We start from the raw sequence: 56,559 nt of genomic DNA on the forward strand, positions 1-56,559 counted from the left end.
CTGGAGGAGCCCCAGGTCGCCCATGGCGTCGAGGCGCACGTCGCGCAGGGACGTCACCCACAGGGCGACGGCCGCGGGCAGCAGGAAGACCGCGGCGCGGACGCCGCGGCCCTTCCCGCTGAGGCCGAACCGACGGGCCGTGACCGGCCGGGTGACCGGCGGGAGCGCGGTCACCTCGGGATTCGCCGGCGTGTCGGTACCCGCGCTCGGCATGGTGTCCTCCGGCCCGACGGGCGTTTCTCGGAGGGCTTCGGATTGCTGCCGGCTGAACACTGGTGACTCCGTGGGGACGGATCGGCGGACCTCAGTCCGGCGTGCTCGGCACGCTTTGGTGCGGTGCGTGTGCGGTGCGGGTGCCCGGCCGCTCGGAGAGCAGGGTGCGCAGGACGCGGCGGCCGTCCGAGATCGCGTGCAGGTTGGAGCGGCCGCTGCGGCGCGGCAGCTCCAGGCTGGGCACCTCGGCGATGCGCAGGCCCGAGCAGAGGGCGTGCGCGATCATCTCCGTCTCGATCTCGAAGCCGGTGCTGTGCAGGTCGAGATCGTCGAGGAAGCTGCGGCGGAATGCGCAGTAGCCGTAGCACAGGTCCGTGAGATGGGCGTCGTACAGGTGGTTCACGGCCGCGAGGAGCGCCTGGTTGCCCCAGCTGCGGATGCGGGTGATGTCGAGGGAGCCGCCGCCCGCGATGAAGCGGGAGCCCTTGACGAAGTCGTAGCCGTTGTCGAGGAAGTGCAGGTAGTGCGGGATCTCCCCGGGCAGCATGCTGCCGTCGGCGTCGATCATCACGATGTAGTCGCCGGACGCGGCCAGGAAACCGGTCCGCAGCGCGTTGCCCTTGCCGGGGCCGCTCTGCTCGACGTGGCGGACGGTGGGCAGGCACTGCCGTGCCATGTGCACGGTCGAGTCGTGGGAGTCGCCGTCGACGAGGATGACCTCGTCCACGCAGTCCGGGATCTGCTCGAAGACCCAGGGGATGTTGCGGGCCTCGTTGCGGGCGGGCACGACGAGACTGACGGTGGCCCGGGGCGGCGGCCGGTCCTCGGCGCGGCGCAGGGGGTGGGGCGCGAGCCGGTCGTCGGCCCGGCGGGCGGGGGGACCGGGGAGAGTGCCGTTGCGAGAGGGAACAGCGTTGGATTCGCTCAGATGTGAAGGGTGAATCATGATGTCGGCGCTCCGAGACTCGATCCGGCGGCGGATTCCCGAGCGGTGGGCGACGTAGTCGACGGTGCGGCGGAAGCCCTGCTCGACCCCGTATGTTTACGACGTATACGTACATGGTCACCACGTTTCTTCCGGGAGGTCAAGTGCAGGAGCCCGGGGCCTTTGGTCGGGCAGCGGTGAGTGCGCGCGGGAGGCCCGCCGTGCGGGGCCGGGTCGGCGCTTCGCGACAGCGAACGGAGGGTGTGGGTGGGGTCTCGTCCGCTGCCGGGGCGCGTGGACGGGGCCGGGTGGGGAAGTCTGCGGGCGGGGCGTGACCCGTCATCCGGGCCGCGTGGACCGGACCGGCTGCGGAAGTCGCGGTGCCCGTACGGGACTTCCCCGACCGCGACGGCAGGGGCCGCCGGAGCTGCCCATAGGGTGTGCCCCATGCCTGCCACGGTCAGTTCCGCGAAAACCCGCGCCGCGTTGCGCACATCGGCCCGTGTATCGGGCGAGTTGCTGCTGGTCCTCGTGATGCTCTGGGGTGCCCTCTGGCTGCTCAACTGGATGTGGTCGGTGATCTGGCCGCTCGTCATCGGCCTGCTGCTGACCACGCTGACCTGGCCCCCGACGCGCTACCTCCGCTCCCGGGGCTGGCCTCCGGCACTGGCCGCCTCGCTGGTGACGATCACGTTTCTCGTCCTGGCCGCGGGGGTCGTGGCGCTCATCGCGGTTCCGGTGGCGTCCCAGTCCGGCGAGCTGACCGACGGCGTCGTCGAGGGCGTCCAGCGGCTGCGGGAGTGGGCCGCCGGGCCGCCGCTGAACATCGGGGACGCCGAGATCGACAAGGCCTTCGACAGTGCCGTCGACCGGGCCCAGGACGGACTGGGCAGCGCCGTCGGCGCCCTGGTCACCGGGGTGAGCAGCGTCGTCAACGGTGTGATCACCGCGGTGCTGGCCCTGTTCCTGATGTTCTTCTTCCTCAAGGACGGGCCCCGCTTCCTGCCCTGGCTCGCCCGCCAACTGCCCGGCCGGCTGGCCACCGACGTCCCCACGGTCGCCGCGCGCGCCTGGGACACCCTCGGCTCGTTCGTCCGCTCCCAGGCCGCCGTCGGCCTCCTCGACGCCGTACTGATCGGGCTCGGCCTGTGGATCCTGGACGTCCCCCTGGTCCTGCCGCTCGCGGTACTCACCTTCGTCACCGCGTTCGTGCCGATCGTCGGCGCGATGTTCGCCGGCTTCGTCGCGGTCCTCATCGCGCTGGTCTCCAACGGCCTGACCGACGCGCTGATCGTGCTGGCCATCATCCTGGTCGTGCAGCAACTGGAGGGCAACGTGTTCCAGCCCATGATCCAGAGCCGCGGACTCGGCCTGCACGCGGCGGTGATCCTCCTCGCGGTGACCCTGGGCGGCAACCTGGCGGGCATCGTCGGCAGCCTGCTGGCCGTCCCGGTCACCGCCCTGATCGCGGTGGTCTGGAACTACGTCCGAGAACAGCTCAGCGAGCCGACCGCGGAGGATCCGCCGCCCGCCGCCGCGGTCGCGTCGTAGCAGGGAGGGCCGACCCGGCGCCCCGCGAGAAGGGGCCTGCCGGGTCGGCCCGGTGACGGTGTGACATCACGAGCGGACGGTCCACGAACCGGTTCGGGTGGTGAGAGCTTTGCGGCGGCCATCTCCGGGAGGCGGCCGGGTCGGTCGGTCATAGCTGTGCGCCGGTCTCCTCCGAGGAGGCCGGCGTCGTGTTGTGCTCGTGGATCAGGCGCAGCGCCTGCTCCCGGTCGCGCCGGTCCAGGGCGTCGACCAGGGCGCGGTGGAGCGCGAGCCGGTCGGCGATGTACGCGTCCAGGGGCTCGTCGTCGCCCGGTAGCACCGACAGGGTGTGCCCCTCGATCAGGTCGAGGAGATTGGTGTAGAGCGAGCCGAGCAGCACGTTCGGACTGATCGCGGCGATGGCCGCGTGCAGCCGCCAGTTGGCCTGGACGAAGGCGACCGGGTCGGCGTCCTTTACCGCCTGCTCCATCGCGGAGATGTGGTCGCGCAGCCCGGCGATGTCGGCCGGTGAGGCGTGCCAGAGGGCGTCCTCGATCAGCAGGGGGTCGAGGGCGTCCCGGATACGGACCGCGTCGGCCACGTCGTTGGCCTGCGCGTCCAGCGCGAGCACCGAGTTGCCGAGCCGGACCATGGGGGACTGCTCGGCGCTGAACAGGCCGCCGCCGGGGCCGGGCTTGACCGTGACCAGACCCCGGGCCTGGAGCAGGCGCAACGCCTCGTTGAAGGTGCCCACGGACACCGCGCACAGGGTGCGCAGCTCCTCCTTGGTGCCCAGGCGGGAGCCGGGCGGAACGCTCTCGATCAGCTCGGTGACACGGCGCGCCGCCCCCTCGGCGCGGCCCGACGCCGTCTGCCGGGGCGCGCCGTCCGGCCGCGGTCCGGGCCGACCGAGGCCGCCCGCGGTGGCGGATCCCGCGTGGTTCGCGTGAGCGGGTCGGTCGGAGGTGGGGGTCACGTCAGCTCCAAGATCATCGTATTCATCATGCTCAATTTTCTGGATTCTCTTGACGGTGCAATTCGTGCTCGCGCAACATCGAGGTAATCATCATGATGAATTGCTGGTGGGGAGGCAAGGGCACCGCTGTCGCTGGCGGTCCCTCGACCTGCCCCCCCCCAGTACATCGGACGGCACTCTCCGACGTGGCATCGGATGACCCGTTCCCCATTCCTTCGGGAGAATCATCGTGCGCATCGCCAACCTCTCCGGCCGGCTGGCCGTCATCGTCGACGGCAGGGCCGTGGACGTCGAGACCGCGAGTGAGGGGAGTTTCTCCGCCGACCCGCAGAGCGTCTACGAGCGGTGGGAGGTGTTCCGTGCCTGGGCCGACGCCTGTGAACTGCCGGAGGGTGTGCCCTTCGACCCGGCCGACCTCGGGTCACCGGCCCCCGCTCCCCGGCAGGTCCTCGCGATCGGTCTCAATTACCGTGATCACGCGGCGGAGTCGGGCTTCGACGCTCCCGAGGGGCTGCCGCCGGTCTTCACCAAGTTCGTCACCAGCGTCACCGGGCCGGTCACCGAGGTGAAGCTGCCCGAGGGCGGTCACACCGACTGGGAGGTCGAGCTGGTCGCCGTGATCGGCCGGCGTGCCGAGCAGGTGTCCGAGGCCGACGCCTGGAGTCATGTCGCGGGCCTTGCCGTGGGGCAGGACATCTCCGAGCGGATCTCCCAACTCGCGGGTCCTGTGCCTCAGTTCAGTCTTGCCAAGTCGCATGCCGGGTTCAGTCCGATCGGCCCCTGGCTGGTCACCCCCGACGAGTTCGACAACCCCGACGACCTCGAACTGAGCTGCGCCGTCAACGGTGAGGAGGTCCAGAAGGGCCGCACCCGCGACCTGGTCCACTCCGTTCCCGCCCTGATCGCCAAGCTGTCGGCGGTGCTGCCGCTGCTCCCCGGTGACGTCGTTTTCACCGGCACCCCGGCGGGCGTGGGTCTCGGCCGTGACCCGCAGCGCTTCCTGGCCCCCGGCGACGAACTCGTCAGCGCCGTCGAGGGCATCGGCGAACTCCGCCAGACCTTCGTCGCCTGATCCGGCCGGACCGACGGACAAAGGAGTCTAGGAGTCCCCATGGCACTGCACCGTCTGACCTCCATCACCATGGGGATCCCCGATGTCACCGAAACCGCCGCCTACTACGCCGACTTCGGTCTCACCCCGGACGGCGACGGCTGGTTCACCACCCGCGACGGCGGACGCCAGCTGCACATCGTCCGCACACCGACCCGCCGACTGGTGGAGGTCCGGATCGGGGTCGACACACCCGACGACCTCGCCGCGGCCGCGGCCCGCCTGCGCCGCCTCGGAGTCGACCCCGTCCTCGACGGACCCACACTGACCGCGTACGACAGGGCCACCGCCGTACGGGCCGTGCTGGAGGTCGCGCCCCGCCTCGTACAGCCCCCGGTCGCCGCCGCCGCGACCAACGGCCCCGGCCGCCCCGACCGCACCGGCACCCGAGCCGCCGGCATCCTGCGCACCGGCCCCGTACAGCCCCGCAAGCTCGGTCACGCCGTGATCGGCACCACCGACCTCGACACCACCACCGCCTTCTTCCTCGACGGCCTGGGTTTCAAGGCGTCCGACTACATCAAGGGCCACGGGGCGTTCCTGCGCTGTTCCACGGACCATCACAACATCCTGGTGCTGGCCGCGCCGGTCACCTTCCTGCACCACACCTCGTGGCAGGTCGACGACGTCGACGAGGTCGGCCGGGGAGCCGCCGCGATGCTGGAGGACCACCCCGAGCGGCACATCTGGGGCCTGGGTCGCCACCACGCCGGCTCCAACTTCTTCTGGTACCTCAAGGACCCGGCCGGCAACTTCAGCGAGTACTACTCCGACATGGACTGCATCGTCGACGACCAGTTGTGGACGCCGGAGGTCCTCGAAGGCGCCAAGGGACTGTTCGACTGGGGCCCGCCGCCCCCGCCGTCCTTCCTCGCCCCCGAGGATCTCGCCGCCCTGATGACCGGCACCCACAGTGAGTCGAGGTAACCCCATGACGAGAACCACCGCGAAGATGCACGACGTCGCGATCGTCGGCTTCGGCCCCGTCGGCCAGACCCTCGCCCTGCTGCTGGGCCGCGCCGGACACGACGTCATCGCCCTGGAACGCTGGCCCAGCCCCTACGCCCTGCCCCGCGCCGTGCACTTCGACCACGAGATCGGCCGCATCCTCCAGTCCGCCGGGGTCGCGCGGGAGGTGCGCGCGGTCACCGACGCCGTACCCGACTCCTACGAATGGCGTTCCGCGACCGGCGAACCCCTGGTGCGCATCGACTGGTCCGGCCACGGCATCTCCGGCTGGCCGACCGCCAGCTTCTTCTCCCAGCCCCAGCTGGAGGGGGTCCTCGCCGAGGCGGCCGAGCGCCTGCCCACCGTCACCGTGCGCCGCGACTGCGAGGTCACCGGCCTCGAACTCGGCGCCGAGCACGTCGTGTTGACCACCGGCCGGGGCGACGGCGCCGGGCAGGTCAGGGCGCGGTACGTGATCGGCGCGGACGGCGCGAACAGCTTCGTCCGCTCGGGTATGGCCACGTCCGTCACCGACCTCGGCTTCTTCTACGACTGGCTGATCGTGGACGTGCTGCCGCACGATCAGGCCGAATGGTCGCCGATGAACTGGCAGTTGTGCGATCCGCGGCGCCCCACGACCATCGTCTCGGGCGGACCGGGCCGCCGCCGCTGGGAGTTCATGCGGCTGCCGGACGAGAGCGTGGAGGACCTCAACTCCGAGGACGCCGCCTGGCGTCTGCTCCGGCCGTGGGGGCGCACCCCGGAGAACACCACGATCGAGCGGCACACCGTGTACACCTTCCAGGCGCGGTGGGTCGACCGCTGGCGCGAGGACCGGCTGATCCTCGCGGGGGACGCCGCCCACCAGATGCCGCCCTTCGCCGGCCAGGGCATGTGCTCCGGGCTGCGGGACGCCGCCAACCTCGCCTGGAAACTGGACCTCGTCCTCACCGGACATGCCGACCCGGCCCTGCTCGACACCTACACCTCCGAACGCAGCGAACACGTCCAGCACGCCATCGGCATGTCCATTGCCCTCGGCCAGGTGATCTGCGTCCTGGATCCCGACGAAGCGGCGGCCCGCGACGCCCGGATGATCGCCGCAGGCGCCGATCCGCGCCACGCCCTGCCACCGATGCCCCCTCCTGTCCTCGGCGACGGCGTCCTCCAGCGGGCGCCCGACGGAAGCCGGGCCGCCGACGTCGGCCACCTCACCCCGCAGTTCGAGGTCACCCACGAGGGCCGGACCGCCCCGCTGGACGACCTGACCGGCGGCGGGTTCACCGTGCTGACCGACGGCACGGCGCCGCTCGACGCGCTCGACGCATCACAGCGCGCCTTCCTCGACGCCATCGGTGCCACGCTCGTCCCCCTCTACGCCGACACCGCCCCGCCCGGCGGCTACCACGACGCCCCCGACTGCTACCTGCCCCACATGCGCGAGCACGGCCACACGGCCGCCGTGGTCAGGCCCGACTTCTACCTGTTCGGCGCCGCGACCGACGGAGCGGGGCTGAGGGAACTCGTCGGCCAGCTGCGCGAGCAACTCCAGCACCCCAGCGGCACCGCGGACCGCGCCGAGCCCGGTGCGCTGACCGCCGTCGCGGAACGGTAGCGGTCCGGGACGGGGCACGCGGCCGGCCGCACGGCCCGTGCCCCGTCGTCCAGCCCGGGCCCCCAGCCTGGGGGACCCAGCCCGGGCCCCCAGGGTGGGACCGGCAGTACCAGGCTGCCCGGCGGTGACCCTGCGACGATGGACGCATGAGTGGATCCGGCGAGCTGGCGACCGTGCTGCGCGCATGGCGGGAACGGCTGACGCCGCAGACGGTGGGCCTGCCGGCCGGCACCGGGCCGCGCACCTCCGGGCTGCGGCGCGAGGAACTGGCCGTCCTGGCGGAGGTCTCGGCGGACTACATCGTGCGGCTGGAGCAGGGACGGGCGTCGGCGCCCTCCGCGCAGGTGTGCGCCGCACTGGCCCGTGCCCTCCAGCTCAGCGACTCCGAACAGGACCACCTGTTCCGGCTCGCCGGTCACGCCACCGGCGGCGGCCGTATCAACCGCTTCGTCCCCGCCAGCCTGCGCCGCCTCGTCGAGCGCAGCGGTGACCGGCCCATGGCCGTCTTCGACGCGATGTGGGACCTGCTGCTGTGGAACAGGATGTGGGCGGCCCTCATGGGCGACCCCACGGAGCTGCGCCCGGAGGACCGCAACGTGCTGTGGCTGCACTTCTCCCGCTCCGCCGACTGCAACATGCACGAGCCCGAGACCCAGGACGCCTTCGGTGTCTCCATGACCGCCGACCTGCGCCGCAGCCTGGGCCGCTACCCGGACGACCCCCGGCTGCTCCGGCTCGTGGAGCGGCTCGACGAGCGCAGCGAACGCTTCCGCCGGCTCTGGCAGCGGCACGAGATCGCCGAGCACGACGCGGCCACGAAGAGGATCGACCACCCCACGGTGGGGCCCCTGGAACTCGACTGCGACATCCTGAGCACCGACCGGGGCGACCTGCGCATCGTCATGTACAGCGCCGCGCCCGGCAGCGAGGACGACGGCAAGCTCGCGCTCCTGGCCGCCATCGGCATCCAGGAGATGGGCGTCGCACCCTGACGCCGCGCGCCCGGGGCAGAGGCCGTGACGCCTCAGAGCGGGCCGTGCCGGTTCAGGAACCCGTCCCGCCCGGCCCGAGCAGCCGCCGCAGGGACGGCAGCAGTGTCTCCATGTCCGTGCCGCTGCGCAGGACGACCACGGTCGTGCCGTCCTCGCCCGTCCCCTCCACGGTGGACGAGCCGGCGCCCGGCACCAGGAACAGCGCGAGCACCTCGCGCATCGCGTCGTCCATCTCCGCGCCCGGGTCGGTCGACTCCCCGCGCAGCCAGCGCCGCAGCACATGGTTGTGGGCGGCGACCACGTTCGCCGCCATCAGCTCCGCCCGCAGGGGCCCCGCCGTCCCGGTGTCGCCCATCCAGTCCGAGATGAACTCGCGGAACAGCCGCTGGTAGCGGGCCACACTGACGATCTCCCGCTCCCGCAGCGCGGGCACCTTGCTGGTCAGCGCGTACCGGCGCAGCGCCAGGTCACCCTCGTCGAGGTAGTGCATCAGCACGATCCGGACCGCGTCCGAGACGGCGACCAGGGCGGTGGCGTGCGTGGAACCGGCGAGCCGGTCCCCGATCGTCGCGAGCAGCCGGTCGTGGTCCGGGAAGATGACCTCTTCCTTGGACCGGTAGTGACGGAAGAACGTGGTGCGCCCCACCCCGGCCCGCTCGGCGACCTCGTCGATGGTCATCAACGCCGCCCGCCCCCAGGGGCAGGACTACGCGTACAGCCGCGACAGCGTCTCCGCCCTCCACTCGGCCGGGGTTCCCATACTGGCCGGCACCGACGCCTTCTCCGGCCCCGGGCCGCTCCCGGAGCCCGTCCGGCACGGCCCCGGACTCCACCACGAGCTGGCGCTGCTCGTCGGCGCTGGCCTCACCCCGGCCGAAGCCCTCCGTGCCGCGACCGACCTGCCCGCCCGGCACTTCGGCCTGACCGACCGCGGCACCGTGCGCCCCGGCCTCCGTGCCGACCTCCTCCTGATCGACGGCGACCCGCTGGCCGACATCGGCGCCACCCGCGGGATCCGGCGCATCTGGGCCGCCGGACAGGACATCACCCCCACCGCCTGAAGCCCCTCACCCCAGCACCGACCGGCGAGACGAAGAAGGAACCCTCATGCCCGACGCATCCGGTGGACTCGACGAACTGATCGACGTCCACGCGCACTTCGTGACCGACTCCTACGTGGCGGCCGCCCGGGCCGCCGGGCACACGCAGCCGGACGGCATGCCCGGCTGGCCCGCCTGGAGCGCGGAGGAACACCTGCGGCTCATGGACCGGCACGGCATCCGCACCTCACTGCTGTCCGTGTCCTCCCCGGGCACCCACTTCGGCGACGACACCGCCGCCCGGGCCCTCACCCGCGAGGTCAACGAGTACGCCGCCGAGGTCGTCCGCGCCCACCCCGGCCGCTTCGGTCACTTCGCCTCGCTGCCCCTGCCGGACGTGGACGGCTCGCTCGCCGAACTCGCCTTCGCGCTGGACGAGTTGGGCAGTGACGGCGTCACCATCGAGACCAACGCGCACGGCCGGTACCTCGGCGACCCGCTCTTCGAGCCGCTCTGGGCCGAACTCGACCGCCGGCGCGCCGTGGTCTTCGTCCACCCCACCTCGCCCGTCCATCCCGAGACGGTCGCCGTCGGGCGGCCCCGGCCGATGCTGGAGTTCCTCTTCGACTCGACCCGGACCGTCTCCGACCTGGTGCTCACCGGGGTGCTGTCCCGGTACCCGGGCGTGCGGTGGGTCTTCACCCACGGCGGTGGCACCCTCCCGCTGCTGGCCGACCGCATCGAACTCTTCCGCACCGCGTTCGGCGGCGGCTCAGCGGACGACCTCACCGTCCAGGAGCAGGTCGCGCGGCTGTGGTTCGACATGGCAGGCACGCCCTTCCCCCACCAGGTGCCCGCCCTGGAGCGCAGCTTCGGCACCGAGCGGCTGCTGTACGGCAGCGACCACTGCTGGACTCCGGGCGAGGCGGTCGGGCCGCAGATCGCCTCCATCGACGACGCCGTCCAGCCTTCCGGTACCACCTGGCGGGCCCTGACCTCGGCCAACGCCGCACGCCTGCTCGCGCGCGACGACGTCGAGGGACCTCGCACCGGGAGGTGATCCGGGGCGCCTCACGTGTTCCGCTGGACGACGCCCCGTGTGGTGAGGGCGACCGGGTCGCCGCCGGTGAAGTCGCCCGGCGGGATACCCGGATGGTGGCCCTGCGCCGGGGTGGGCGGCTCGTCGTGGGCGCTGAGGGTGAGGCGCGAGACGATGCGGTAGCGGTCGCCGCGGTAGAGCGAGTGGACGTACTCCACCGCACGGCCGCGGCTGTCCGTGGTGAGCCGCTCGAAGAGCAGCGCGGGGGACAGCTCCGGGACATGGAGCAGGTCGGCCTCGGCGCGGGTGACGACGGTCGGCTCGATGGACTGCACGGCCTGGCTGACGTGGACGCCGTGCCGGTCGCGCAGATGCTCGTAGAGGTCGCCCTGTACCAGTTCGTCACTGGTCAGTCCGGGTGCGAGGTCGGCCCGGACGTGCAGGTGCTCGATGGCCATGGGGGAGCCGTCGACGAGGCGCAGCCGTGCGACGTAGAGGATCTCGGCGGCGGGGGAGACGCGGAGCTTGCGGCTGATGCGGGCGCCGGCCGGCTGTCTGCTGAACTCCAGCAGTCTGCTGGTCCATTCGCCCGCGGCCGGCGGCACGCTCAGGGAGTTCTGGTCCGAGACCAGCTCCTGGGTGATCTTCTCGGCGGCCACGAACATGCCGCGGCCGTGCTCACGGACGAGGAGTCCGGCGACCACCAGTTCGTCGACCGCCGCCCGAAGTGTCGGGCGTGACACGCCGAGTTGCGAACACAGGGCGCGCTCGGAGGGGATGGCGTCGCCGGGGCTGCGCGCCTCGATCAGTTCGAGGACGGCGTCACGGACCCGCTCGCGCTTGAGCATCGCGCCGGAGGCCGCCGCGTCGATCTCCATACCGGGCTCTCGTCCGTCGTCGGGGAACGTGGTGGTCAACTATAACCGGCCCACTGGTCAGTTCTCAGGTGTCCGGGCAGGTCCAGGGCTTTCGCTCGCCCAGATGCCTCCACACGTCAAGTTGCCGCTCCGACAAGGGGGGTTGACGGTTGAATTGGTCTATGCCACCTTCATGCCGCCACCAACTGGTAAACACCCGGCCCTGAATTGGTCAGGTCGGGGTTCCTCTCGCGCACCACCCCCACGATTCCGCCCTCCCCGGACGGCGGGAGCGACGAAAGGAAACTGTCGGATGAGCAACCGTGCCCATCGCCGCGGCATCCGCGCGGCCCTCGCCCTGACCGCCGTCACGGGATGCGCGGCCCTGGCCGCCGTTCCCCTCGGCACCACCTCCGCGGCCGCCGCCGCGGGCGACGGCATCGCCGTCCAGTACCGCACCAGCGCCGCCGGGGCCACCGCCGACCAGAGCGAACCGTGGTTCAAGGTGCGCAACACCGGCACCACCACCGTCCAGCTGAACCAGGTCAAGATCCGCTACTACTTCAAGGCGGACTCCGCGAACGCCACCTACCGGTTCGCCTGTTCCTGGGCCGTCAAGGGTTGCTCGGCGATCACCGGCACCTTCGGCACTCTCGCCAACCCCACCGCCACGGCCGACCGTTACCTGGAGATCGGCTTCACCTCCGCCGCCGGCAGCCTCGCCCCCGGTGCCGACACCGGCGACATGCAGCTGCGCTTCCACCAGTCCAACTGGCAGACGCTGCGGCAGAGCGACGACTACTCCTTCAGCGGCTCCCAGACCGCCTACGGCGACTGGACCAAGGTCACCGCGCAACTGTCGGGCGCCAACGTCTGGGGCACCGCCCCCACCGGCAACGACCCGACCGACCCCACCGACCCTCCGACCGACCCGCCCGGCGGCGGCCAGACCCTGTTCGACGACTTCTCCTACGCCTCGCACACCGACCCCGCCCTCTCCAGCCACGGCTGGAGCGTCCGCGCCAACTCCGGCGGGCCGGGCGTCCCCGGCGCCACCTGGGACCCCTCCAAGGTCACCTTCGTCAACCAGAGCGGCAACACGGTGATGAACCTGGAGACCTCCAGCGCCGGCACCGGCTCCACCACCAGGCACACCGAAGTCCTCACCAGGGCCACGAAGTTCAAGAACGGCACCTACGCGGCCCGGGTGAAGTTCTCCGACGCGCCCAAGTACGGCCCCGACGGCGACCGCGTCGTCCAGACCTTCTTCACCATCAACGACCTCAAGGCCCCGATGGCCGACGACTACGCCGAGTACGACTTCGAGTACCTGCCCAACGGCGGCTGGGGCGAGCCGGCGAACATCCTGTACACGACGTCCTGGGAGACCTACAACCCTGACCCGTGGCAGGCGGTCAACCAGCACAGCGAGAGCCGCACGAGCTTCGCCGGCTGGCACGACCTGGTCGTCACCATCGACAACAGCAACATCACCTACTACGTCGACGGGCAGCACTTCGGCACCCACGACGCCGCCTATCTGCCCGAGCGGCCCATGTCGATCAACTTCAACCAGTGGCTGATCGACCTCGACGGTCAGACCTCCACCACCCCGCGCGCCTACGACCAGCAGGTCGACTACGTCCTGCACGTCAAGGACCAGGTCCTCACCCCGGCCCAGGTCTCCGCGAAGGTCGCCGCCCTGCGCGGCGCCGGAACGGCCTTCGTCGACGAGGTCCCGGCCCCGTGACCGCGACGCCGCCCCCGGGCCGTATGTCCCGGGGGCGGCGTGGCCGGTCAGTCCAGCGGCTCGATCCAGATGTTGCGGTAGCGGACCTTGCTGCCGTGGTCCTGCAGGCGGATCGCGCCCGCCGTCGGCGTCTCCGGTGCGCCGCCCCCGGTGGGGGAGGTGATGGCGACGTCGTCGTGGACGGTCCTGCCGTTCCACTTCATGGTCAGCCGGGCGTCGGCGGTCTTGTTCCCGGCCTCGTCGTAGCGGGCCGCGCGGAAGACGATGTCGTACGACTGCCAGGTCTCCGGTGCCCGTGCCGCGTTGACGTCCGCGGCCTTGCGGCTGTAGACCGACGCGGCCTCGTTGTCCGCGAGGTCGGTGTCGCCGTACGAGTCCAGGATCTGGATCTCGTAGCGGTCCTGGAGGTAGACGCCGCTGTTGGCGCGGTCCTGGCCGGTCACGTCCGGCGGCAGGTTCGGCAGCCGGAACTCCACATGCAGCCGGAAGTCACGGTAGGCGGTCTTGGTGCGCAGATCGCCGCAGCAGACCTCCATGCCGCCGTCCGCCAGCAGCGGCCACTGCGCCGTCCGGCCCGAGGGGTGCTGCCACAGCGACCGGTCCACGCCGTCGAACAGGGTGACGCGCTCACCGGACCGGTGCACCGTGAGCAGGTCGAGGTTGACGTGCCCGTCGTCGCCGGGGTCGTTGCGGTAGGCGATGGTGTTGGTTCCGGCCCGGAGGGTGAGTTTCTCCGTCTGGGTGGACCAGGTCTCCCAGTCGCCGGTGCTGAGCAGCCGGGTCTGCCGCACCTTCTCACCGTTGACGGCGACACTGACCGCCTTGGTCCCGGCGAAGGGGTTCGGCCCGTTGGAGTAGCGCAGCCCCACGTCGTAGGTGCCGGCCCGGGGGACGTCGACGGTGAACGTGGTCGTCGCGCCCTGCGTGCCGTAGCCGTCGACGAACGAGGCGCCCGAGAAGCCGCCGTGGTCGGTGTTGGTGCCGGCCCCGCCGCCGAGGGCGGCCTCCTCCGCCTCGTACAGCTTCTTCGGCGGCTGCGCGCCGGTGAGGTTGTTGAGCGTGTACCAGGCCTCGGTGCTCCACAACGAGTCGCCCGACGCCGAGCTGAACGGCCGCGGCGAGCGGACGTGCACGACATGGCCGGGCTTGAGGCCGGCGACGGAGAGCCGCACCTTCTTGCCGTTCCGGGACAGCTTCGCCGAGCGGACCGTCAGGGTCTCCTCGTCCACCTTCGGCCCGCCGTAGGCGGGGGTGGGCACGTAACGCCACTGCTTGACCCGGTAGCGGTCCGCGAGCTTGTCGGCGGTCTCCTGCGACAGCGGCTGGGTGTACTCCAGCTCGAAGCCGCCGCCGACGGCACGCATCTTGAGTATGTCGAAGGCGTTGCCGCTGTTGGGCGTGAGCTTTTGCAGACCGTGGCTCAGCTTGCCCTCCTGCCCCCAGTTGCCGCCCGCGCCGAGCCCGCCGGCGTAGACCGCGCCGTCAGGTCCGCGGCTGATGCGGGTCACGCCCGCTTCCAGGCCCTGTGTGTGCCGGAAGACGGCGCCCTGGTACTGGCCCTTGACCTTCTCCAGATACGCCCGCTGGAGCCCGCCGTAGGTGACGTCGCCGAAGAGCATCTGGCCGGCGTAGCGGCCCTTGTCGACGTAGATCGGGGTGCTGGGGGAGTTGGCGATCTCGTTCTGCGGGAGCCACAGGACGGGCTGGGTGACGGGCTTCGCGTCGAACGGGCCGTCGGGGTTGGTGTAGTGGTTGAAGAAGCGGTCCTGCTTGATGTGCACCAGCTTGGAGGCGGGCAGCCAGCCGCCCTGGTTGTCGGTGACGAAGAGGTCGCCCCCGGGGCCGAACCCGATGCCGTTGGGGGTGCGCAGACCGCCTGCGACGTAGGAGACCTTGCCGGTCTTGCGGTTGACCTTGATCGTGGTGCCCCGGTTCGGCGCGGGCTGCGGATCAGTGGTGGCGCCACCGTAGTTGATGGCGACGGACAGGTTCAGATAGAAGAACCCGTCCCGGTAGAGCAGCCCGAACGCGAACTCGTGGAAGTTCCCGCCGTACGGCCAGGTCGCGACGGTGCGCGTGGAGTCGATGACGTCGTCGCCGTCGCTGTCCGTCAGCTCGGTCAGCTCGTGCTTCTGCGACACGTAGAGCTTGCCCGCGACGTACTTGACGCCCATCGGCTCCTTGAGCCCGGAGGCGATCCTCTTCGTGGTCACCTTGTCGGGGCCGGTGGCGCCGGTGACGTTGTCCAGCAGGTACACCTCGCCCGCCGTGGTCTGGGAGCCGCCCCAGGTGGTGACGGCGAGCCGGTCGTCGGGCAGCCAGTCCATCGCCGTGATCTGCGGTTCGAAGCCCGCGGGGCGCAGGTTCGTCAGGTCGTAGTCGGGGTGGACCTCGGTCAGCGGCAGGCCGTCGCCCGGGGTGTCGAAGGCGCCCTCGCACTCCTTGCGCCCCGGCGCCGTCACGCGCACCACGTCGGCCTCGGTGCTGAGGACCGAGTCGGGCACCAGGGCGAAGCCGGAGGCGCCGGGCGGCTGCCAGGCGAGGGTGACCTGCTGCCCGCCGCCGCGCTCGAAGTGGTCGATGCGCAGCGTGTGGTGGCCGGCCGCCAACTCGACGGTGCCGTCCTTGGGTTCGGCGCCGTGGAGTCCGTCGTGGTCGATGACGATCCGGTCGTCGATCAGCAGCTGCGAGCCGTCGTCGCTGGTGAGCCGGAAGGAGTAGGTGCCGTCCTGCGGTACGTCGATGTTGGCGGTGACCTGGCTGACGAAGTTGGACTCGAAACCGAAGTCCTCGACGGTGGAGAAGTCGATGCGCGGCTTCAGCTTGTCGATGTTCGGGGTCTGGCCGGGCTTGAGCGTGCAGAGCTCGCTCAGCGGGGTCTGCACGTCGAAGACGCGCAGGGTGACTCCCGGTTCCTGCGGGGGCAGTTCGGCGACGGCCGGCCGCGGATCGGCCTGCGCCGGGCCGCCGGTCAGGCCCAGGGCGACGGCGCCGCAGATCAGTGCGGTGGTCAGGGTGCGGAGCGGACCGTGTCTTCGCGGGGGCTGTGCGCTCATACGTCCTCCTCACGTCCCGTACCGGGTACGGGACCTGGCTGCGGGTGACGGGTGGGGCGGGGGTGGAGCGAAATGCCGTGGCGCGCGGGACACGCTAGGAGACTTCTTCCGGTGCGTCCATCTCTTTGTACGCAGTCAGTACAAAGTGTGACCGAGGCGAGACGAAGTGCCGTGCCGGGAGCCGGTGTTGCAGGTGGAGAGGTTGAAGGTCAAGGCTGGGGGACGGCGTCGTCGGGGAGCGCTGCCACGACCCACGCGATGGCCGCCGCGGCGCTGTCCACGAACTCCGTCGGACGCCCGGGGACATGCACCCGGAAGCGGCCGTCCTTGGTCGGCATGACCTTCGGCAGGTCGTGGCAGGCGGGAGGTGCCGCCCGGCGGCTGAACGTGAGCCAGAAGATGCTCCGCCCCGGTGACAGGGCCCGCAGCCGCGGCTGTTCGTAGGCGGCCTCCAGCAGATCGGACAGCACATGGTCCTGCCGGCGTACGGCGGACTCGCGCATCTGCCGCCAGCGCACCGACACCGCCTCGGCCTCGCCGAGCTCGTGCGCCTCCGCCAGCTCCCAGGTCCGCAAGTAGGGCCACGCGGCCACGAGTTCGCGTACGCGCGTGGCCCGCGGCCACGCCTCCATCACGCCGACGACCTCGGACAGTTCATCGGTCACGCCGGTGGCCATGTGGACACCGCCGGCCCAGCAGTCCACGCTGAAGCAGCGCTCCTGCTCCGCCGTCACGACGGTCACTGACCGTCCTCCGACAGCCACTTGGGCCGCGACATGGCGCCAGCCCGGTGACTCCGTCAGCTCGACCAGCAGGCGGTGGCCCGAGCGCTCGGCCGCTGCCTGGAGGGCGTTGCGCAGCGAACCCGCCCGCGCCACCTCCGGATAGAGCGCCATGTACTTGGCCATCGGATCGTGCGGCGTCGCGCCGGGAAGCTGTTCTGTCATCCGACCGATTTTGCCAGGCCGTCGAAGGTGACCGGCCATCGAAGGTGACCGGCCGTCGAAGGTGACCGGTCGCCGAGGGTGGCCGGCCGTGCCGCCGGCTCAGGCCGGCTGCCAGATCCGGGCGAGCGCCTCCGGGGTGAGGACGTCGCCGGGCGTGCCCTGTCCGACCAGGCGTCCCTCGCTGAGGAGGAGACAGGCGTCCGCCGAGCGGGCGGCCGGGAGGTCGTGCGTGGCCTGGACGACGGTGGTCCCGTCGGCGACCAGTTCCCTGAGCAGCTCGGTGATGCGGTCCCTGGCCTCGGGGTCGAGCCCGGTCGTCGGCTCGTCGAGCAGCAGCAGGTCGGACCGCTGGGCGAGCCCCTGGGCGATCAGCACGCGCTGGCGCTGCCCGCCGGACAGCTCGCCGAGCTGGCGGGTGGCCAGGTCGGCGACGCCCAGCCGCTCCAGTGCGGAGTCGACGACCGTCCGGTCCTGACGGGTGAGCCGCCGCCACGGCCCGCGTTCGCCCCAGCGGCCCATCTCCACGGTCTGCCGCGCGGTCAGCGGCAGCGCGTCGCCGACCGGGCCGCGCTGCGGGACGAAGGCGGGCGGGCGGGGGTCGGCGTACTCGACGTGTCCGGATGTGGCGTCGATCACCCCGGCGAGGACCGCGAGCAGTGTGGACTTCCCGCTCCCGTTCGGCCCCACGAGCGCGGTCATCGCCAAGGCCGTTATGTCGACGCTGAGTTGACGGAGCACGGGGCGGCCGGGGTAGCCCGCGTCGACGGTGGTGCAGCGGGCGCGCAGCTTCGCCGCCTCGATGGTGGGAGCCAGGGGGCGGTGTTTGTTGAACATGATTGTCATTGTAGTGTCTGGGTCATGGAGTGGTTGACGGCCCCCTTCGAGGTGGCTTTCGTGCAACGGGCCCTGTGGGCCGGGATTCTGGTGTCGGCGATCTGCGCCCTCGCCGGCACATGGGTGGTGCTCAGGGGGATGGCCTTCCTCGGGGACGCCATGTCCCACGGCCTGCTGCCGGGCGTCGCGGTCGCCGCGCTGCTGGGCGGCAACCTGCTCGTGGGGGCGGTGGTGAGCGCGGCGGTCATGACGGCCGGTGTCACCGCCCTCGGCCGCGTTCCTAGGCTCTCCCAGGACACCGGCATCGGACTGCTCTTCGTCGGCATGCTCTCGCTCGGCGTGATCATCGTGTCCCGCTCGCAGTCGTTCGCGGTCGATCTCACCGGGTTCCTCTTCGGCGACGTCCTCGCCGTACGCGACAGCGACCTGATGCTCCTGGGGGCGGCGCTGCTGCTCGCGCTGCTGGTGTCGGCGCTCGGCCATCGCGCCTTCCTGGCCCTGGCCTTCGACGAGCGCAAGGCCCGCACGCTGGGGCTGCGCCCCCGGTTGGCGCACGCCGTGCTGCTGGGGCTGCTGGCCCTGGCCATCGTCGCCTCCTTCCACATCGTGGGCACGCTGCTCGTCCTCGGCCTGCTGATCGCCCCGCCGGCGGCGGGACTGCCCTGGGCCCGGAGTGTGCGCGGTGTGATGCTGCTCGCCGCGGTGCTCGGCGCGGGCGCCACCTTCGGGGGGCTGCTGCTCTCCTGGCATCTGCGCACCGCGGCCGGTGCGACGGTCTCGGCCCTCGCGGTGAGCCTCTTCTTCCTGTCGCACGGGGCGTCCGTGATCCGGCACCGGCGCGGTGAGCGGGTTGCCGAGCAGGCCGCGTCCGCGGGCGCAGGGGCAGGCTCAGGCGCGCCGCCGGTGACCTCCCGTACCGCGCCTCCCCTGTCGGACGCCGCCACCGAACGGTCCGGGAGCACCCCTCCGATCTCCGGCGCCGCCCCCGAACTCTCCGGGACCACCCCCGCCCCCCGACCGCACCGACTCTGAGGCGATCCTCTTGTCCCTCCGCAGAAACGTCACGTCACTGACGCCGGCGCTCCTGACCCTGGCCGTTCTGATCACCGGTTGCGCAGGTCAGGCCGACGACGCCAAGTCCGCCTCCGAAGAGGCCTCGTCCTCCCCGACGACCCCCCACGGCTACGTCGAAGGAGCCACCGAGGCGGCCGAGCAGCAGTCCCGGCTGGTGCTCGGCGACACCGGGACCGGCGCCACCCAGGTGCTCGACCTGATCACCGGCAAGGTCCGCGACACCGCACGCCGAGCGGACGCCGCCGGACTCACCACCGACGGCCGCTTCGCGTACTTCCACGGCCCGGACGGCACCCACGTCCTCGACAGCGGTGCCTGGACCGTCGACCACGGAGACCATGTGCACTACTACCGCGCGAGAATCCAGGAGGTCGGCGCCCTCCCCGGAGGAACCGCCACCGCCGTCCGCGGCGACTCCGGCGTGACCGTGGTGACACGCGCCGACGGCGAGGCGGCCGTCTACTCCCGAGCCGGACTGGAGAAGGGCACCGTCGGCAGCCCCGACGCCCTTCCCGGGGGCTACGCGGCGCCGGTGGTGCCGTACGCGGAACACCTGGTCGCCCTCACCCGGGCCGCCGGGAAGGGCCCGGCGAAGGTCGCCGTGCTCGACCGGTCGGGCAAGCGGGTCGCCGCACCGGAGGCCGAGTGCACCGACCCCGAGGGCGACGCGGTGACCCGGCGCGGAGTCGTCCTCGGCTGCGCCGACGGCGCGCTGCTCGTCAAGGAGGACGCAGGCACCTTCACCGCCGAGAAGATCCCGTACCCCGAGGACGCACCCGACGAGGAGCGCGCCACGGTCTTCCGGCACCGCGCCGGCAGCACCACCCTCACCGCACCGGCCGGCGACGGCGCGGTCTGGGTCCTGGACGTCACCGAGCGATCCTGGACCCGGGTCGAGACCGGACCCGTGGTCGCCGCCAACACCGCGGGCGAGGGCGCACCGCTGCTCGTCCTGGAGACCGACGGAGCCCTGCACGCCTACGACATATCGAGCGGCGAGGAGGGCGCGGTCACCGAGCCCCTCCTGGAAGACGTGGTGAAGGACGCTTCGGCACCGGTCATCGAGGTCGACCGGAGCCGGGCCTACCTCAACGACCCGTCGGGCAGGCGTGTGTACGAGGTCGACTACAACGACAACCTCCGTATCGCCCGCACGTTCGACCTGGATCTCCGGCCGTCGATGATGGTGGAGACGGGCCGATGAGCATGCGTGCACGGACGGCGCGGCTGCGCGCCCTGCTGCTGACCCTGGTCACCTTCTGCGTCGTCGCGTCGGCCGCCGCCTGCACGAGTGGCGAGCAGCGGCCCCAGGTCGTGGTCACGACGAACATCCTCGGAGACATCACCCGCGAGATCGTCGGCGGCGAGGCGGACGTCAGCGTCCTGATGAAACCGAACGCCGACCCCCACTCCTTCGGGCTGTCGGCGATGCAGGCCGCCGAACTGGAGAACGCGGACCTGGTCGTCTACAACGGCCTGGGCCTGGAGGAGAACGTCCTGCGCCACGTCGAGGCCGCCCGCGACTCCGGAGTCGCCGTCTTCGCGGCCGGTGAGGCGGCCGACCCCCTCACCTTCCGCACCGGTGACGAGGACGGCGGCGACGAGGAGACCGCTGCGCCCGACCCGCACTTCTGGACCGACCCCGACCGCGTACGCAAGGCCGCCGGCCTCATCGCCGACGAGGTCGTCGAACATGTCGAGGGCGTGAGCGAGAAGGCCGTACGGGACAACGCCCAACGCTACGACGGTCAACTCGCCGATCTCACGGCGTGGATGGAGAAGTCGTTCGCGGCCGTGCCCGAGGACCGGCGCGCCCTGGTGACGAACCATCACGTCTTCGGCTACCTCGCCGACCGCTTCGGATTCCGGGTGATCGGCGCCGTCATACCCAGCGGCACGACCCTCGCCTCACCCAGCTCCTCCGACCTGCGCTCCCTCACCCACGCGATGCGGGAGGCCGGGGTACGCACCGTCTTCGCCGACTCCTCCCAGCCCACCCGGCTGGCCGAGGTGCTCCGCCAGGAGATGGGCGGCGGTGTCGACGTCGTCGCCCTGTACTCCGAATCGCTCACCGAGAAGGGCGAGGGCGCCGGCAGCTACCTGGAAATGATGCGCGCCAACACCACGGCCATGACCGAGGGCCTCACCACCAACTGACCCGCAACGCAACGCGGTTCGGCGTACCGACGCCGGCCGTCCCACCCCAGACCCGCCCCCGCCGGGGGCCGGAGAGGACACGCACGCGATGAACAAGCCGACACGCACCCGCACGCTCACGGGCACCGCCCTCGCCCTGACGGCGACCATGGCGCTGACCGCCTGCGGCGGAAGCGACGACGCCTCCTCCTCCAGTAAGCCGAAGCAGACGAAGGGCGGCGAGGCCGCGCCGGTCGGGAACCCGATCGTCGCCACCTACGACGGCGGGATGTACGTCCTCGACGGCGAGACCCTGAAGCTGGCGAAGACCGTCGACCTGCCCGGCTTCAACCGGCTCAACCCGGCGGGCGACGAGGAGCACGTCGTCGTCTCCACCGACACCGGGTTCCGCATGTTCGACGCGGCCCAACAGGACTTCACCGGTGTCGAGTTCAAGGGCGCCAAGCCCGGCCACGTCGTACGGCACGCCGGCCGGACGATCCTGTTCACCGACGGCACCGGCGAGGTGAACGTCCTCGACGCCGAGCGGCTCGCCGACGGCACGAAGTCACGGACCCGCACCTACACCACAGCCGAACCCCACCACGGCGTCGCCATCGAACTCAGCGACGGCGAACTCCTCACCACGCTGGGCACCGAGGAGAGCCGCACCGGCGCCCTGGTCCTGGACAAGTCGAACAAGGAGATCGCCCGCGCGGAGAACTGCCCCGGCGTGCACGGCGAGGCCGCCGCGAAGGACGAGGTCATAGCCGTCGGCTGCGAGGACGGCATCCTGCTCTACAAGGACGGCGACTTCACCAAGATCGACGCCCCCGACGACTACGGCCGCATCGGCAACCAGGCCGGCAGCGACCTCTCCCCGATCCTCCTCGGCGACTACAAGACCGACCCCGACGCGGAACTCGAACGCCCCACCCGGATCTCCCTGATCGACACCCGGACGGCCAAGCTGCGCCTGGTCGACCTCGGCACCAGCTACTCCTTCCGCTCCCTCGCCCGCGGCCCCCACGGCGAGGCCCTGGTGCTCGGCACCAACGGCACCCTCCACGTCATCGACCCGGAGACGGGCAAGGTGGAGAGGAAGATCGACGCGGTCGGCGACTGGACCGAGCCCCTGGACTGGCAGCAGCCCCGGCCCACCCTCTTCGTCCGCGACCACACGGCCTACGTCTCCGAGCCCGGCAAGCGCCAACTGCACGCCTACGACCTGAACTCGGGCGAGAAGCTCACCTCCGTGACACTCCCGAAGAGCACCAACGAACTCTCCGGCACGGTGGCCGGCCACTGACCGCCCCCACCGGGACGCCCGCCGAGCAGGACTCGGCGGGCGTCCCGCCCTGAAACGGCCTCGACCGTAATGTGTTTGACGCTCCGGGGAGCATGCCGGTCGGATGGCAGGCCATGAGCACAGAGCAGATGCACCCCGGCACCCATCCCCTCGACGACGCCCTCGTGGGGAAGCTGGTCGCGGGACAGTTCCCGCAGTGGGCGGGGCTGGCGGTCGAGCGGTTCGCGTCCGGCGGCACCGTCAACGCCATGTACCGGCTGGGCCCGGACATGGTCGTACGGCTTCCACTGGTCGAGGACGGGGCCCGGGACGTTGCACCGGAGCGAACCTGGCTGCCCCGGCTCGCGCCCCTCCTGCCCACGCCGATCCCCGAAGTGCTCGGGGAGGGACGGCCCGCCGAGGGATACCCGTGGCCGTGGTCGGTGTACCGCTGGCGTACCGGCGAGAACCCCGAGACCGGTGCGCTCACCGAACCCGCCCTGCTGGCGCGGGACTTGGCCGGGTTCGTGAAGGCGATGCGGAGCATCACGGTGCCGGGCGCGCCGCGGGCGCATCGTGGTGGGCCGCTCTCCTCCCTGGACGCGCAGACCCGGGTGGCGATCGAAGAGCTGCGCGGCATCCCGGAGGAGGCCGTCGACTGCGACGCCGCCACCGAGATCTGGGCACAAGCGCTGAGGGCCCCGTCCTGGGACGGCCCGCCGGTATGGCTGCACGCCGACCTGATGCCGGGGAACCTACTGGTGGAGGGCGGCCGACTCACCTCCGTGATCGACTTCGGCTGTCTGGGCACCGGCGACCCGGCCTGCGACCTGTTCCCGGCATGGAACCTGCTGCCGACCGGCGCGCGAGAGATCTTCCGCGAGGCCCTGGACGTCGACGAGGCCACCTGGACCCGAGGACGGGCCCGAACCCTCTCACAGGCCCTGATCGCCCTGCCGTACTACCGCCGCACCAACCCGACGATGACACACAACGCCCGCCATGTGATCCGAACGGTACTCGGCGAGGACTGACAGGTGAGACCACGCCCGGCCCCCACGCCCCTCCGAGCGAGCGGCCGAGCTGCAGCAACTTCGCCGTCCCGTCGGACGGGTGGCGAAGAGCCACCACGCCGGTCCCGTCACGGGACAGCGTCAGCGGAGCGCTGCGAGTTCCTGGACGAGACGGGTGGGTGTGCCGAGGAAGACGTCGACCGGTACGGGGCCGTGGGCGAGGTTGAGTGTGTCGAGACGGTAAGTCCAGTCGCCACCGTTGGAGCCTGCGAAACGGTAGTTGACCTGCCAGCGGAGCCATTGGCCGGGGGCGAGCCGGACCGCCGGTGGGCGCCGCCACCTGCGCGGCATCCCGAACGACGAAACGGCCGGTTTGACCCGGACGAGTCCGTCGATTCTCCTGAGCGACACCCCGATGTCCGTGGTGCCGTCGGGGAGACCCTGTTGATGTGTCCACCGAGGCTGGAAGTCGTCCGCTTCGCGCATCAGCACCTCATGCACGAACGGGGGAGTGAGGGTCGGCAGTGCGAAGGCAACGGGGACCGCGTTGCGCCGCGCGGCTGCACGCCCGCCACGGGATTGCTTGGTCCACGACGTGCGGACCCACTGCACCACTACTTCCATGGGGGCGATCCTCGTTTACTGCGACGGTCCCCGCCACGGAGTTGATCCCGGAGCCGCGGTGTCAGTGGTCTCAAGTAGTGTTCGCGCCGCTGAACATCGACTGTGAGGACTCAGAGCATTGACCGGCCTTTCTGCCTTTCCGCTGCCGTTTCACACCTCGCGTTTCATAGCGCTCTCGACCCCCCGCACGCTGCGGGAGATCGAGATGATGGAGTGCAGCGCCCAGATCCGGGCGAAGTCCGGGTGGTTCGACAAGATGAACGACCCCGCCATCGTCGCCCGATGGACGCGGGAGGCGGTCGAGCAGGGCATGACGGAGGCTCAGGTCCAGTACGTGCTCGCAGAACTCGCCCACTACGCGGCGCTGCGGGACGCGCGGACCGGAGTCGAGGTGTCCGCCGTCGACGGGGTCTGGCACTCCGACGCGCTGATCGACGACCGGCTCGGGGCGCGACTGCGTGACGCGGCCCGGGTGCTGGAAGAGGTTCCCGAGGACGAGAAGGACTGGCATCCCGGGTCGGACGGGCAGGTGCTGGACCTGGTTCACCCCTCGCTCTTCTGCCTGGTGCGCGAGAGGAGCGGCGCGCCCGAGCGGGCCTGGGAGAACCCGACCGACCGCTATTCGGCGTACGAGTTCTCGGAGAAGTTCCAGTGGCTGCCCACGGACGTGGACGTCGACGACGAGGGCGCGGTCGCCTTCCGTTCGTACGTCAACAACGTCCACCCGGAGACGCATGGCGAACTGGCCGCCGTACTGCCGGACTTGTTCGCTCGGTTCCGCCCGCTGTTCGAGAACGTGCTGACGGATCTGCGCCATCCGCGGCCCCTGCGAATCGAGGCCGACGGGTACGGCTGGTACGAGTCGCCGCCGCGGCGACCGGACCGGGCTGCCCACGGCGACGACGAGTCCTACAAGGAGGCCGTCAAGGCTTGGGAACGGGTCCTGGACACCTGGTGGGACGACCGCCGCCCGGTGATCCCGGACGCCCCGGACTTCACCGCGCCGGAGCTGCCCGACGCCTCGGCCCGGGTGGACCTGCGCGGCCGCCGGCTCCAGGTCATCGTCAAGCTCGCCACCATTCACCTCACCCCGGACAAGCCCGAGTACGACGGCGGTTCCTGGCATGTCGAGGGGATGATGAACGAGCGGATCGTCTCGACCGGCATCTACTACTGGGACAGCGACAACATCACCGAGAGCCGGCTCGGTTTCCGGGCGGCGCTCGACGACCCGGACTACGAGCAGAACGACGACGACGGTGTGCGGGAGGTCTACGGCCTGGAGAACGAGGACGCCCTGAACCAGGTGCTGGGATCGGTGCCGACCCCGGCCGGGCGCTGTCTGGCGTTCCCCAATGTCCTGCAGCACCGCGTCGGCTCGTTCCGCCTCGCGGACCCCGCCCGCCCGGGGCATCGCAAGATCCTGGCGTTCTTCCTGGTCGACCCGTCGCAGACGATCGTCTCGACGTCGGACGTGCCCCCGCAGCAGCCCTGGTCGGACACCTCCACCATGACTCTGGAGGAGGCCAAGGGCTACCGCGAGCAGCTCATGCGGGAACGGAAGTTCTTCGTCGACGAGCACAACGAGCAGCTCTACGAGCGGGAGTTCTCGCTCTGCGAGCACTGAACCGCCGTCTCCGCGTTGAGGGGAGGCGGTAGTTCAGTCGCCAACTCGACCGACGGAACCACGGATGCGCCAACATACTCGCGACCCCGAAGCCGTAGAGTCCCGATCTCCGTACGCGCACCGGCTCGGCGGCGACGCAGCGGCGTCGCCGCCGAGCCGGGCGCACCCGGTCGGGCCTAGCTCACCCCACGGGTCACGCCGTGTGCAGGCGCAGCCCGTAGCGGGTCAGGATCTCGTTGACCGGCTGGTACCAGGTCTGGCCGCCGCTGGTGCAGTTGCCCCAGCCGCCGGAGGTGACGCCCTGCGCCTGGTCGCCGGAGATGAACGAACCGCCGGAGTCGCCGCCCTGGGCGCACACACTGGTCTTGGTGAGCTGCTGCACGGCGCCCTGGCTGTAGTTCACGGTCTCGTTCTTCGCCAGGACCGTCCCGCAGTGCCAGCGGGTGGTGGAACCGGAGCGGCAGATCGAGGCGCCCACGGGAGCCTCGTTCGAGCCGCGCACCAACTGGTCGGGGACCGTGCCCCAGCCGAGCACCACGGGCACGGTCCACCAGCCGTTGCCTACGCTCACCCAGGCGTAGTCGTTGCCCGGGAAGGACGAGCCCTGGAAGTTGCCTATGGGGCTCTGGTCCCAGCCGCGGACAGCCGCGCCGGCCTGTCCGCAGTGGCCGGCGGTGACGAAGCCGCCGTGGACGGAGAAGCCTATGGAACAGCGGACGTTGCCCGTGTAGTAGGGGTCGCCGCCGACGGTTCCGGCGGCGAACGTCTCCGGAGCGGCGTTCACTTCGCGGATCTCGACCGGCCCGGCCTTGCGGGCCCGCTCCACGAAGGCGGTGACATCGTTATCGGTCCGCTGGTTCGCGACGACGTCCACCACGACCCGGTTGGCCTTGTGGTCCACCCGCCACGCGGCCACGCCCTCGGGCGCCCCGGCCTTGTCGAGCTGCTTCTTGGTGGCGTCCAGGCGGGCCGCGGAGTGGACGGCGCGGCGGACGTCGGCGCCCGCGGCGCGGAGTTCACCGGCGAGGGAGGCGTCGGTGGTGGCGACGGTGAGTCTGCCGGTGTCCGCGTCGAACCAACTGCCCGCGTAGGAGCCGCCGGCCAGCCGCTTGACGCGCTGTTCCACGGCGGTCGCGTCCTGCTCCGCCGACAGCCGCTCCTGGGCCTCGACCTTCGTCAGGCCCAGGTCTCGCTGCATCGCCTCGACGAGCCCGGGCGACATCTCCGGCACGGCGGGCGCCGCCTGGGCGGTGGGGGTGAGCGAGGCGACCGTCGCTCCGAGGGCGATCAGCACAGAGGCAGCGGCATGAATGCGCATGCGACGCATGGGGTGCTTCCTTCCGTTCGCAGTGGGGGTACGCCCACTGGTGACAGTGGGCGTGCGTACGGTGAGAGCGCTCTCAACGCTAGCCGGGAGGTTACGCGGACATCGCCAACTGGTCCAGACCTAGGGGAGGTTGGGCGTCGCTGCGGCGGGAGGGCAGGGGGGAGGATTCGGCCACAGACCGCCGGTCCGTCGATCCGCCCGCCCGCGGGTTCCGGATCCGCCGGAGCTGATCGACGGAAACCAATTGATCTCGCCGTTCGTCCCTATGGGCAGGTCGAGCAGACGGGAGCCAAGTGGAGCGGACAGACAGCGCAGTGACGTCGACTTCGGCGGCACCATGGGAGTCCCCATGGGCGCAGGGGCGGATACTCGCCACCTGCGCGGTGCTGACGGCCGCGCTCCTGCTGTTCCACCGTGCCGTGCCCAACTCCGTCGGCCGCCTCGGCAGCCTGCTGGAGGTGTTCCTGCCCTGGCTCGGCCTGGTGGCCCTGGTGCTGCTCGGCCTGGCCCTGCTGCGCCGCTCGGCCACCGCACTGCTCGCCGTGCTCCTGCCGGTGGCGGCCTGGACCCACCACTTCGGCGGGCTGCTCCTGCCCGGCGGCACGGAGGGTGGCGCGCCCGCTCTGCTGGTGGTGCAGCACAACGTCATGGACGAGAACCCCGACCCCGCGGGAACGGCCCGCGCCCTGGCCGACGCCGGCTCCGACCTCATCGCGCTCCAGGAGCTGGTGCCCCCGGCGCTGGCGGTCTACGAGAGGACGCTCGCCGCCCACTACCCCCACCACACCGTTCAGGGCACCGTCGGCCTGTGGTCGAAGCACCCGCTCACCGATGCCGGGCCCCTGGACATCAAACCGCGGGGCATCACCGAGCCCTGGAACCGCGGTCTGCGGGCCGTGGTCCACGCGCCGCACGGCGAGGTCGCGGCGTACGTCGCACACCTGCCCTCGGTCCGCGTCGGGGCGAGCGGCCTGGCGTCCTCCTGGCGCGACGAGAGCGCCGGCCTGCTGGGCAGGGCCGTCGCCGGCGAGCCGCTGAGGACGGTGATCGTGCTCGGGGACCTCAACGGCACGGTCGACGACCGCGGTCTGGCCCCGCTCACCTCACGGATGAACGTGGCGGAACGCGGGTTCGCCTTCAGCTACCCGGCCGGCTTCCCGGTGGCCCGGATCGACCAGGTCATGGCCCGCTCGGCGACCGTCGACCACATGACGGCCCTGCCCGCCACGGGCAGCGACCACCTGCCGGTCGTCGCCCGGATCACGCTGCCGCAAGTGCCTTGACGCACCCGCGGGTTCAGCAGCCGACCGAGCGAGAGCCGTAACGCGCAGGCGGGTTCAGCAGCCGACCGAGCAAGTGCCGTAACGCACGCGCGGGTTCAGCCGCCGGCTGAGCAAGAGCCGTAGCACACACGCGTGTTCAGTCGCCGACCGAGCGCGCAAGTGCCGCAACGCGCCCGCGGGTTCACTCCCCGACCGAGCAGTCCAGAATCCGTCCGTCCAACGTGCCCACCAGCAGTCGCCGCTGGTCCGCACGGAACGCTGCGGACACCGGCGTGACCGGATGGCCGTGCGCGCGCAGGACGTGCCGGGCGCGTACCTCGCCCGTGGACGGGTCCAGCACCTCCACCTCGCCGGTGCGGTACACGACGTACAACTCCCTTTCGTCGCCGTCGAGATCGGCGAGCGGCCGGTCGGTGACGTGGACCCAGAGCGGCTCTCCGTCCGGCAGCCGACGGCTCGCGACGTACGTGCCCTCGCGGGCGTCCGCGTAGGTGGCGCCCCGTTCGTAGGCCCGGCCCGTGTGGACGAGGGCGTTCGGCAGCTCGACCGCGGGGCCGCACCAGGGCTGGATCGCGGACTCCGGGTCCCAGCGCAGCGGGAACAGGGCGCGCGGGGTGGGACCGTCGGCGCCCGAGGGGTCGATCGCGTGGATCCACTGTGTGTCGCCGTCCGGACCCGGAGCGTCCACGTACAGCAGGCGGGCACTGTGCCGGACGCGCAGGGCGGGGGAGTTGGAACGTTCGGGGGCGATGTCGAGGCGGGCGGCCTCCTGGTGCGTGGGGTCGAGCAGCACGGTGGCGTGCGGGTCGCGCCCCTGCGGGCGCAGGGCGAGCCAGCCCTCGTCGGTCGAGCACAGCGCCGGGACCGACGGCAGGTCGACGGTGTCCAGGACGGCTCCGTCCCGCGTCGCGATCCGCCGGACCGTGGTCGCCCGGTTGACCAGCCGCCCCGTGGCCTCGTCGCGCCGGTGGCCCTGGTACGTCACCCACGCCGACTCGCCGTCCGGGGCCGCCTCGACCCGGACGCTGCCCTCCCCGTCCCCGGGCAGGGCCCAGACACGGGTGCCCGCGGGGTCCCAGCATTCGAGGTCCGTGGTCTTCCCGGTGGCGAGCACCCGGCCGTCGGCCAGCACCGCCAGGTCCCGCACGTCCAGCCGGCGACGCCACCGGCCCCCGGTGAGCCGGGCGAGGGCGTCCTCCACCCGGGGGTCGTACAGGAGCCCGCTCTCGACCATCGGATGCCGTGCCGTGGCGGGGTCGACCAGTCCGGCCGGAGCGGTCAGCCAGTCGTCGGCGGCGACGGCCAGCTCGTAGCCCTCGCGGAAGCCGCCGTCCTTGTCCTCGGGGGAGATCAGCATCGCCAGCCCGCCGTCCTCCAGCCAGCGCAGATGGCGCACCTGACGGGACTTGGCCAGCAGGTCCGTCACCCGCCCGGTCTCCAGGTGCAGCAGGAGCAACTGGCCCTCGAAGTCCCACGAGCCGTCGTAGCGGCCGGTGCCGATGGCGACGAGCGGCAGCTCGGGGTGCGGCTCGACGGCGCACACCGGGTGCCGGGAGGGGACGACATGGCGCGGACGCAGGGTGTCGGCGTCGTACACGGCGATCCGGTGCGCGAGCCACTGGCCCGTACCGCGCCAGGAGACCCAGCCGAGGTCACCCGCCGCGATGACGCAGCCGTGGCGCGGGTCGGGCACCGCCCACACGGGCCGGCCGATCTCGGCGAAGGGCTGGTCCCCGAGTATGCGGTGGACGGTCAACTCGTGCGGCATCGCGGTCTCCCCCCGAAGGTGGCGCACAGTCTGCCAGTCGCGGCGCGACCGTGTCCGCTCAGCCTGTGACCGGCGGTATCAGGACCAACGCCTGCCTGGCTGCCCCCGCCGTTCGCGGAAACCATGGCCGGGCGGGACCGCCCGGGAGTCCCGCGTCACCCTCGAAAGGCAGTGATCCCTTGTGAGTTCGAGCGGACGTCCCGACGCCTCCGCCGAGGCAGCGGCCGAGACCGGACAGGACACCTTCAACCGGTGGCGGTACACGGGCGTGTTCCTGCTGCTGTTCCTGTTCGGCACCGAGACGTTCATCGTCTCCCCGCTGCTGCCGACGATCGCCGACGACATCGACGTGTCCGAGACCGCGGCCGCCCAGAGCGTCACCGCCTACGTCCTCGTCTACGCGGTCACCGCGCCCTTCCTCGGGCTGCTCAGCGACCGCTACGGCCGCCGGCGGACCCTCCTGGCCGGCGCCGCGCTGTTCCTGCTGTCCAACGCGGCCGCCGCGCTCTCCACCGGTCTCGCCCTGCTCATCGTCTCCCGGGCGCTGGCCGGACTGGCCGCGGCCGCCGCCGGACCGGCGATCTGGGCGCACATCGCGGAGACCACCTCCGACCGGGTGCGCGGGCGCGCCCTCGGGCTCGGCATGGCCCTGTTCTCCTGCGGCCAGGTCGTCGGAGTGCCGCTGGGCGGGCTCCTCGCGGACGTCGCGGGCTGGCGCTCGGCGTTCCTCGCCCTCGCCGCGGGCACCGCCCTCGCCGTACCCCTGCTGCTGCGCGAGGTCGCCGCAGGCGTCGCACCCGCCGCGCCGGGCACGGGCAGCGGGGCGTTCCGTACGGTGTTCGCCGCCTGGGGCCACCCCGCGCTGCGCAGGTCCCTCACGGTCAACACCGCCTTCCACGCGGCGAATCTCGGCGCGTACACCTTCCTCGGTGTCGTCCTGGTGGACCGCTTCGACCTGTCGGTGGCGGCCCTGGGGCTGGTCGGGATCCTCGTGGGCGCCGGCGGTGTGATCGGCTCGCTGGCGGGCGGCAGGCTGGGCGACCGGGCCAGGGCGGCCGGACGCCACCACGTTCCGCTGCTGCCAGCCTGGGGCGCCCTGCTCGCCGTCGGCATCGCGCTCACGGCGACGGGGCCCGGCATCGTGCTCGCGCTGCTCGGCGTGGCCCTGTGGTTCGTCGCGAGCGGCGGGTTCGTCATCGACCAGCAGACCCTCGCCGCCACCGTCGCCCCCGACCTGCGGGCCACCTCCAGCGCCTGGCTCACCTCGACGATGTACGCCGGCACCGGGCTGGGCGCCTGGGCCGTGGGCGCCTTCGACGACGCCGGCACCGGGACCCTGGTCGTCGGCGTGGGCCTGGCCGTGACGGCGGCACTGGCGGCGTTCGCCGTCAACGCGGGCCTGCGGTCCTCCGGCGCCGCACGGGCGGACGGGACGCCCGTGGCCGGTGCGGCGGAGGGCGAGCCGGTCCGGCCCTGAACAGCCACGCGGGGGAGCGGTCGGTGGGATCAGCCCGCCTGCCGCTCCCCGGCGTCCGTGTCCACCGCGCGCAGCGGCCGCTCGCAGAGCGCGGCCATGCGCGCCCTGTCCTGTTCGGAGGGCGGGGTGAACAGCAGGACCAGCGCCGAGGGGTCGTCCACCGGGTGGAAGGACGACAGCGACAGGGTCAGGGGCGTCGACCCCGGCGGCTGCACCGTGACCGAACGGGCCGTCAGCTCCGCCACCGAGTGGCAGCTCCACCAGTGGCGCAGCTCGGGCGCGTCCTCCTCCAGCCGGTGGTAGACCTCGCCCGTGCGCGGGTCGGAGAGCGCGGGGCCCGCCTGGGCGCGGAAGTGCTGGAAGATGTTCATCGCCAGGGGCTCCCAGTCGTGCAGGACCGTCCGCAGCCGCGGGTCGGCGACCATCAGCCACATGAGGTTCCGCCGGTCGGCGGGAACGGACTCCGGGGTGCCCCACAGGGCGCTCCAGGCGGCGTTCCAGGCCAGCAGGTCGAAGTGGCGGTCCAGCAGCACCGCGGGGCTGGTGGGCCAGGAGTCCAGGACCGGGCGGACGGCGGCGGCCAGCCCGTCCGGCTCGGGGCCGTCGGACGCCGGCTCGTGGTAGCCGGCCAGCCGCATCGCGTGCCGCAGTCCGGCCGCGTCGAGCCGCAGCGCCCGGGTGACGGAGGTCAGCACCTGCCGGGAGGCGGTGACCCGGCCCTGCTCCAGCCAGGTGTACCAGGCCAGTCCGACACCGGAGAGCGAGGCGACCTCCTCGCGGCGCAGACCGGGGGTGCGCCGGCGCACCGTGGCCGTCAGGCCCACGTCGGCGGGCTTGAGCAGTTCGCGGTGGGCTCGCAGGAAGGCGCCCAGTTCCTGACTGGGGCCCGGGGCGGGCGTGGGCATGGTGACGGCTCCTAGGCCTGCTCGGTCGGTGGTCGGGGCGGGGAAGGAATCGCGGGGGGTCCCGGGTGGGCGGGTCCGTACCGCAGCCGTACGGACCCGCCGGTCTCTCTCACCCTAGGCGGTGGACCCGGGACGCGCGGTGAGCTTCCACAGCCGTACCGGCATCGAGCTGACCCGGCCCTCGCGCCGCTGGCGTTCGCTCGCCACCCGCCCCACCGTGCGGAAGAACTCGGCCCGCAGGCCGGGTTCCAGCACGGAGGCGTAGTAGTCGCCGAACGTCGCCGCGTGGAAGTGCTCGTACTGCGCGGCGTCCTGGACGGTGACCACCGCCTCCCGCTCCCAGCTCTCCTCGACGGTGAAGAACTCGCCGAGCAGTGCCTGGAGTTCGTCCGCGGGGCGGGTGCGGGTGGCGATGGGCAGCACGTCGCGGTCCTCCAGGAGGCCCGGCACGGACTCGGGCGGGATGCCCAGGACACCGAGCGCGGCGCGCACGATGTCGTCCTCGCCGCCCAACCCGTGCCGGTCGCGCGCCGGGTGATAGGTCGTCAGCAGGAAAGTGCCGTCGGGCGCCAGGTGTTCGCGCACCCAGGCCAGGACCCGGTGCTCCACCGGGTACAGCCAGTGCAGCACCGAGGTCATGGTGATGACGTCCGCCCGGTACGGCAGCGGGGCGGGCCCGGTGAGGTCCGCGCGGTGCAGGACCACGCGCCCGCCGTGCCGGCGCAGGCGTTCGCCGGCCTCGGCGAGGCGGTGCTCCGAGCGCTCCAGCCCTACGGCCAGGCGCAGCGTGGGATGGCGGTGCAGCGCCGTCTCCAGCAACTGGCCTATGCCGCTGCCGAGATCGATGAGCACACCGGGTTCTCCGGTCACCCGGTCCAGGACCCAGTCGCGGTCGTGGACCTGCCGCAGCCGGCTGGCGTCGTCGTAACCGCCGAGGGTGCGGGCCTGGGCCTCGGTGTCGGACAGGGTCATGGGCGCTCCTCGGCCGGTGCGGTGGTGGGGGACGGGACGGCCGGTGCCTCGGCCGGTGCCTCGGCCGGTGCGGAGATCAGCCGCTCCAGGCGTTCGCGCGCCTCGCTCTGGTCGTACCGCCTGAACAGGTTGATGCGGTTGCGGGCGAGGTCGCCGCGGTGGACCAGTTCGTACAGGTGCTGGCGCTGGCCGAAGCCGTCGCCGGTCAGTTCCCAGGCCAGGCGCAGCAGCCGGGACTTGCGTTCGGCGTCGATGTCCTTGCCGCGCATGTAGCGGTCCAGGAAGGGCCGCAGCCGGGGGTGGGCGAGGTCGTTCTCGGTGGGCTGCATGAGCAGTCCCGAGGCGCCGATGCGGCGCAGTACGTCGACGGCGCTGTCGGCGACCTCGGCGGACCAGACACGGCTCGCCGCGGTGTCGCCGGGCGCCAGCAGCCCGCCGTCGGTGAGCTGGGCGCGGGCCTCGGCGGCGTCGAGGAAGATCTCCGTCAGCTCCACGTACGAGGCCAGCCGGCCCAGGTCCTCCTGGATGTTGCGGAAGCCGTCCACGCCGATGCTCTCGGCGACCAGGGTCGCCGTGGCCAGCAGGGTGCGCAGCCGCTCCCGGTAGCGGACGTGGCCGATGTACGCGGACCAGGCGTTGATGCGGGCCAGGCCGGTGCGGGCGAGCGCCCCGTCGCGCAGCAGGAAGACCCGGTCCCAGGGGACGAGGACGTCGTCGAAGAAGAGCATCGCGTCCTGCTCGTCGTAGCGCGCGCCGAGCGGGTGTGCGTGGCCGAACGGTTCGGCGCCCAGGGGCTCCCGGCACAGGGTGACCAGGCCCGGTGTGTTCAGCGGCAGTGCGAACCAGACGACGAACTGCTCGCCCCGGCGCTGGGTGAAGGACGCCGAGAGGTAGACCAGCACCTCGTGGGCGAGCGGCGCGAGGGTGGTGAGCTGTTTCGCGCCGCGCACGACGATGCCGTCGTCGTTCTCCGCCAGTACGCGCAGGGCCAGGTCGGGGTCGTCCAGCGGGTCCGCCGAGCGGTCGATCTGCGGGTCGCCCAACGCGTGGGAGAGAACCAGGTCGTTGGTGGCGCAGTGCCGGTACCAGGCGTCGGCGTTGGCACCGAACCCCGGCCGGGCGCGGTCGAGTTGGTTGCGGAAGTCGTGCACGCCGACGGCGATCGACGCCATGAACGCGGGCGAGCGCCCGTGCTGCCCGAAGGCGGCGGCGTGCCAGAACTCGGCGCTGCGGCGCTGGAGTCTGAGCTCCTCCAGGGTGCGGGGCGGCTGGTAGGCGCGGGCCAGCCGCAGGCCCGACGCCGGGTCCTTGTAGGTGAGCAGGTCCTGGTGTTCGGGGTCGTGCTGGAGGTCCAGCAGGTCGGCGAGGGTGTCGACGGCAGGCCGGAAGGCGGGGTGTGCGGCCGGGTCGTCGATCCGCTTGCCGTCGAGGTACAGCTCGCGGCCGTCGGCCAGCTCCTCGCGGTAGCGGTCGCCGGTGAGCAGCCCCAGACCGGTGCGGGCGGAAGCGTCCAGGAGGGTCATGTACGGGCTCCCGTGGAGGGTAGGTGCGGACGGGCGAGGGCGCGGTACTCGCCCTGGTGGTAGATGAGCGGCTCCCCGGGGCCCGCGTCGGCGGCGGCGACCTGGCCGACGAGGATCACGTGGTCCCCGCCGGGCAGCACCGAGTGCAGCCGGCAGTCGAACCAGGCCAGGCAGTTCTCCAGCACCGGGGCGCCGGTGGCCTCGGCGCGCATCGGCGCCACCGTGAACAGGCTGAGGGCGCGGCCGGAACCCGGGGCGGCGAAGTGCCGTGCCAGGGGCTCCTGTTGGCCGGTGAGCACCGACACCGCGTACCGGCGGCCGGCGCGCACGGCCGCCACCAGCGGGCTGCGCGCGGTCACCGCGACGCTGATCAGCAGCGGGTCGAGGGAGAGCGTGCACAGGGAGGAGACGGTCTTGGCGAACACCTCCTCCCCGTGCCGTGTCGTCACCACGGCGACGCCGGTCGTCCAGCGGCGGGACGCGGTGCGGAAGGCGTCGGCGGAGGCGGTGTCCTGGCCGCGCGGGCCGCCCTGCGCGCCGAGCGGCTGCACGCCCGCGGCCGTCGCCCGGGTGCCCGTGCCGCGGCCGGTGCTCATCGCAGCCCCACGCGGTAGGCGCGCAGCCACTCGTCGACCTGGACCAGGTGGTCGAGGCCGCCCACCGGGTTGGGCGCGGTCCGCGGACTGGGCAGGGTCCGCCCCTCGGCCAGGGCCCGGCGTACGGCGTCGCGGTCGACCAGGTCGAACACCGGGGCCGCGGGGTCGGCGAGCAGTTCGTGGGCGCGCTCGGTGAGGACCCGCGTGTACCGCACGGCGGGCGTCGACGGATAGCCGCTCTTGGGCCGGTCGGCGACCTCCGGCGGCAGCAGGTCCCGTACGGCGTCCCGCAGCAGCCCCTTGGGCCGGCCGCCGGGCGCCTTGAGGGACCACGGCACGTTCCAGGCGTACTCCACGAGCCGGTGGTCGCAGAACGGCACGCGCACCTCCAGTCCGACGGACATGCTGACCCGGTCGACCCGCTCCAGCAGCGGCGGCAGCCACCGCGTCAGCGCCAGATGGAACACCTCCCGCACCCGCCGCTCCGCGCCCGTCTCGCCGCTCAGCGCGGGAGTCGCGGCCACGGACGCCCGGTACTGCTCGGCGGTGTACTCCTCGGGGCGGACCTCGGCCCGCACCTCGGGGCGCAGCAGCGCGGCCGGGGTGGGGCGGCCATGGAGCCAGGGGAAGGTGGGGGCGGACAGGGCGTCGGGGGAGTGGAAGTAGGGGTAGCCGCCGAACACCTCGTCGGCCGCCTCGCCCGACAGGGCGACCGTGGAGCGCCGCCGCACCTCGCGGAAGAGCAGGTGCAGGGAGGCGTCCATCTCGCCCCAGCCGGGCCGGTCCCGGGCGCGCAGCACCGCCTGGCGGGCGTCGAGGAGGTCGTCGTCGGGGATGACGACCGAGGTGTGCAGGGTGCCGATGTGCTCGGCGGCCGCCTTGACGAAGGGGGCGTCGGCGCCGGTGCGCCAGTCGTCGGGCGCCTTGTCCGCGCTGCCGGGGAAGTCGACGGAGAAGCTGCTGATCTTGCCCTGCCCGGACCGCTCGTTGCCGAGCGCGGCCAGTGCGGTGATGGCGCTGGAGTCGACGCCCCCGGAGAGCAGGGTGCACAGCGGCACGTCGCTCATCAGCTGGCGCTCCACGGCGTCGGCGAGCAGCTCACGGACGGTGGCGCGCGTCGTCGCCGCGTCGTCGGTGTGCGGCCGGGACACCAGCCGCCAGTACGGCGACTCGCGGACGGCGGAGCGCCGTACGGAGACCAGATGGCCGGGGCGCACCTCGCGCAGTCCGCGGAACAGGCCGTGTCCGGCGGTGGGTGCGGCCGGCAGGGCGAACAGCTCGGCGATGCCCTCGGCGTCGAGTTCGGCGCTGAACAGCGGGTTCGCCAGCACCGCCTTGGGCTCGGACCCGAAGAGGACCCCGGTGGCGTGGGTGTGCCAGTACAGCGGCTTGATGCCCAAGTGGTCGCGTACCAGGAGGAGTTCCTCGGCTCGTTCGTCCCACACGGCGTAGGCGAAGATGCCGTTGAAGCGGCGGGGGGCGTCCGCGCCCCACTGGAGGTGGGCCCGCAGTACGACCTCGGTGTCGGAGCGGGTGCGGAAGGTGTGGCCGAGGGCCTGGAGTTCGCGGCGCAGTTCGTCGTGGTTGTAGAGCTCGCCGTTGTAGGTGAGCACGGTCTCCGGCCGGCCGGCGGCCAGCGGCTGGGTGCCGCCTTCGAGGTCGATGACGGACAGCCGGCGATGGCCGAGCCCGGCGTGGCGGGAGAGCCAGACCCCGGAGGCGTCCGGGCCGCGGCAGGCCAGGGTCTCGGCCATGTCGGAGACGGTGGCGCCGCGGGTGCGCAGGTCCCTCTCCCAGTCGATCCATCCGGTGACACCGCACATCACGGCTCCTGGGAGGGGGAGGGGGTGGATTCCTCGGGCTGGGGCTGGGGCTGGGGCTGGGCCTGGGGCTCGGACCGGGGCTCGGGGTCCGGGGCGGTGGCCTCCCAGCGGCAGCCGTGGCCCGTGGGGCCGGTGCGCAGGCTGTGGGAGGGCTCGAACCCTTTGGCCCGGATGTTCTCCGAGAGGGCCTTGGTGCAGTAGGTGCACGGTGAGGCGAGGGTGAGGCGGACCCCGGAGCGGCGGGCCCGCTCCCGGTAGTCCCAGATCGCGCAGTGGGTGATGGTGAGGGACGCCCGGCCGCGCTCCTCGTCCCCGTCCTCGGCCGCGTCCTCGAACTCGTAGTCCGAGCCGTACAGTTCGGCCTGGCGGGCGATGCGGTGCATGGGGTCGGCGGCGCCCCTGCCGTGGTCGGGCTCCACGTCGCGGTGGACCTCGGCGATGGCCCGCGCCCAGGTGGTGAGGGCGTGCTCGCCGTACCGGGCGACGAGGAACCGCTCCATCAGGGCCTGGCCGCGGAAGAAGACGCGCTGCCAGTCCACCGAGGTCGCGGTGGACGGCTCGGGCAGGTCGGCGAAGATCTCCGACTGGAGGGCGAACCAGTCCGACAGATGGGTGGTGTTGTGGCGGGCGGCCAGCAGCCGGGTCAGCCCCGACTCCGCCTCGTGCAGACGCTGGCGCCACAGGGCCGACCGTTCGGCCTCGGGCATGCTCCGGTAGGTGTTGCGCAGACGGTCGGGGGGTTCCGGTTCGGGGCCGGCCGTGTGGGGGTCACTCAGTACGGCCGTGACCGGGCGTCCGGTCTCCGGGGCGTCGGCGGCGTCGGTGGGGGAGGCCGGAATCCTCTCGGAGCCGCTGCGCGCGATGCCTCCTGCGGGCGCATCGCTCATCGTGGGTCTCCTTCGTGGTGGGGAGCGGATCGGGTGGGGCCTGTCGTCCGGCAACGCTATGGAGCCGCTGACCTCGGCAGTAGCCCCTAAGGGCGGCACCGGTGGCGACCTTCGGGGTAAGGGGACTACTCCGAAGGTCGCCCTTGCGGGCGGTGCTGATCGGCGTGGGGGTTGGTCTTGGGGGTGGGTGGGTGTGGCGCCGGGGGTTGTCGTTGCGGGTGGGTGGGTGTGGCACCGGGGGTTGTCCTTGCGGGTGGGTCGGTGTGGCGTCGGGGGTTGTCTTTGCGGGTGGTTCGGAGGCACCGGTGCCGCCCCTCCCGGACAGTCCGGAACCGCCCCCAGGGGTTCCCTCGCCGACAGCTCGGAGCCGCACCGGGGCAGCCCTCGCCGGCAACCGGAAACGGCACCGGGGCCTGCTCGGCGGGACGAGTTCTCGGAGTCGGGCCGCGCTCTCAGCGGTGCCGGCCGCGTCCTCAGCCGTGCCGGCCGACGCTTCGACGGCGGGCCTAGGCATCCGGGCGCTCCGGTTCTGGTCGGCGTGGGCCCGGGGGTCGGGCACCCCGGGCCCGGGGTAGTGGGACCGAGGGCCCGGCGCCGGACCTGGTCGGTACCTGGGGCCGAAGGCCCAGCCCCGGTCATGGTCGGCGCGTGCGACCGAGGGCTCGGCATCGGACTTGGCCTGGCCCGCAGGACTGAAGTCACCGTCCCGGCAACGGACTTGGCCTGGCCCGCAGGACTGAAGTCACCGTCCCGGCAACGGACTTGGCCTGGCCCGCAGGACCGAAGTCACCGCCCCGGCACCGTTCCTGGTCGGCCCGCACGACCGAAGGCCCGCCCCGACCCTGCTCGCCCCGCGAGACCGAGCCCCCGCCCCCGCCCCCGTGCGCCGCGGCGTCAGCCGGCCAGCCCGTGCCGGTGGGCGTACAGCGCCGCCCTCAGCCGGTCGGACTGGCCGATCTTCCGCATGGCGCTGGTCAGGTGCTTCTTCACCGTGGCCTCGGCCAGTGCCAGTTCGCGCCCGATCTCGGCGTTGCTGAGCCCGGCGGCGAGCTGGGACAGCACCTCGCCCTCCCGATGGGTCAGACCGCAGTGCTGCGGCAGCGGCTCGGCGACCTCCGGGGCCGGGCCCGCCACCGTCACCCGGGCCGCCGGGGGAGCCGGCAGGAACACCGTGCCGCCGGCGCCGGCGATACCGACCGCCTTGATGATCCGGTCCTCGGGCAGGTCCAGCGGGAAGCAGCCGCTCGCGCCGGCCAGCACCATCCGGCTCGCCTCCGCCGTGCTCTCGGCCCGGCGCAGCAGCAGGAAGCGGGCCTCCGGCACCACGTCCGGCGCCCGCAGCCGGGCCAGCAGCGCCAGATCCTCCGCCAGTGATCCGCCCCGCCCCAGCAGGACCACGTCGGGCCGTACCCGGCGCAGGGTGTCCGCGAGCCGCAGCGGATCCCCGGAGCTGCCGACGACCGCCATGTCCGGGTCCGCGTTCAGGACGCTGCGCAGCCCCGCGCTCGCCACCGGATGGCGTTCGGCGAGGAAGACCCGCACCACGGGCGCGGCCGGGTGCACGCCCGGTCCGGCGCAGGCGGGGTGACCGCAGTCGCAGCCGGCCGGTGCCCACCGGCGCCGGGCCGGCGACTGCCCGGGCGGCCGGTCCTCGGCGTCGCTCAGCAACTGGTGCCCGGCGATCATGTCGAGCGGATTGTCGATCTCCACGTGCAGGGCGCGCGGGTCGCCGGCCCCGACCGCGGCGGGCAGCGTCGTCACCGTGCACTCCCTGGCGCGAGGGGAGTTCGAACGTATGTGATGGTCGGTCTTCACGTGTGGTTCCCCTCGGCGGGGCCGGGGCGGTGCCCGGCGGCGAGCTCGTACCCGGGGGCGCGCCACCCGTCCCGGGCCCGGCGAGCGGCCAGCGGGGCGGAGGAGGCTGACGGCGGAACCGGGCCTGGACGGAGGGAGGCGCCTGGGACGGACGACCCGTCCGTCAGCGCCCGGCACACGGGCGACAGGACTCGTCGAAACACCTTCGGTGCCACGAGCCGCCGATACCGACCAGGGTGAAGTCGGTTCGCCGTTTGACCATGTATCCAGCCTAATTCGGCCCGTCATCGGGGGTCAACAATGGCCGGATCAAGCGCATATGAGGGAACCGTGTATTCCGTACTGCGGATCCTATGACCGCAGGTATCAGCATCAACACCTGGCTGGTTACGGCCCGTTGCGCTCCCGCACGCTTCCGTCACAGCGACCGCGGGCCTCCCGGGGCTCCGTTCGGCGCGCTGCCCACGGCCAGGGGTGACCTCCCGCACCCGGCCGGTTCCCACCGGTCCGCGACCGCCGCGTCGCCCCGCACCGCGCACGACCCCCAGGAAGGAAGCCCGCATGACCGCCCACCCACGCCCGCCCGCCGGACCGTCCGGCGCCGCGCGCCGGGAGGCCGACGGATGAGGCGGTACCTCGCACGACGGCTGCTGCTCGCCGTGCCGACGATCCTGGGCGTCACCGTCGTCGTCTTCGCCGCCGTCGCCCTCGTCCCGGGCGACCCGGTGGCCGCGCTGCTCGGTCCCGGCGCGCCCGCCGAGGCACGGCAGCAGCTCGCCGAACGGCTCGGTCTGGGCGAACCGCTGCCCGAGCGGTACGCGCGCTGGCTCTGGCACGCCGTCCAGGGCGACCTCGGGGTGTCCATCTCCGCCCAACGGCCGGTCGTGGAACTGCTGTTGCCCGCGCTGGGGCAGACCCTCGCCCTCGCCGGCGCCTCCTTCCTCCTCGTCCTCACCGGCGGCACCCTCCTCGGCGCGCTCGGCGCCGCCCGCCCCGACGGCGGCCCGCGCCGTCTGTCCCGCGCCCTGAGCACGCTCGCCGTCTCCGCCCCGCAGTACTCGGTGGCGCTGCTGCTCATCGCCGTCTTCGCCGTCACCCTGCGCTGGTTCCCCGCCGGCGGCACCCAGGACCTGTTCACCCAGGGCGGCACCGGAGACCGGCTGCACCACCTCGTGCTGCCCGCCGTGGCGGCCGCCCTCGTCCCGCTCGGCCTGACCGCCCGTGTCTTCGGCGCCGCCCTGGAGGACGTCCTGCGCTCCGACCTCGCCGACGGACTGCGCGCCCGGGGACTGCGCCGCCCCGCCGTCCTGCGGCACTGCGTCCACAACGCCTCGCCCGCCCTGCTCACCATCGGCGGACTCCAACTGGCCTATCTGCTGGAGGGCGTGGTCTTCGTGGAGACCCTGTTCGCCTGGCCCGGCGTCGGCCGACTGCTGTACGACGCGCTCAGCGCCCGGGACCTGCCGCTGATCCAGGCGGGCGTGCTCCTGGTCGCGGTCGCCTTCGTCGGCGTCAACATCGTCGTCGACACCGTCCACGCCCTCGTCGACCCCCGGCTGCGGGGTGCCCTGTGAACCGCGTACCCAGGCACTGGCGCCGCCCCGGGCTGCTGGTACCGGCGTTCCTCGCGGCCGTCCTGCTCGTCCTGGCCGTCGCGGGTCCGCTGCTCGCGCCGGACGCCCCCGACGCCGGCAGCCTGCGCGACCGGCTGCTGCCACCGGGCAGCCCCGGCCACCTCCTGGGCACCGACTCCCAGGGCCGCGACGTGCTCAGCCGGCTGCTCGCCGCCGCCGGACCCTCCCTGCTGGGCGGGTTCCTCCCCGTCGCCGTCGCCACCGTCGCCGGAGCGCTGCTCGGCATCGCCGCCGGACTCGGCGGACGCCCCACCGAACACGCCCTGCTGCGCACCCTGGACGTCCTCTACGCCTTCCCGGGCGTCCTGCTGGCCATCACCGTCGCCACCGTGATGGAGCCCGGCCTGTACGCCACCGTCGTCTCCCTGTCGGTCGTCCTCACCCCGGCGGTCACCCGGGTCGCCTTCACCGAGGTACGCCGTATCCGCACCGCCGCCTACCTGGAGGCCGCCCGCGTCTCCGGGGCCGGCTGGGCGAGCGTCGCCCTGCGCCAGGTCGTCCCGGTCCTCGCACCCGTCCTGCTCGTCTACTCCTCCTCCCTGGTCGGACTCGCCATCGTCTACGCCGCCGGGCTGTCCTTCCTCGGCCTCGGCGTGCCCCCGCCCGCCGCCGAATGGGGCGCCATGCTCGACGAACTGCGGCCCGCCCTGCTGACCCACCCCGAGGTCGCCGTCCTGCCCGCGGTCACCATCCTCGTCGTCTCCGTGGTGTTCAACGCGCTCGGCGAGGCCCTGCGCCGCGGGACCGGCGCCGGCCGCGCCCTGACCTCGGGAGACGGACGATGACCGCCCGCGCCCCGGAACACCTCGACGTCCAGGACCTGACGGTCACCCACAGCACGCCCGGCGGCGACGTACGAGCCGTGGACGGGGTGTCGCTGACCGTCGCGCCCGGCGAGGCTCTGGTGCTGCTCGGCGAGTCCGGCAGCGGCAAGTCGACCCTCGCCCGCACCGTCCTCGGACTGCCCGGCCACGGCGCCCGGGTGCGGGGCGCCGTCCGCCTGTCCGGCACCGACCTCCTCACCCTCGACGAGCGTGCCCTGTCCGACGTACGCGGCCGACGCGTCGGCTACGTCCCCCAGGACCCCGACGCCGGACTCGACCCGCTGCGGAAGGTGGGCGCCCAGATCGCCGAGGTGCTCCTGCGCCACCGCGTCGCCGACAGCCGCCGCACCGCCCGGCTGGCCGCGCCCGCGCTCCTGGAGGAGGCCGGCATCACCGAGCCCGCCCGGGTCGCCCGCAGCCACCCCCACCAGCTCTCCGGCGGACAGCGGCAGCGCGCCGTCATCGCCCTGGCCCTCGCCTGCGCCCCGGGCCTGCTGATCGCCGACGAACCCACCACCGCGCTGGACGCCCTGGTCCGCGCCCGTGTCCTCGACCTGTTCGCCGGCCTGCTCACCGAGAAGGGGATCGCCCTGCTCATGGTCACGCACGACATCGCCGTCGCCCGACGGATCGCAGACCGCGTGGCGGTGATGCGCGCCGGGCGGATCGTCGAGACCGGCCCCGTCGGACAACTCCTGACCGCGCCCAGCCATCCCTACGCCGCCGAACTGGTGGCCGCGCAGCCGGGAGGTCCCCGATGACAGCCGCTCCGACGCCGCACGAGGCAACGGGCACTCGGCGCGGGCCCGCCGCCCTCACGGCCCGCGGCGAAGGGAGGGCTCCGATGACCCAGGACGGCCTGCTCGCCGTCGACGACGTCTCCAAGCGCTACCGCCAGGGCACCCTCGCCCTCGACGGCGTCACCCTGCGGGTGCCGGCCGGCCGGACGGTCGGCCTGGTCGGTGAGTCGGGCTCCGGGAAGTCCACCCTGGCCCGGCTCGCCCTCGGACTGATCACCCCGGACACCGGCACCGTCCGCTTCGACGGCCATAACCCCCACCGCCTGCGCGGCCGGGCCGGCCGGCGGGCCCGGGGCCGGCTGCAACTGGTGCCCCAGCAGCCGCGGGGCTCCCTCAACCCCGCCCTGCGGGCCGGGGAAGCGGTCGCCTTCGCCCTGCGCGTCCACGGCACACCCCGCGCCGAACGCCCCGAGCGGGTGGCCGAACTCTTCCGCCAGGTCGGCCTGGACCCCGCCCTGGCCCGCCGCCACCCGCACCAGCTGTCCGGCGGACAGGTCCAGCGCGTCGCCATCGCCCGCGCCCTGGCCACCGGACCCGAACTCGTCGTGTGCGACGAGCCGACCTCCGCCCTCGACGCGACCGTCCAGGCCCGCGTCCTGGACCTGCTCGGCGAACTCCAGGAACGCCTGGGCCTGGCCTACCTGTTCATCTCGCACGACCTGGCCGTGGTGCGGCACCTCGCCCACCACGTCGTGGTCCTGCGCCAGGGCCGCGTCGTCGAGGAGAACACCACGAGCGGCCTGTGGCGCGCACCCCGCCACCCCTACACCCGCGCCCTGCTCGCCGCCGACGGCGGCGGCAGCCCCGAACCCGCCCCACCGGCCCCCGCCGGCCATCCGGCACCCGTCGGTGAGCCGTCCGCCCCCTGAAGTGAACGACGAGGAACCCATGACGCACCATCAGCGACCAACCGACCGCCCCACCGCCCGCGGCCGACGGCACACCTCCCTGCGCACGCTCGGCCTGGCCGCCGTACTGCTGCTGCCGTTCGCCGCCACCGGCTGCGGCACCGGCACCGCCGCCGACGACAGCGCCGGCGGCGCCAGGACCGGCGGCACCCTCGTCATCGGCGCGACCGGCAAACTCCCCAACCCCGACACCGTCATCGGCGGCGCCGGATTCGAGGGCAAGCGGCTCGTCAGCTTCCAGCTCTACGAGGGCCTCACCCGCTACGACCTGTCCAAGACCGACGGCCCCGCCCCCATCACCGGGGCGCTCGCCACCTCCTGGAAGGTCGCCGACGACGACAGGACCTGGACCTTCACCCTCCGCAAGGGCGTCAAGTTCCACGACGGCACCCCCTTCGACGCCGACGCAGTCCTGTTCAACCTCGACCGCTACCTGAACAAGAAGAGCCCCCAGTACACCGACGCCCTCGGCGCGGCGGCGGGGGAGTACGCGGGCGGCATCACCGAGTACACCAAGCTCTCCGACGACCGCGTCCGACTCGTCACCGACCAACCCAACGGGCACTTCCCGCAGGACCTCGCCCACGTCCTGATCGCCAGCCCCACCGCCGTGAAGAAGACCGGCTCCGCGGACTTCTCCGAGCACCCCGTGGGCACCGGCCCCTTCCGCTTCGTCCGGCAGCAGACCGGCGAGCAGATCGAACTCGCGCGCTTCGACGGCTACTGGCGCGGCGCGCCCAAGCTCGACAAGCTCGTCGTCAAGGCGCTGCCCGACCCCGCCGCCCGCACCGCGGCCCTGCGCTCGGGCGCCGTCAACTGGATCGAGTACCCCAACCCCGACGACATCCCGAGCCTGGAGTCCGACGGACTGAAGGTCGTCACCAACAACTACGACCACCTCTGGTACTGGATCCTCGACACCACCGCCGGCCCCTGGAAGGACCCCCGGGTCCGCAGGGCCGCCAACTACGCCATCGACCGCGAGGCCATCGCCGAGAACCTCCTCCACGGCACCGCCGCCCCCGCCGAACAGGCCGCTCCCGACGGCACCTTCGCCTACGACCCGGCCAACGACACCTACGGCCACGACCCCGCCAAGGCCCGGGAACTCCTCGCCGACGCCGGCTACGCCAAGGGCTTCTCCACCTCGGTCACCGTCCCCACCGGCGGTTCCGGAAACCTCATCCCGGTGCCGATCGCGGAGGCCGTCCAGCGCGACCTGGCCGCCGTCGGCATCAAGGCCGAGATCCGCACCACGGACTGGTCGACGCTGATCGCCGCCGAGGCGAAGGGCGAGGTGGCCCGCGACTCCCAGGCCATCGCCCAGTCGACCACCCTGTTCCAGTCGGAGGCGCTGCTGCCGCTGTTCATCGGCACCGACAGCCCCTTCTGGACCGGCCACTACAGCAACCCGAAGGTCGACAAGCTGCTCGCCTCCGCCGGCACCGCCACCGACCGGGCCGCCCGCGAGGCGGACTACACCGAGGCGCTGAAGCTGGTCACCGAGGACGCCCCGTGGCTGTTCGTCGTCAACGACCGCAATCCCAGGGCGATCTCCCCGAAGGTGCACGGCCTCGTGCAGCCGCAGTCCTGGTTCATCGACCTCACGACCGTACGGGTGGACCGGTGACCGTCTCCCACGCGCCCGCGCCCGGCGCGCCCCCCAAGTGGGGCCTCACCCTGCCGCTGCCCGGACTGACCATCGACCGGCACCGCTTCCTCGTCGAGCGGCTCGCGGACCTCGGCTACACCGACGTGTGGAGCGCGGAGGGCGGCGGCACCGACGCCTTCACCCCCCTGGCCACCGTCGCCGCCTGGTCCCCGAACCTGCGCATCGCCACCGGTATCGTCCCCGTGCAGACCCGCGGCCCCGCCGTCCTCGCCCAGACCGCCGCGACACTCGCCCAACTCGCCCCCGGACGGCTCCTGCTGGGCATCGGCGCGTCGGTACCCGCGCACGTCACCGACATCAACGGCATCCCGTTCGACGAGCCCTACAAACGGACCCGGGACGTGCTGCGGTTCGTGACCCGGGCGCTGCGCGGCGAACACATCGCGGGTGACTTCGACACCTTCTCCATCACCGGCTACCGCCTGCCGCATCCGCCCCAGGACCCGGTCAAGGTCATCCTCGGCGCCCTGCGGCCCGGCATGCTGCGCCTCGGCTTCCGGGAGGGCGACGGGGCCATCACCAACCTGCTCTTCCCCGAGGACGTACCGAAGATCCTCGACGCGGTCGGGCCGCAGCCGCCCGGCAAGGAACTCGTCGTCAAGGTGTTCGTCTGCCCCACCGAGGACACCGACTACGCCCACCGCGCCACCCGCCCCTTCCTCGCCTGGATCCTCAACCGCGAGCCCTACCGCAAGTTCCACGAATGGCTCGGCAACGGCGAACTGCTGCGCGAGTGCCATGAGCGGTGGGCCGACGGCGACGCCGACGGGGCGCAGAAGGCCCTCCCCGACGAGGTCGTCGACCGGCTCTTCATCAGCGGCTCTCCGGAGGAGTGCCGGGAGAAGATCCTCCGCTACCACCGCCCGGGAGTGACCACCATCCAGCTGTACGTGTCCCTGCCACCCGAGACGTTCGTCAGCCGGGCCAAGGTCCTCGACACCCTGACCCGGCTGGGCCCGGCCGCCGCCTGAACCGTCCCGGCCCCTTCGTCCACCCGGCACGGGGAGCCGCCGCCTTCCGTGGCGGCTCCCCGCCCCACACCCCCTTGGAGGTATCCGGATGGAACTCGACCTGCGAGGCGGTGTCCGCGCCGCACCCGTCCCCGGCGCCACCGCCGAGGAACGCCAAGTGCTCCGCTACGTCCCCGACCCGCGCGAGCGCGACGCGGACCCGGAGCACATCGCGCGCACGGCCCGCGAGAACGAGCAGGACGGACTGGACAGCTCCCTCGTCGTGCAGTCGAGTTCCTGGCCCGACCCGTGGCTGGTCGCCGGCTGGGCCCTGGCGGCCACGCAGCACCTGCGGATCGCCGTGGCCCACCGCGTCGGCACCACCTCACCCACCGTCGCCGCCCGCTCCCTCGCCACCCTGGACCGGCTGTCCGGGGGCCGCGCGGCCGCCCACCTCATCGTCGGATCCAGCGACGTCGACGTCGCACGCGACGGTGACCTGCTGGACAAGGAGACGAGGTACCGCAGGGCCGGCGAGTACGTGGAGATCTTCCGGCGCACCCTCACCGGTCGGCAGGACTTCGACCACGACGGCGAGTTCTACACCGTACGCGGAGCCCGCTCGGGCCTCGTCCCGAAGCCGCGCGCCGAACTCCTCTCCTTCGGCGGCTCGTCCCCGGCCGGCCTCGACATCGCCGCCCGCCACGCGGAGGTGTACGCCGTCCCCACCCTGCCGCTCACCGCCACCCGCCGGCACATCGCACAGGCCCGGGCGGCGGCCGCCGCACACGGCAGAAGCCTGCGCATCTGGCGCCACGTCACCGTCGTCACGGCCGCCACCGACGAGGAGGCCGAGGCGCGCGCCCGCCGCATCCGCCACGAAGCGGTACGCCTCGCCACGGACCCCCTGGCCCAACACCGCCTGGACGCAGTCCAGTTGGACCGCGACCGGGAGCGTGGCCGGACCGGCACCGCGCCGGACGACGACCCGGGCCAGCTCTCCGCCTACGTCGGCCGGACCCTCGCCGCGGCCTACGTCGGCTCACCCGCCACCGTCGCCGCCCGCATCGGCCTGCTGCGCACGTCGGGCGTCGGAATCGTCCAGCTCGACATGCCGGTGGAGACGGAACAGGACCGCGCCCTGCGCCGCGACCTGATCACCAGGCTCCGCGCCGCGTACATTCCGTCCCCCCGCCGCGCCACCCCGGCCAGACGCGGGTGGTGAGTCCACGGCGCCTCGGCTATCAGGTCGGCTGGGCCTCGGCGCGCAGCTTGCCGGCCCGTTCGGTCGGGTCGTAGTCCGGTCCGACGCCCTCGATCAGCAGCACGTCGCCCTCGATGTGATCGGTGCGCAGCCGCAGGATGTCCCGGTAGGCGGGGGAGTCGTACCAGGCGCGGGCCTGCGCCAGCCCAGGGAACTCGATCAGCACCATGCTGCCGTTCCAGGTGCCCTCCACCACCTCGCTGGGCGGGCCGTGGATGACGAAGCGGCCCGCGAAGGGGTCGAGGGTGGCCTGGATGCGCTCCAGGTACTCGATGATGTCGGCGTGATGACGGCGGCCGCGGAGATGGGCGAAACCGTAGGCGGTCATTACGGGGCTCCTTCGTTCCGTCGTTCCCGGAGGTCGGCGACCAGCGGAACGTAGCCGGGAGCGGGGGACGGGCGCGATTACCCGGCGGGTAATGGGCCTGTCACCATGGGCGGCGTGCGCACCCTGGGAATCGACCTGTCAGCCGACCGTACGAAGACGGCGATGTCCGTGGTGGACTGGACGGACGGGCGGGCCACGGTCGGCCCGCCCGCACTCAAGTGCACCGACGACACCCTCCTCGACGAACTGGCCGCGCTGCGTCGCGAGGACCGGGCCGGCGTCGACACGCCGTTCGGCTGGCCGGCCGAGTTCGTGCGCGCGGTCGGCGCGCACCTCGCCGGGGAGCCGTGGCCCGGCCGCGGCCAGGACAGCGAGCGGTACCGCAAGGACCACCTGCGCCACCGGCTCACGGACCGGATCGTGCGCGACCGCATCCACCCGGTCCAGGCACCCCTCCCCGCGCCCTTCGACCGTATCGGCGCCATGGTCGCGCGGTGGGCCCATCTGGAGGACGAGCTCAACCGCCGCGGCGTCCACGTCGACAGGACCGGAGGCGGACGGATCGCCGAGGTGTACCCGAAGGCGTCCCGGTACCGCTGGGAGCTTCTGGACCGCCCCCGCAGCATGGACACCCTGCTCGCCGCCGCGCCCTGGCTGCGCTGCGACGAGCCGACGGCCCGCGCCTACGACGCGAGCGAGCACGCCTTCGACGCGCTGGTGTGCGCGCTGACGGCCCGGGCGGTGGCCTGCGGTCTCACCGGGCGGCCCGGTTCGACGGACCTCGGCCTCGCCCGCACCGAGGGCTGGATCCACCTGCCGGACCCGGGCTCGCTCCCCCTGCTGCCGCACGAGCCCGCCCGCGCGGCCTAGCGGCGAGGCGGGCCTGCCCGATCCGTGTCCTCACGGAAGAGCGGCCGTCCGCTCCGCACCGCTGCTTCGACCTTCCGGTTGTCCACGCCCTGCCCCTCGTCGACCAGTTCCGGCAGGAGCAGCTCGCCGAGCATGTCCTCGCCGTCGGTGTCCACGCCCCGGTCGCTGATGTCGACCGGGTGCGGGAAGAGGCCGGGCGCCCCCGCCAGGACGGCCCGGGGCCGTTCGCAGGCGCGCAGCCGGAAGTCGTTCAGCAGGAGCACGATCTCCGCCCGCGTGCCGCCGAGGACGGTGAGGTAACCGCCGTCGTCGCCCAGGTGACCGAGGAGCGTGCCCTCCACGCTCAGGTCGCCGAGCACGACGACGGACGGGTTCCCGCGCAGGATCAGGTTGCGGGCCCGCAGGTCGCCGGTGACGAGCAGGAAGCTGCCGGACCCCTCGTCGATCCACTCCAGGTTGCCGTCGACCACGAGATCGCCGTCGACGATCACGTTGGCCAGGCAGAAGTCGTCCTCGTCGGTGTCGGACGTGAGGTCACCGTCGATCCGCAGGCCGCCCGCGTAGTGGCGGGTCTCCTGCTCGTCGCCGTACTCCTGGAACGGGTAGTCGACGTGCTCGGAGACGCCGAACCGGGCCTCGGCGTCCCGCACGTCGAGGATGTCGTAGAGGTCGGCCACCGACTCACTTCCTTCTTGACTCACGCGTGCGGGGTGCCGACGGCCGTCGGACGGGGGCGGGTGGTGCTGTCCTGGACGAGGACCAGCGCGGTCACGAGTGCGGCCAGTGAGGCCAGCGCGACGAGTGAGGGGACCAGGGCGACCGCGGGTCCGGCGACGAGGCAGAGGGCCCCTGCGCCGAGGAGGAGCGGGGAGCGGCGGTTCGCGGTCCGCAGGAGGAACGCGGCCGAGGCGAGGAGGAACACCCCGACGCCGCCGGGCAGCGCCCACGCGACCACACCGTGCAGGGGTTCGGCCAGGTCGTAGTGGCCGGTGTCGGCGATCTGGGTGAGGGACTTCTTCATGCCGAGGGCGGTGACGACGATCCCGGCCACCAGGGGAAGGTGGAGGAAGGTGTACGCGTCACGGGCCAGCCGGGTGCGGTCGTCGCCGGCCGCCGCCGTCAGCCGGTGCTCGGCCGGTTCGGCCAACTGCCGGAAGTACAGGCGCCACAGGCCCGCGGAGATGAGCAGGCCCAGGGCGGCACCGGCCACGACCGGCGTGCTCAGCGCGTAGCCGGAGACACCGACGCCGATGGCGACGATCGACTCGCCGAGGGCGATGATGACGATCAGGCCGTGGCGTTCGGCGAAGTGGCCCGGTGAGGCGACCCGCCAGCCCGACTTTCCGGTGACGAAGATGCCCAGGTAGTCGATGACCACGGCGGCGAGCCAGATCAGGACCTGCGTGGTGCCGGTGAAGGCCGCGCCGACGAGGAGCAGGGCGAAGGGCGGTGCCACCGAGATCAGGGCGATACGGCGCAGGGCGCGGTGCAGTCCCCGGTCGGCGGGGTCGGAGAGCCAGTACGTGACCAGGTGCAGGACGCGGACCGCGCCGTAGCACAGGACGAAGACCAGGGGGGCGTGCAGTCCGCCGGGTGCGTCGTCGTAGATCTCGGGCACGGTCAGCGACACGATCAGGACGACCGCCATGACGGAGACCAGCACGGTGAACATCGCGCCGGAGTCGGCCCGTACGACGTTGCCCAGCCAGGCGAAGCAGCACCAGCACCACCACAGCAGCGCCAGCGCGACCATCCCGCCGAGCAGGCGCAGGCCGCTCGGATCGGCGGCCATCAGCGCCGTGACCTGAGTGATCGCGTACACGAACACCAGGTCGAAGAAGAGCTCGGCCGGTGTCACCCGGTGCTCGCCCCCGGTGGCGACCAGCCGTGGTCCTTCGCTGTTCGTACCCACAACTCCCCCTTTGGGCCTCCCCGTTGGCCACGGGCGGAACGATAACCCACCGGCCGCGGCCGGCAGGGACTGTTGCTGCGTACAAGTGTTCCCCTCTCGTGGGGACGGCGGGCGGGGGCTGGTGCGCCCTTGGCTACTTGCGAGTAGGGTCCACTTCCGTTGTCAGGGACCAGTACCGGCCTGGACGCGGGAGGACGCATGACCGACGACACGCTGACGGACTTCACCCGGGAGCCGTTCACGCACGCGGGACGGTCGCACGCCGTCCTGCGCTCCGGCACCGGGCCCGCCGTGATCGTCATGGCCGAGATCCCGGGGATCACACCCAAGGTCGCCCGGTTCGCGCGGCGGGTCCGCGACATCGGCTGCACGGTGGTCGTGCCGGACCTGTTCGGTGTCGCCGGACGCGATCCCGACCCCAAGGCCCACGGGTGGGCCGGAACCGCCGCGACCGGCCTGCGCGCGCTCGCCCACATCTGCGTCAGCCGCGAGTTCACCACGCTCGCCGCGGGCCGCACCTCACCCGTGGTCACCTGGCTGCGGGCCCTCGCGGTCCACGAGCACGAGCGGTGCGGCGGTCCGGGCGTCGGCGCCCTCGGCATGTGCTTCACCGGCGGCTACGCCCTCGCCATGGCCACCGACGAGCGCCTCCTCGCGCCCGTCCTCTGCCAGCCGTCCCTCCCGCTCGCCGCCACCGCGCGCAAGCGCGGGTCCCTCGACATCTCCCCGAGCGATCTGGACGTCGTCCGCCAGCGCTGCGCGTCGGGCGGCCTGACCGTGCTCGGCCTGCGCTTCCGCGGCGACCGGGTCTCGCCCGGCGAACGCTTCGCGCGCCTGCGCGAGGAGTTGGGCGCGGCGTTCGTCGGCATCGAACTCGACGACGACGCGGCGAACCCCGCCGGCCTGCTGCCCCCGCACTCGGTCCTCACCGAGCACCTGATCGACGAACCCGGCCAGCCCACCCGCCAGGCCCTCGACCAGGTACTCGACCACTTCCGCACCCGCCTGCTGACGCCGCCCGACCTGGCGTAGCGTCACCGTGGGTGGAGTCGGGGACGAGCAGCCGGATCGTCTCCTCGAACAGGCCGCATCGCCCCGCGTCCGCGCGCCGGGACGGCCGCGTCAACTGCCTCGCACCGCAGCTCACATCGGGTGATCCTCCCGTTCGGTGTACGGCCGACTGTCGCCGGGGCGGCTCCGGGAGCCGCCCCGGCGACAGTGCCGCTCGGCGTTGCCGGATCGGGCCCGGGGGCCCGGTTCCTGCGGGAAGATGGCGAGATGGACAGGACGCTTCCCGACGATGAGAGCTCCTTCGTGGGTCGGGGTGACGAACTCGCCTTGATCCGGCGGGAGTTGTCCGCCGCCGGCCTCGTCACGCTCACGGGGCCGGGCGGAGTGGGCAAGACCCGGCTCGCCCGGCGGGTCGCCGCCACCGAGGCCCCGGGTGGGTGGGAGGGCATCGCCTGGGCGGATCTCGCACCGCTGGGCAACGCCGGCCATCTTGCGGCCACCGTCGCGGACGCGCTCGACCTCCAGGACCACACGCCCCGCATGCCGACGGAGGCGATCCGCGGATGGGTGGGCCCACGCCGGGTCCTCCTCGTCCTCGACTCCTGCGAACATCTCCTCGCCGGCTGCCGGGATCTGGTGGACGCCCTGCTGGCGGAGTGCCCGAACCTGCGCGTCCTGGCCACCAGCCGCGAGCCCTTGCGGACCGGCGCGGAGTCGGTCGTCCGGGTGGAACCCCCGGCCTCCACCGACGAGGCGCTCGCCCTGTTCGCGGACCGCGCTCAGGCGGCCGGACACCCGCTGCGTGGGGACGAGGAACGGCGGCTGGCCACGGCGCTCTGCGACGGTCTCGACCGGCTGCCGCTCGCGCTGGAACTCGCCGCCGCGCAACTGAGGATCATGCCGCTGCCCGAACTGTGCCTGGGCCCGCGCGCGGCGGTGGACCTGCCGACGAGCACCCGGCGCACCGGACTGCCGCGGCACGCCGCCCTGCGTACGACCATCGGCTGGAGCCACGAACTGTGCACCCCCGTGGAGCGGTTGCTGTGGGCGCGGCTGTCCTACCTCCCCGGCCGCTTCGACGCGCACACGGCCCGGGCGGTGGCCCGCGGCGGACCGCTCACCGCCGACCGGATGGGCGACGCCCTCGCCGCCCTGTGCGACAAGTCCGTCGTCTCCGAGCGCGCCGGGACCTACCTGATGCTGGACACGGTCCGGGAGTACGGCCGGATGTGGCTGGCCGAGCTGGGGGAGACGGAACCGACCGCCGACCGCCACGCCGAACACGTACTGGCCGAAACCCACCGGGCGCACACCGAGTGGTTCGGGCCCCGGCAGCGGGACTGGTACGGACGGATCTCCTTCCTCCACGCCGACGTCCGCCTGGCCGCCGACCGCCTGCTGACCACGGACCCCGTCCGGGCCCTGCGGATGGTCGGACACCTCACCTTCTTCTGGGTCTGCTCCGGTTACCTCTACGAGGCCCGGCAGTACCTGGAGCGTGCGTTCGCCCAGGTGCCGAAGGACTGCCCCGCGGAGATCCGGACGCAGGGGCTGTGGAGCCTGGGGGTGGCGCGCACGTTGCAGGGCGACCCCGAGGCGGCGAGGGCCCTGGAGGCGCAGTGCAGGCGGGCGGCCCTGGACTCCGGTGATCTCGTGGGCCTGGCCGCCGCGGCCTATCTGCGCGGTCTGCTGCACCTGCTGGAGGGCCGCCCCCTGTCCGCGCTGACGGTCGTCGACGAGGCGCTGCGGACCATCGGCACCCCGGGCGAGGGCCGCCCGGCGGCCGCGAGCGCCATGTGCCGTCTCGTCCGTGTCTTCGCGCTGACCGCCACCGGCAGTCACGACCGGGCCCGGCGGGAGGCCCTCGACCTCCGTGGCGTCTGTGTGGCGGCACAGGAGTACTGGACCCGTTCCTATCTGGACCATCAGCTGGCGCTGATCGCGCTCATGGAGGGGCACGCGAAGGACGCCGTCGAGCACGCACGGTCCGTACTGGCCGCCAAGCGCTTCATCGGGGACGACTTCGGGATCGCCATGGCCATGGACGTCCTGGCTCTCGCGCAGTGCGACGCGGGCGAGGACCGGTCGGCCGCCTACGCCTTCGGCGCGGCGCTGCGGTACTGGGCGAGCGTCGGCCACCCGCAGCGGGGGACGCCGGAGATGGCGCTGCTGCGCGACGAGTGCGAGGCACGGCTCGCCGGCCGGCTCGGCGAGACGGAGTACGCGGGCGTCCTGGAGAAGGCCGCGGGCCTCGACGCGCGGGCACTGCTCGCCTGGGCGTCGGTAGGGGGCCCGCCGCCGGGGGAGTGAAGGGGCGGAGCGCGTGGAGCCTCCCTCGGACCGCGGTGAACTCCCTTGCAACGTCGGCTATTTATCCGGCATATGCAGTCCGCCAAACGATCAGACCACGCAACTACCCAATCGTCGGACGCCACTCCCGGACAGTTCCACCTTGCGCCCCGGTCGCGTGCGTACGGTCCCCCACACCGGGACGGGTCGGCCGGTGCCGGTCCGCGGAGTCAACGGCACACAATGGGAGGCGCAGTGGCGAGTGTGGAAGTTTCGCTGAAGGAGATGATGGCCGGGGTCGAGGGGGCCATGGGGGCCGCGATCGTCGACTACACCAGCGGAATGGCGCTGGGGACGCTCGGCGGGGGCAAGGAACTCGACCTGACGATCGCCGCGGCGGGCAACACCGACGTCATCCGGGCCAAGGTCCGCACCATGGAGCAGCTCGGCCTCAAGGGCCAGATCAAGGACATCCTGATCACGCTGGACCGCCAGTACCACGTGATCCGCCTGCTCACCGGCCGCGGGGGCAACGGACTGTTCCTCTACCTCGTCCTCGACAAGGACCACTCCAACCTGGCGATGGCCCGCCACCAACTCAAGCGCGTGGAGGAGGAGATCGAGATCTAGCTTTCTTCGGGAACCCAGTGGCCGGCCATGCCCATGATGTGAAGAATTTTTCAAGTCACCAGATCAGCATGGTGCCATTGTGCGTTCCTGCCGAGTCCGGGACGTGAAGGATCGGACGAGAAGGCGGCCTGCGGTGCGGCGGTCCCGATCGACGCCGCCGCACCGCGGCGACTGGTGTGCACCCCACCGAGCAGGAGCGAGCATCGATGCAGCCCCCCCTCTACCAGGTCAAGGCAGAGTTCTTCCGCATGCTCGGTCACCCCGTGCGCATCAGGGTGCTGGAACTCCTCCAGCACGGACCGGTGTCCGTGCGGGACCTGCTGGCCGACATCGAGATCGAGCCGTCCAGCCTCTCGCAGCAGCTCGCCGTCCTGCGGCGCTCCGGCATCGTCGTGTCCATGCGCGAGGGCTCCACGGTCAACTACGCGCTCGCCGGCGGCGATGTCGCCGAACTCCTGCGCGCGGCCCGCCGCATCCTCACCGAGCTGCTCGCCAACCAGAACCAGCTCCTCACCGAACTGCAGCAGGTCGACTCGCCGCCGCCCACCCTGCACACGACGAGGTAGTCGGCCCCGGCGCCTGCTTCAGGGTGCGTAGGTGCGCATCACGGAGAGGTACGGACGGTCCCGGTGAGGTACGTCGTCGTCCCGGCCCGGGAGGCCGAAGACGGCGTAGACGTCGCCGGGACGGGCGAGGATGCTCGATTGCCGGCCGAAGGTGAGCCTGTCGTTGACGTGATGCTCACAGCCCGCGGCGTCCAGCGCCCGGACGAGTTCCTCGCGGTCCACCGTGGCCTCGACCGGCTCCGAACCGGGCAGGACCGGCGCGGGCAGCTCGACGGTCGAACCCGGCCGCAGCTGGATCCGGATACCGCTGACCGCCCGCCGGGTGACGTCCAGCTTGAGCCCGCCCCACGCGTACGGGTAGCCGTCGATGTCGGGCCCCTTCATACGGATGGCGGGGTGCGGCCTGCCCGGCCCGAGGAGTTCCTCGGCGTCGGCCAGCGTCATGCCCCGAGGTGCAGCGGGCCGACCCGGCCGGTGCGGGCGAAGTCGACGAGCAGGTTCATCAAGGTCACGGCGGTGACTGTGCCATCCCGCCGTGCCGGGGCGCACGCCGTTGTCGACGAGCCGCGCCCGGTCCCTCGGCCGGGACCGGGCGTGCCCGGGTTCACCCGTCGTTCAGTCGCAGCAGTCGCAGCAGCACTTGCACGGGTTGCAGCAGCCCCCGCCGCCCCCACCGCCGCCGCACCCTCCGCAGCAGCCGTCGCCCGAATCACCGGAGCCGCCGGACCCACGGCCACCCCCGCCCGAACCACCCGAGCCGCCCGAACCCCCGTACGAGCCGCCCGAGTTGCCGTCGCCCTGCCCGCCGTACCAGCCGTCGCCCCCGGAGCCGTCCCGGCCCGAACCGTCCCGGCCCGAACCGTCCCTGCCGGAGCCGCCCTGACGCGAGCCGCCGCCCCCTTCACCACCGCCGAAGTCCCACTCGACCTC

At 72.6% G+C, this 56,559-nt stretch carries 50 protein-coding genes and 1 pseudogene (2 of these 51 cut by a window edge); 28 read left to right on the forward strand and 23 right to left on the reverse strand.

Annotated elements, in window-relative coordinates; genetic code table 11:
- Together ABT296_RS06640 and ABT296_RS06645 are read right to left on the reverse strand one after the other, a co-directional pair.
- Window positions 1–213: the 5' end (the start) of a glycosyltransferase gene (locus ABT296_RS06640; RefSeq protein ID WP_351923935.1), read on the reverse strand. The gene continues 1,611 nt to the left of window position 1, outside the view; the window shows 213 of its 1,824 coding nt (coding positions 1–213); its start codon is at window positions 211–213; the stop codon falls past the left edge of the window.
- A 91-nt stretch (window positions 214–304) separates the two neighbouring features.
- Entirely contained in the window at window positions 305–1,159 is an 855-nt protein-coding gene (locus tag ABT296_RS06645; RefSeq protein ID WP_351923937.1) for a glycosyltransferase family 2 protein, read from the reverse strand.
- A 426-nt stretch (window positions 1,160–1,585) separates the two neighbouring features.
- On the opposite strand from ABT296_RS06645, the gene ABT296_RS06650 reads away from it, so the two are divergent.
- Complete coding sequence (locus ABT296_RS06650) at window positions 1,586–2,689, forward strand: AI-2E family transporter (RefSeq protein WP_351923939.1); 1,104 nt, start codon at window positions 1,586–1,588, stop codon at window positions 2,687–2,689.
- A 148-nt stretch (window positions 2,690–2,837) separates the two neighbouring features.
- Here the strand turns inward: ABT296_RS06650 and ABT296_RS06655 are convergent, their stop codons facing one another.
- Window positions 2,838–3,644 (reverse strand): FadR/GntR family transcriptional regulator, encoded by an 807-nt coding sequence (locus ABT296_RS06655; RefSeq protein ID WP_351923941.1) that lies wholly within the window; start codon window positions 3,642–3,644, stop codon window positions 2,838–2,840.
- Window positions 3,645–3,873: 229 nt separating this feature from the next.
- Here ABT296_RS06655 and ABT296_RS06660 point away from each other — a divergent pair, with 229 nt between their 5' ends.
- From ABT296_RS06660 to ABT296_RS06675, 4 genes are all read left to right on the forward strand, one after another.
- Entirely contained in the window at window positions 3,874–4,716 is an 843-nt protein-coding gene (locus ABT296_RS06660) for a fumarylacetoacetate hydrolase family protein (RefSeq protein ID WP_351923943.1), read from the forward strand.
- Between the two features lie 39 nt (window positions 4,717–4,755).
- Window positions 4,756–5,682 carry a VOC family protein gene (locus tag ABT296_RS06665; RefSeq protein WP_351923945.1) on the forward strand — a complete coding sequence of 309 codons (927 nt, stop codon included), beginning with the start codon at window positions 4,756–4,758 and terminating at the stop codon, window positions 5,680–5,682.
- Window positions 5,683–5,686: 4 nt separating this feature from the next.
- On the forward strand, window positions 5,687–7,318 hold the full coding sequence (gene mhpA, locus ABT296_RS06670; protein WP_351923947.1) for a bifunctional 3-(3-hydroxy-phenyl)propionate/3-hydroxycinnamic acid hydroxylase MhpA: 1,632 nt from the start codon (window positions 5,687–5,689) through the stop codon (window positions 7,316–7,318).
- A 146-nt stretch (window positions 7,319–7,464) separates the two neighbouring features.
- A complete protein-coding gene (locus tag ABT296_RS06675) occupies window positions 7,465–8,310 on the forward strand; it encodes a helix-turn-helix transcriptional regulator (protein WP_351923949.1) in 846 nt (281 codons plus the stop codon).
- Between the two features lie 52 nt (window positions 8,311–8,362).
- Here ABT296_RS06675 and ABT296_RS06680 read toward each other — a convergent pair whose 3' ends face one another.
- Window positions 8,363–8,989 (reverse strand): TetR/AcrR family transcriptional regulator, encoded by a 627-nt coding sequence (locus tag ABT296_RS06680; protein ID WP_351923951.1) that lies wholly within the window; start codon window positions 8,987–8,989, stop codon window positions 8,363–8,365.
- A 19-nt stretch (window positions 8,990–9,008) separates the two neighbouring features.
- Between ABT296_RS06680 and ABT296_RS06685 the strand changes: the two are divergent.
- Both ABT296_RS06685 and ABT296_RS06690 read left to right on the forward strand, forming a co-directional pair.
- Window positions 9,009–9,371 (forward strand): annotated as a pseudogene (locus ABT296_RS06685) (amidohydrolase family protein); the annotation flags it as partial.
- A 46-nt stretch (window positions 9,372–9,417) separates the two neighbouring features.
- Window positions 9,418–10,410 carry an amidohydrolase family protein gene (locus ABT296_RS06690; protein WP_351923953.1) on the forward strand — a complete coding sequence of 331 codons (993 nt, stop codon included), beginning with the start codon at window positions 9,418–9,420 and terminating at the stop codon, window positions 10,408–10,410.
- A gap of 11 nt (window positions 10,411–10,421) precedes the next feature.
- Here the strand turns inward: ABT296_RS06690 and ABT296_RS06695 are convergent, their stop codons facing one another.
- Complete coding sequence (locus ABT296_RS06695) at window positions 10,422–11,267, reverse strand: GntR family transcriptional regulator (RefSeq protein WP_351924109.1); 846 nt, start codon at window positions 11,265–11,267, stop codon at window positions 10,422–10,424.
- 292 nt (window positions 11,268–11,559) lie between these two features.
- Here ABT296_RS06695 and ABT296_RS06700 point away from each other — a divergent pair, with 292 nt between their 5' ends.
- Window positions 11,560–12,996 (forward strand): cellulose binding domain-containing protein, encoded by a 1,437-nt coding sequence (locus ABT296_RS06700; protein ID WP_351923955.1) that lies wholly within the window; start codon window positions 11,560–11,562, stop codon window positions 12,994–12,996.
- A gap of 47 nt (window positions 12,997–13,043) precedes the next feature.
- Here the strand turns inward: ABT296_RS06700 and ABT296_RS06705 are convergent, their stop codons facing one another.
- From ABT296_RS06705 to aztA, 3 genes are all read right to left on the reverse strand, one after another.
- Entirely contained in the window at window positions 13,044–16,052 is a 3,009-nt protein-coding gene (locus ABT296_RS06705; RefSeq protein ID WP_351923957.1) for a 3-keto-alpha-glucoside-1,2-lyase-like domain-containing protein, read from the reverse strand.
- A 209-nt stretch (window positions 16,053–16,261) separates the two neighbouring features.
- Window positions 16,262–16,999, reverse strand: a complete 738-nt coding sequence (locus ABT296_RS06710; protein ID WP_351923959.1) for a DUF6193 family natural product biosynthesis protein — start codon at window positions 16,997–16,999, stop codon at window positions 16,262–16,264.
- A gap of 99 nt (window positions 17,000–17,098) precedes the next feature.
- Window positions 17,099–17,842, reverse strand: a complete 744-nt coding sequence (gene aztA, locus ABT296_RS06715) for a zinc ABC transporter ATP-binding protein AztA (RefSeq protein WP_351923960.1) — start codon at window positions 17,840–17,842, stop codon at window positions 17,099–17,101.
- A gap of 15 nt (window positions 17,843–17,857) precedes the next feature.
- Here aztA and aztB point away from each other — a divergent pair, with 15 nt between their 5' ends.
- From aztB to ABT296_RS06740, 5 genes are all read left to right on the forward strand, one after another.
- On the forward strand, window positions 17,858–18,865 hold the full coding sequence (gene aztB, locus ABT296_RS06720) for a zinc ABC transporter permease AztB (protein WP_351923961.1): 1,008 nt from the start codon (window positions 17,858–17,860) through the stop codon (window positions 18,863–18,865).
- 10 nt (window positions 18,866–18,875) lie between these two features.
- A complete protein-coding gene (locus tag ABT296_RS06725; protein WP_351923962.1) occupies window positions 18,876–20,111 on the forward strand; it encodes a hypothetical protein in 1,236 nt (411 codons plus the stop codon).
- Window positions 20,108–21,064, forward strand: coding sequence for a zinc ABC transporter substrate-binding protein AztC (aztC, locus tag ABT296_RS06730; RefSeq protein WP_351923964.1), 957 nt, complete (start codon window positions 20,108–20,110; stop codon window positions 21,062–21,064). Before ABT296_RS06725 ends, aztC begins: the two co-directional genes overlap by 4 nt.
- An 88-nt stretch (window positions 21,065–21,152) precedes the next feature.
- Complete coding sequence (gene aztD, locus ABT296_RS06735) at window positions 21,153–22,352, forward strand: zinc metallochaperone AztD (protein WP_351923966.1); 1,200 nt, start codon at window positions 21,153–21,155, stop codon at window positions 22,350–22,352.
- A 113-nt stretch (window positions 22,353–22,465) separates the two neighbouring features.
- The gene (locus tag ABT296_RS06740; RefSeq protein WP_351923968.1) at window positions 22,466–23,365 is read left to right on the forward strand and encodes an aminoglycoside phosphotransferase family protein; all 900 of its coding nucleotides are present in this window, start codon (window positions 22,466–22,468) and stop codon (window positions 23,363–23,365) included.
- A 120-nt stretch (window positions 23,366–23,485) separates the two neighbouring features.
- Here ABT296_RS06740 and ABT296_RS06745 read toward each other — a convergent pair whose 3' ends face one another.
- A complete protein-coding gene (locus tag ABT296_RS06745; protein ID WP_351923970.1) occupies window positions 23,486–23,830 on the reverse strand; it encodes a hypothetical protein in 345 nt (114 codons plus the stop codon).
- Window positions 23,831–24,086: 256 nt separating this feature from the next.
- Here ABT296_RS06745 and ABT296_RS06750 point away from each other — a divergent pair, with 256 nt between their 5' ends.
- On the forward strand, window positions 24,087–25,595 hold the full coding sequence (locus tag ABT296_RS06750; RefSeq protein WP_351923972.1) for a DUF4246 domain-containing protein: 1,509 nt from the start codon (window positions 24,087–24,089) through the stop codon (window positions 25,593–25,595).
- 193 nt (window positions 25,596–25,788) lie between these two features.
- Here the strand turns inward: ABT296_RS06750 and ABT296_RS06755 are convergent, their stop codons facing one another.
- On the reverse strand, window positions 25,789–26,922 hold the full coding sequence (locus ABT296_RS06755) for a S1 family peptidase (RefSeq protein WP_351923974.1): 1,134 nt from the start codon (window positions 26,920–26,922) through the stop codon (window positions 25,789–25,791).
- Between the two features lie 314 nt (window positions 26,923–27,236).
- Between ABT296_RS06755 and ABT296_RS06760 the strand changes: the two genes are divergently transcribed.
- Window positions 27,237–28,205, forward strand: coding sequence for an endonuclease/exonuclease/phosphatase family protein (locus ABT296_RS06760; RefSeq protein WP_502977190.1), 969 nt, complete (start codon window positions 27,237–27,239; stop codon window positions 28,203–28,205).
- 181 nt (window positions 28,206–28,386) lie between these two features.
- Here the strand turns inward: ABT296_RS06760 and ABT296_RS06765 are convergent, their stop codons facing one another.
- A complete protein-coding gene (locus ABT296_RS06765) occupies window positions 28,387–29,973 on the reverse strand; it encodes a hypothetical protein (RefSeq protein ID WP_351923976.1) in 1,587 nt (528 codons plus the stop codon).
- 181 nt (window positions 29,974–30,154) lie between these two features.
- Here ABT296_RS06765 and ABT296_RS06770 point away from each other — a divergent pair, with 181 nt between their 5' ends.
- Entirely contained in the window at window positions 30,155–31,450 is a 1,296-nt protein-coding gene (locus ABT296_RS06770) for an MFS transporter (protein ID WP_351923978.1), read from the forward strand.
- Window positions 31,451–31,479: 29 nt separating this feature from the next.
- Here ABT296_RS06770 and ABT296_RS06775 read toward each other — a convergent pair whose 3' ends face one another.
- The 7 genes from ABT296_RS06775 to ABT296_RS06805 all read right to left on the reverse strand — a co-directional run bounded on the left by ABT296_RS06775 (window position 31,480) and on the right by ABT296_RS06805 (window position 39,917).
- Complete coding sequence (locus ABT296_RS06775; protein ID WP_351923980.1) at window positions 31,480–32,355, reverse strand: helix-turn-helix transcriptional regulator; 876 nt, start codon at window positions 32,353–32,355, stop codon at window positions 31,480–31,482.
- Window positions 32,356–32,469: 114 nt separating this feature from the next.
- Window positions 32,470–33,327, reverse strand: a complete 858-nt coding sequence (locus tag ABT296_RS06780; RefSeq protein WP_351923982.1) for a class I SAM-dependent methyltransferase — start codon at window positions 33,325–33,327, stop codon at window positions 32,470–32,472.
- The gene (locus ABT296_RS06785; RefSeq protein ID WP_351923984.1) at window positions 33,324–34,850 is read right to left on the reverse strand and encodes a 4-hydroxyphenylacetate 3-hydroxylase family protein; all 1,527 of its coding nucleotides are present in this window, start codon (window positions 34,848–34,850) and stop codon (window positions 33,324–33,326) included. The genes ABT296_RS06780 and ABT296_RS06785 overlap by 4 nt, the downstream gene beginning before the upstream one ends.
- Window positions 34,847–35,446 (reverse strand): flavin reductase family protein, encoded by a 600-nt coding sequence (locus ABT296_RS06790; protein WP_351923986.1) that lies wholly within the window; start codon window positions 35,444–35,446, stop codon window positions 34,847–34,849. The genes ABT296_RS06785 and ABT296_RS06790 overlap by 4 nt, the downstream gene beginning before the upstream one ends.
- Window positions 35,443–37,269, reverse strand: a complete 1,827-nt coding sequence (gene asnB, locus ABT296_RS06795; protein WP_351923989.1) for an asparagine synthase (glutamine-hydrolyzing) — start codon at window positions 37,267–37,269, stop codon at window positions 35,443–35,445. Before asnB ends, ABT296_RS06790 begins: the two co-directional genes overlap by 4 nt.
- Window positions 37,269–38,156, reverse strand: coding sequence for a hypothetical protein (locus ABT296_RS06800; RefSeq protein ID WP_351923991.1), 888 nt, complete (start codon window positions 38,154–38,156; stop codon window positions 37,269–37,271). Before ABT296_RS06800 ends, asnB begins: the two co-directional genes overlap by 1 nt.
- A gap of 894 nt (window positions 38,157–39,050) precedes the next feature.
- A complete protein-coding gene (locus ABT296_RS06805; RefSeq protein ID WP_351923993.1) occupies window positions 39,051–39,917 on the reverse strand; it encodes a response regulator transcription factor in 867 nt (288 codons plus the stop codon).
- 677 nt (window positions 39,918–40,594) lie between these two features.
- Here ABT296_RS06805 and ABT296_RS06810 point away from each other — a divergent pair.
- The 7 genes from ABT296_RS06810 to ABT296_RS06840 all read left to right on the forward strand — a co-directional run bounded on the left by ABT296_RS06810 (window position 40,595) and on the right by ABT296_RS06840 (window position 47,984).
- Complete coding sequence (locus ABT296_RS06810; protein ID WP_351923995.1) at window positions 40,595–41,545, forward strand: ABC transporter permease; 951 nt, start codon at window positions 40,595–40,597, stop codon at window positions 41,543–41,545.
- Window positions 41,542–42,390, forward strand: a complete 849-nt coding sequence (locus tag ABT296_RS06815; RefSeq protein ID WP_351923997.1) for an ABC transporter permease — start codon at window positions 41,542–41,544, stop codon at window positions 42,388–42,390. Before ABT296_RS06810 ends, ABT296_RS06815 begins: the two co-directional genes overlap by 4 nt.
- Window positions 42,387–43,190 carry an ABC transporter ATP-binding protein gene (locus ABT296_RS06820; protein WP_351923999.1) on the forward strand — a complete coding sequence of 268 codons (804 nt, stop codon included), beginning with the start codon at window positions 42,387–42,389 and terminating at the stop codon, window positions 43,188–43,190. The genes ABT296_RS06815 and ABT296_RS06820 overlap by 4 nt, the downstream gene beginning before the upstream one ends.
- 83 nt (window positions 43,191–43,273) lie before the next feature.
- Window positions 43,274–44,098, forward strand: coding sequence for an ABC transporter ATP-binding protein (locus ABT296_RS06825; protein ID WP_351924001.1), 825 nt, complete (start codon window positions 43,274–43,276; stop codon window positions 44,096–44,098).
- A gap of 19 nt (window positions 44,099–44,117) precedes the next feature.
- The gene (locus ABT296_RS06830) at window positions 44,118–45,767 is read left to right on the forward strand and encodes an ABC transporter substrate-binding protein (protein WP_351924003.1); all 1,650 of its coding nucleotides are present in this window, start codon (window positions 44,118–44,120) and stop codon (window positions 45,765–45,767) included.
- A complete protein-coding gene (locus ABT296_RS06835) occupies window positions 45,764–46,780 on the forward strand; it encodes an LLM class F420-dependent oxidoreductase (protein ID WP_351924005.1) in 1,017 nt (338 codons plus the stop codon). The genes ABT296_RS06830 and ABT296_RS06835 overlap by 4 nt, the downstream gene beginning before the upstream one ends.
- A gap of 88 nt (window positions 46,781–46,868) precedes the next feature.
- Window positions 46,869–47,984, forward strand: coding sequence for an LLM class flavin-dependent oxidoreductase (locus ABT296_RS06840; protein ID WP_351924007.1), 1,116 nt, complete (start codon window positions 46,869–46,871; stop codon window positions 47,982–47,984).
- Window positions 47,985–48,003: 19 nt separating this feature from the next.
- On the opposite strand, the gene ABT296_RS06845 is transcribed toward ABT296_RS06840, so the two are convergent.
- Window positions 48,004–48,351: a DUF1330 domain-containing protein gene (locus ABT296_RS06845; protein WP_351924009.1), complete on the reverse strand. Its 348-nt coding sequence runs from the start codon at window positions 48,349–48,351 to the stop codon at window positions 48,004–48,006.
- A 114-nt stretch (window positions 48,352–48,465) separates the two neighbouring features.
- On the opposite strand from ABT296_RS06845, the gene ABT296_RS06850 reads away from it, so the two are divergent.
- Window positions 48,466–49,221, forward strand: coding sequence for a DUF429 domain-containing protein (locus ABT296_RS06850; RefSeq protein ID WP_351924011.1), 756 nt, complete (start codon window positions 48,466–48,468; stop codon window positions 49,219–49,221).
- On the opposite strand, the gene ABT296_RS06855 is transcribed toward ABT296_RS06850, so the two are convergent.
- A complete protein-coding gene (locus tag ABT296_RS06855; RefSeq protein ID WP_351924013.1) occupies window positions 49,218–49,922 on the reverse strand; it encodes a polymer-forming cytoskeletal protein in 705 nt (234 codons plus the stop codon). The genes ABT296_RS06850 and ABT296_RS06855 overlap by 4 nt on opposite strands.
- A complete protein-coding gene (locus ABT296_RS06860) occupies window positions 49,919–51,133 on the reverse strand; it encodes a low temperature requirement protein A (protein ID WP_351924015.1) in 1,215 nt (404 codons plus the stop codon). Before ABT296_RS06860 ends, ABT296_RS06855 begins: the two co-directional genes overlap by 4 nt.
- Window positions 51,134–51,331: 198 nt before the next feature.
- Here ABT296_RS06860 and ABT296_RS06865 point away from each other — a divergent pair, with 198 nt between their 5' ends.
- The 4 genes from ABT296_RS06865 (at window position 51,332) to ABT296_RS06880 (ending at window position 55,629) form a co-directional block, all read left to right on the forward strand.
- On the forward strand, window positions 51,332–52,165 hold the full coding sequence (locus tag ABT296_RS06865; RefSeq protein ID WP_351924017.1) for a dienelactone hydrolase family protein: 834 nt from the start codon (window positions 51,332–51,334) through the stop codon (window positions 52,163–52,165).
- Between the two features lie 246 nt (window positions 52,166–52,411).
- A complete protein-coding gene (locus tag ABT296_RS06870) occupies window positions 52,412–54,454 on the forward strand; it encodes an ATP-binding protein (RefSeq protein WP_351924019.1) in 2,043 nt (680 codons plus the stop codon).
- A 234-nt stretch (window positions 54,455–54,688) separates the two neighbouring features.
- Window positions 54,689–55,063, forward strand: coding sequence for a roadblock/LC7 domain-containing protein (locus ABT296_RS06875; protein WP_351924021.1), 375 nt, complete (start codon window positions 54,689–54,691; stop codon window positions 55,061–55,063).
- Between the two features lie 206 nt (window positions 55,064–55,269).
- Entirely contained in the window at window positions 55,270–55,629 is a 360-nt protein-coding gene (locus tag ABT296_RS06880) for an ArsR/SmtB family transcription factor (protein WP_351924023.1), read from the forward strand.
- Window positions 55,630–55,647: 18 nt separating this feature from the next.
- Here ABT296_RS06880 and ABT296_RS06885 read toward each other — a convergent pair whose 3' ends face one another.
- Together ABT296_RS06885 and ABT296_RS06890 are read right to left on the reverse strand one after the other, a co-directional pair.
- On the reverse strand, window positions 55,648–56,073 hold the full coding sequence (locus ABT296_RS06885; RefSeq protein WP_351924025.1) for a hypothetical protein: 426 nt from the start codon (window positions 56,071–56,073) through the stop codon (window positions 55,648–55,650).
- Window positions 56,074–56,244: 171 nt separating this feature from the next.
- On the reverse strand, window positions 56,245–56,559 hold the end of the coding sequence (locus tag ABT296_RS06890) for a DUF5685 family protein (RefSeq protein ID WP_351924027.1). Its footprint extends 1,110 nt past the window's final position; the window shows 315 of its 1,425 coding nt (coding positions 1,111–1,425); the start codon falls outside the window, past its right edge — the gene reads right to left on this strand; its stop codon occupies window positions 56,245–56,247.

The sequence above is a fragment of the Streptomyces sp. NPDC000983 genome (genome assembly GCF_040299205.1).
In the GTDB taxonomy this organism is placed as follows: domain Bacteria; phylum Actinomycetota; class Actinomycetes; order Streptomycetales; family Streptomycetaceae; genus Streptomyces.

What these genes read in the sequence shown, in the direction of transcription:
- ABT296_RS06645 (WP_351923937.1), bottom strand. Translation starts at nt 1,159, where the DNA reads ATGATTCACCCTTCACATCTGAGCGAATCCAACGCTGTTCCCTCTCGC.
- ABT296_RS06650 (WP_351923939.1), top strand. Translation starts at nt 1,586, where the DNA reads ATGCCTGCCACGGTCAGTTCCGCGAAAACCCGCGCCGCGTTGCGCACA.
- ABT296_RS06665 (WP_351923945.1), top strand. Translation starts at nt 4,756, where the DNA reads ATGGCACTGCACCGTCTGACCTCCATCACCATGGGGATCCCCGATGTC.
- mhpA (WP_351923947.1), top strand. Translation starts at nt 5,687, where the DNA reads ATGACGAGAACCACCGCGAAGATGCACGACGTCGCGATCGTCGGCTTC.
- ABT296_RS06675 (WP_351923949.1), top strand. Translation starts at nt 7,465, where the DNA reads ATGAGTGGATCCGGCGAGCTGGCGACCGTGCTGCGCGCATGGCGGGAA.
- ABT296_RS06680 (WP_351923951.1), bottom strand. Translation starts at nt 8,989, where the DNA reads ATGACCATCGACGAGGTCGCCGAGCGGGCCGGGGTGGGGCGCACCACG.
- ABT296_RS06690 (WP_351923953.1), top strand. Translation starts at nt 9,418, where the DNA reads ATGCCCGACGCATCCGGTGGACTCGACGAACTGATCGACGTCCACGCG.
- ABT296_RS06695 (WP_351924109.1), bottom strand. Translation starts at nt 11,267, where the DNA reads ATGGAGATCGACGCGGCGGCCTCCGGCGCGATGCTCAAGCGCGAGCGG.
- ABT296_RS06700 (WP_351923955.1), top strand. Translation starts at nt 11,560, where the DNA reads ATGAGCAACCGTGCCCATCGCCGCGGCATCCGCGCGGCCCTCGCCCTG.
- ABT296_RS06705 (WP_351923957.1), bottom strand. Translation starts at nt 16,052, where the DNA reads ATGAGCGCACAGCCCCCGCGAAGACACGGTCCGCTCCGCACCCTGACC.
- ABT296_RS06710 (WP_351923959.1), bottom strand. Translation starts at nt 16,999, where the DNA reads ATGACAGAACAGCTTCCCGGCGCGACGCCGCACGATCCGATGGCCAAG.
- aztA (WP_351923960.1), bottom strand. Translation starts at nt 17,842, where the DNA reads ATGACAATCATGTTCAACAAACACCGCCCCCTGGCTCCCACCATCGAG.
- aztB (WP_351923961.1), top strand. Translation starts at nt 17,858, where the DNA reads ATGGAGTGGTTGACGGCCCCCTTCGAGGTGGCTTTCGTGCAACGGGCC.
- aztC (WP_351923964.1), top strand. Translation starts at nt 20,108, where the DNA reads ATGAGCATGCGTGCACGGACGGCGCGGCTGCGCGCCCTGCTGCTGACC.
- aztD (WP_351923966.1), top strand. Translation starts at nt 21,153, where the DNA reads ATGAACAAGCCGACACGCACCCGCACGCTCACGGGCACCGCCCTCGCC.
- ABT296_RS06740 (WP_351923968.1), top strand. Translation starts at nt 22,466, where the DNA reads ATGAGCACAGAGCAGATGCACCCCGGCACCCATCCCCTCGACGACGCC.
- ABT296_RS06745 (WP_351923970.1), bottom strand. Translation starts at nt 23,830, where the DNA reads ATGCGCGAAGCGGACGACTTCCAGCCTCGGTGGACACATCAACAGGGT.
- ABT296_RS06755 (WP_351923974.1), bottom strand. Translation starts at nt 26,922, where the DNA reads ATGCGTCGCATGCGCATTCATGCCGCTGCCTCTGTGCTGATCGCCCTC.
- ABT296_RS06765 (WP_351923976.1), bottom strand. Translation starts at nt 29,973, where the DNA reads ATGCCGCACGAGTTGACCGTCCACCGCATACTCGGGGACCAGCCCTTC.
- ABT296_RS06775 (WP_351923980.1), bottom strand. Translation starts at nt 32,355, where the DNA reads ATGCCCACGCCCGCCCCGGGCCCCAGTCAGGAACTGGGCGCCTTCCTG.
- ABT296_RS06780 (WP_351923982.1), bottom strand. Translation starts at nt 33,327, where the DNA reads ATGACCCTGTCCGACACCGAGGCCCAGGCCCGCACCCTCGGCGGTTAC.
- ABT296_RS06785 (WP_351923984.1), bottom strand. Translation starts at nt 34,850, where the DNA reads ATGACCCTCCTGGACGCTTCCGCCCGCACCGGTCTGGGGCTGCTCACC.
- ABT296_RS06790 (WP_351923986.1), bottom strand. Translation starts at nt 35,446, where the DNA reads ATGAGCACCGGCCGCGGCACGGGCACCCGGGCGACGGCCGCGGGCGTG.
- asnB (WP_351923989.1), bottom strand. Translation starts at nt 37,269, where the DNA reads ATGTGCGGTGTCACCGGATGGATCGACTGGGAGAGGGACCTGCGCACC.
- ABT296_RS06800 (WP_351923991.1), bottom strand. Translation starts at nt 38,156, where the DNA reads ATGAGCGATGCGCCCGCAGGAGGCATCGCGCGCAGCGGCTCCGAGAGG.
- ABT296_RS06810 (WP_351923995.1), top strand. Translation starts at nt 40,595, where the DNA reads ATGAGGCGGTACCTCGCACGACGGCTGCTGCTCGCCGTGCCGACGATC.
- ABT296_RS06820 (WP_351923999.1), top strand. Translation starts at nt 42,387, where the DNA reads ATGACCGCCCGCGCCCCGGAACACCTCGACGTCCAGGACCTGACGGTC.
- ABT296_RS06825 (WP_351924001.1), top strand. Translation starts at nt 43,274, where the DNA reads ATGACCCAGGACGGCCTGCTCGCCGTCGACGACGTCTCCAAGCGCTAC.
- ABT296_RS06830 (WP_351924003.1), top strand. Translation starts at nt 44,118, where the DNA reads ATGACGCACCATCAGCGACCAACCGACCGCCCCACCGCCCGCGGCCGA.
- ABT296_RS06840 (WP_351924007.1), top strand. Translation starts at nt 46,869, where the DNA reads ATGGAACTCGACCTGCGAGGCGGTGTCCGCGCCGCACCCGTCCCCGGC.
- ABT296_RS06845 (WP_351924009.1), bottom strand. Translation starts at nt 48,351, where the DNA reads ATGACCGCCTACGGTTTCGCCCATCTCCGCGGCCGCCGTCATCACGCC.
- ABT296_RS06865 (WP_351924017.1), top strand. Translation starts at nt 51,332, where the DNA reads ATGACCGACGACACGCTGACGGACTTCACCCGGGAGCCGTTCACGCAC.
- ABT296_RS06870 (WP_351924019.1), top strand. Translation starts at nt 52,412, where the DNA reads ATGGACAGGACGCTTCCCGACGATGAGAGCTCCTTCGTGGGTCGGGGT.
- ABT296_RS06880 (WP_351924023.1), top strand. Translation starts at nt 55,270, where the DNA reads ATGCAGCCCCCCCTCTACCAGGTCAAGGCAGAGTTCTTCCGCATGCTC.
- ABT296_RS06885 (WP_351924025.1), bottom strand. Translation starts at nt 56,073, where the DNA reads ATGACGCTGGCCGACGCCGAGGAACTCCTCGGGCCGGGCAGGCCGCAC.